The sequence below is a fragment of the Corynebacterium sp. LaCa117 genome, from assembly GCF_046717765.1.
GTDB classification, from domain to species: Bacteria; Actinomycetota; Actinomycetes; order Mycobacteriales; family Mycobacteriaceae; genus Corynebacterium; species Corynebacterium kefirresidentii.
Map to the genome: position 1 here is coordinate 2,415,687 of NZ_CP177102.1, position 57,671 is coordinate 2,473,357.

Annotated in this window: 43 protein-coding genes and 1 tRNA gene (2 of these 44 cut by a window edge); 17 read left to right on the forward strand and 27 right to left on the reverse strand. The window is 57.8% G+C overall.

Annotated features, from left to right (window positions below; translation table 11 throughout):
- The 3 genes from ACLI1L_RS11650 to ACLI1L_RS11660 all read left to right on the forward strand — a co-directional run.
- Positions 1 to 278, forward strand: partial view of a DUF1707 domain-containing protein gene (locus ACLI1L_RS11650; RefSeq protein ID WP_411708375.1) — the 3' end only. 325 nt of this gene lie to the left of the window's left edge; 278 of the gene's 603 nt are visible here — the last part of the coding sequence; the start codon falls outside the window, past its left edge; it ends in the stop codon at positions 276 to 278.
- Positions 279 to 333: 55 nt separating this feature from the next.
- The gene (locus tag ACLI1L_RS11655; RefSeq protein WP_411707635.1) at positions 334 to 1,563 is read left to right on the forward strand and encodes a pyridoxal phosphate-dependent aminotransferase; all 1,230 of its coding nucleotides are present in this window, start codon (positions 334 to 336) and stop codon (positions 1,561 to 1,563) included.
- Between the two features lie 149 nt (positions 1,564 to 1,712).
- The gene (locus ACLI1L_RS11660; RefSeq protein ID WP_317027152.1) at positions 1,713 to 2,876 is read left to right on the forward strand and encodes a YibE/F family protein; all 1,164 of its coding nucleotides are present in this window, start codon (positions 1,713 to 1,715) and stop codon (positions 2,874 to 2,876) included.
- Between the two features lie 71 nt (positions 2,877 to 2,947).
- Here the strand turns inward: ACLI1L_RS11660 and ACLI1L_RS11665 are convergent, their stop codons facing one another.
- The gene (locus tag ACLI1L_RS11665) at positions 2,948 to 4,270 is read right to left on the reverse strand and encodes a UDP-glucose dehydrogenase family protein (RefSeq protein ID WP_005329402.1); all 1,323 of its coding nucleotides are present in this window, start codon (positions 4,268 to 4,270) and stop codon (positions 2,948 to 2,950) included.
- A gap of 42 nt (positions 4,271 to 4,312) precedes the next feature.
- The gene (dcd, locus tag ACLI1L_RS11670; RefSeq protein ID WP_411707636.1) at positions 4,313 to 4,876 is read right to left on the reverse strand and encodes a dCTP deaminase; all 564 of its coding nucleotides are present in this window, start codon (positions 4,874 to 4,876) and stop codon (positions 4,313 to 4,315) included.
- A 65-nt stretch (positions 4,877 to 4,941) separates the two neighbouring features.
- Between dcd and ACLI1L_RS11675 the strand changes: the two genes are divergently transcribed.
- Positions 4,942 to 5,015 (forward strand) — tRNA-Gly (locus ACLI1L_RS11675).
- A gap of 729 nt (positions 5,016 to 5,744) precedes the next feature.
- A complete protein-coding gene (locus ACLI1L_RS11680; protein ID WP_411707637.1) occupies positions 5,745 to 6,644 on the forward strand; it encodes a class C sortase in 900 nt (299 codons plus the stop codon).
- 49 nt (positions 6,645 to 6,693) lie between these two features.
- Here the strand turns inward: ACLI1L_RS11680 and ACLI1L_RS11685 are convergent, their stop codons facing one another.
- From ACLI1L_RS11685 to ACLI1L_RS11710, 6 genes are all read right to left on the reverse strand, one after another.
- Complete coding sequence (locus tag ACLI1L_RS11685; protein ID WP_411707638.1) at positions 6,694 to 10,200, reverse strand: DUF6923 family protein; 3,507 nt, start codon at positions 10,198 to 10,200, stop codon at positions 6,694 to 6,696.
- Positions 10,200 to 10,895, reverse strand: coding sequence for a hypothetical protein (locus ACLI1L_RS11690; protein ID WP_411707639.1), 696 nt, complete (start codon positions 10,893 to 10,895; stop codon positions 10,200 to 10,202). The genes ACLI1L_RS11685 and ACLI1L_RS11690 overlap by 1 nt, the downstream gene beginning before the upstream one ends.
- Positions 10,896 to 11,004: 109 nt before the next feature.
- A complete protein-coding gene (locus ACLI1L_RS11695) occupies positions 11,005 to 12,027 on the reverse strand; it encodes a class C sortase (RefSeq protein ID WP_411707640.1) in 1,023 nt (340 codons plus the stop codon).
- A 191-nt stretch (positions 12,028 to 12,218) separates the two neighbouring features.
- Positions 12,219 to 13,700 (reverse strand): SpaH/EbpB family LPXTG-anchored major pilin, encoded by a 1,482-nt coding sequence (locus ACLI1L_RS11700; RefSeq protein ID WP_086589082.1) that lies wholly within the window; start codon positions 13,698 to 13,700, stop codon positions 12,219 to 12,221.
- A gap of 400 nt (positions 13,701 to 14,100) precedes the next feature.
- Positions 14,101 to 15,789 carry a VanW family protein gene (locus tag ACLI1L_RS11705; RefSeq protein ID WP_411707641.1) on the reverse strand — a complete coding sequence of 563 codons (1,689 nt, stop codon included), beginning with the start codon at positions 15,787 to 15,789 and terminating at the stop codon, positions 14,101 to 14,103.
- Between the two features lie 34 nt (positions 15,790 to 15,823).
- Positions 15,824 to 16,984: a glycoside hydrolase family 3 N-terminal domain-containing protein gene (locus tag ACLI1L_RS11710; RefSeq protein WP_086589089.1), complete on the reverse strand. Its 1,161-nt coding sequence runs from the start codon at positions 16,982 to 16,984 to the stop codon at positions 15,824 to 15,826.
- A gap of 58 nt (positions 16,985 to 17,042) precedes the next feature.
- Here ACLI1L_RS11710 and ACLI1L_RS11715 point away from each other — a divergent pair, with 58 nt between their 5' ends.
- Genes ACLI1L_RS11715 through ACLI1L_RS11725 form a run of 3 tightly spaced genes read left to right on the forward strand, consistent with a single transcriptional unit; the run spans position 17,043 to position 20,840 of the window.
- Positions 17,043 to 17,549 (forward strand): universal stress protein, encoded by a 507-nt coding sequence (locus tag ACLI1L_RS11715; RefSeq protein WP_411707642.1) that lies wholly within the window; start codon positions 17,043 to 17,045, stop codon positions 17,547 to 17,549.
- 22 nt (positions 17,550 to 17,571) lie between these two features.
- Complete coding sequence (locus ACLI1L_RS11720) at positions 17,572 to 17,769, forward strand: DUF2613 domain-containing protein (protein WP_005325448.1); 198 nt, start codon at positions 17,572 to 17,574, stop codon at positions 17,767 to 17,769.
- Positions 17,770 to 17,771: 2 nt separating this feature from the next.
- On the forward strand, positions 17,772 to 20,840 hold the full coding sequence (locus tag ACLI1L_RS11725) for an alpha-(1->3)-arabinofuranosyltransferase family protein (protein WP_411707643.1): 3,069 nt from the start codon (positions 17,772 to 17,774) through the stop codon (positions 20,838 to 20,840).
- Here ACLI1L_RS11725 and ACLI1L_RS11730 read toward each other — a convergent pair.
- On the reverse strand, positions 20,761 to 21,921 hold the full coding sequence (locus ACLI1L_RS11730) for an acyltransferase family protein (RefSeq protein WP_411707644.1): 1,161 nt from the start codon (positions 21,919 to 21,921) through the stop codon (positions 20,761 to 20,763). The genes ACLI1L_RS11725 and ACLI1L_RS11730 overlap by 80 nt on opposite strands.
- A gap of 9 nt (positions 21,922 to 21,930) precedes the next feature.
- Between ACLI1L_RS11730 and ACLI1L_RS11735 the strand changes: the two genes are divergently transcribed.
- Both ACLI1L_RS11735 and ACLI1L_RS11740 read left to right on the forward strand, forming a co-directional pair.
- The gene (locus ACLI1L_RS11735; RefSeq protein WP_411707645.1) at positions 21,931 to 23,088 is read left to right on the forward strand and encodes a DUF3068 domain-containing protein; all 1,158 of its coding nucleotides are present in this window, start codon (positions 21,931 to 21,933) and stop codon (positions 23,086 to 23,088) included.
- Positions 23,078 to 24,496 carry a hypothetical protein gene (locus ACLI1L_RS11740; protein ID WP_411707646.1) on the forward strand — a complete coding sequence of 473 codons (1,419 nt, stop codon included), beginning with the start codon at positions 23,078 to 23,080 and terminating at the stop codon, positions 24,494 to 24,496. The genes ACLI1L_RS11735 and ACLI1L_RS11740 overlap by 11 nt, the downstream gene beginning before the upstream one ends.
- On the opposite strand, the gene ACLI1L_RS11745 is transcribed toward ACLI1L_RS11740, so the two are convergent.
- The gene (locus tag ACLI1L_RS11745) at positions 24,411 to 25,520 is read right to left on the reverse strand and encodes a glycosyltransferase family 4 protein (protein ID WP_411707647.1); all 1,110 of its coding nucleotides are present in this window, start codon (positions 25,518 to 25,520) and stop codon (positions 24,411 to 24,413) included. The genes ACLI1L_RS11740 and ACLI1L_RS11745 overlap by 86 nt on opposite strands.
- Positions 25,521 to 25,544: 24 nt before the next feature.
- Here ACLI1L_RS11745 and ACLI1L_RS11750 point away from each other — a divergent pair, with 24 nt between their 5' ends.
- Entirely contained in the window at positions 25,545 to 26,312 is a 768-nt protein-coding gene (locus ACLI1L_RS11750) for a class I SAM-dependent methyltransferase (RefSeq protein ID WP_411707648.1), read from the forward strand.
- On the opposite strand, the gene ACLI1L_RS11755 is transcribed toward ACLI1L_RS11750, so the two are convergent.
- The 4 genes from ACLI1L_RS11755 to ACLI1L_RS11770 form a co-directional block, all read right to left on the reverse strand.
- The gene (locus ACLI1L_RS11755) at positions 26,293 to 26,946 is read right to left on the reverse strand and encodes an ABC transporter ATP-binding protein (protein WP_411707649.1); all 654 of its coding nucleotides are present in this window, start codon (positions 26,944 to 26,946) and stop codon (positions 26,293 to 26,295) included. The genes ACLI1L_RS11750 and ACLI1L_RS11755 overlap by 20 nt on opposite strands.
- Positions 26,947 to 26,950: 4 nt before the next feature.
- A complete protein-coding gene (locus ACLI1L_RS11760; protein WP_411707650.1) occupies positions 26,951 to 28,915 on the reverse strand; it encodes a hypothetical protein in 1,965 nt (654 codons plus the stop codon).
- Between the two features lie 65 nt (positions 28,916 to 28,980).
- On the reverse strand, positions 28,981 to 29,295 hold the full coding sequence (locus ACLI1L_RS11765; RefSeq protein WP_411708376.1) for a lactococcin 972 family bacteriocin: 315 nt from the start codon (positions 29,293 to 29,295) through the stop codon (positions 28,981 to 28,983).
- A 179-nt stretch (positions 29,296 to 29,474) separates the two neighbouring features.
- Entirely contained in the window at positions 29,475 to 31,298 is a 1,824-nt protein-coding gene (locus ACLI1L_RS11770) for a phosphoenolpyruvate carboxykinase (GTP) (protein WP_411707651.1), read from the reverse strand.
- Between the two features lie 348 nt (positions 31,299 to 31,646).
- On the opposite strand from ACLI1L_RS11770, the gene trmB reads away from it, so the two are divergent.
- Genes trmB through ACLI1L_RS11795 form a run of 5 tightly spaced genes read left to right on the forward strand, consistent with a single transcriptional unit; the run spans position 31,647 to position 36,526 of the window.
- On the forward strand, positions 31,647 to 32,423 hold the full coding sequence (gene trmB, locus ACLI1L_RS11775) for a tRNA (guanosine(46)-N7)-methyltransferase TrmB (RefSeq protein WP_411707652.1): 777 nt from the start codon (positions 31,647 to 31,649) through the stop codon (positions 32,421 to 32,423).
- The gene (locus ACLI1L_RS11780) at positions 32,424 to 33,017 is read left to right on the forward strand and encodes an NYN domain-containing protein (RefSeq protein ID WP_023020053.1); all 594 of its coding nucleotides are present in this window, start codon (positions 32,424 to 32,426) and stop codon (positions 33,015 to 33,017) included. It begins immediately after the preceding gene.
- Between the two features lie 12 nt (positions 33,018 to 33,029).
- On the forward strand, positions 33,030 to 35,183 hold the full coding sequence (locus ACLI1L_RS11785) for an MMPL family transporter (RefSeq protein WP_411707653.1): 2,154 nt from the start codon (positions 33,030 to 33,032) through the stop codon (positions 35,181 to 35,183).
- Positions 35,184 to 36,200 carry a YbhN family protein gene (locus ACLI1L_RS11790; RefSeq protein ID WP_086588539.1) on the forward strand — a complete coding sequence of 339 codons (1,017 nt, stop codon included), beginning with the start codon at positions 35,184 to 35,186 and terminating at the stop codon, positions 36,198 to 36,200.
- Entirely contained in the window at positions 36,197 to 36,526 is a 330-nt protein-coding gene (locus ACLI1L_RS11795; RefSeq protein WP_086588540.1) for a DUF3054 domain-containing protein, read from the forward strand. Before ACLI1L_RS11790 ends, ACLI1L_RS11795 begins: the two co-directional genes overlap by 4 nt.
- Positions 36,527 to 36,722: 196 nt before the next feature.
- Here ACLI1L_RS11795 and ACLI1L_RS11800 read toward each other — a convergent pair whose 3' ends face one another.
- The 13 genes from ACLI1L_RS11800 to ACLI1L_RS11860 form a co-directional block, all read right to left on the reverse strand.
- A complete protein-coding gene (locus tag ACLI1L_RS11800) occupies positions 36,723 to 38,279 on the reverse strand; it encodes an acyl-CoA carboxylase subunit beta (RefSeq protein ID WP_411707654.1) in 1,557 nt (518 codons plus the stop codon).
- Positions 38,254 to 42,960, reverse strand: coding sequence for an alpha/beta fold hydrolase (locus ACLI1L_RS11805; RefSeq protein WP_411707655.1), 4,707 nt, complete (start codon positions 42,958 to 42,960; stop codon positions 38,254 to 38,256). Before ACLI1L_RS11805 ends, ACLI1L_RS11800 begins: the two co-directional genes overlap by 26 nt.
- 78 nt (positions 42,961 to 43,038) lie before the next feature.
- Positions 43,039 to 44,751, reverse strand: a complete 1,713-nt coding sequence (locus ACLI1L_RS11810) for an AMP-binding protein (RefSeq protein WP_411707656.1) — start codon at positions 44,749 to 44,751, stop codon at positions 43,039 to 43,041.
- Between the two features lie 59 nt (positions 44,752 to 44,810).
- Positions 44,811 to 45,725 (reverse strand): cutinase family protein, encoded by a 915-nt coding sequence (locus ACLI1L_RS11815; protein ID WP_411707657.1) that lies wholly within the window; start codon positions 45,723 to 45,725, stop codon positions 44,811 to 44,813.
- Positions 45,726 to 45,747: 22 nt separating this feature from the next.
- On the reverse strand, positions 45,748 to 46,179 hold the full coding sequence (locus ACLI1L_RS11820) for a hypothetical protein (RefSeq protein ID WP_411707658.1): 432 nt from the start codon (positions 46,177 to 46,179) through the stop codon (positions 45,748 to 45,750).
- A gap of 2 nt (positions 46,180 to 46,181) precedes the next feature.
- Positions 46,182 to 48,128 carry an alpha/beta hydrolase-fold protein gene (locus tag ACLI1L_RS11825; protein WP_411707659.1) on the reverse strand — a complete coding sequence of 649 codons (1,947 nt, stop codon included), beginning with the start codon at positions 48,126 to 48,128 and terminating at the stop codon, positions 46,182 to 46,184.
- A gap of 137 nt (positions 48,129 to 48,265) precedes the next feature.
- Positions 48,266 to 49,666, reverse strand: a complete 1,401-nt coding sequence (locus ACLI1L_RS11830; protein WP_086588547.1) for an NAD-dependent succinate-semialdehyde dehydrogenase — start codon at positions 49,664 to 49,666, stop codon at positions 48,266 to 48,268.
- Positions 49,667 to 49,687: 21 nt separating this feature from the next.
- Positions 49,688 to 50,833: an HNH endonuclease signature motif containing protein gene (locus ACLI1L_RS11835; protein WP_411707660.1), complete on the reverse strand. Its 1,146-nt coding sequence runs from the start codon at positions 50,831 to 50,833 to the stop codon at positions 49,688 to 49,690.
- Between the two features lie 158 nt (positions 50,834 to 50,991).
- Positions 50,992 to 52,005, reverse strand: coding sequence for an alpha/beta hydrolase (locus tag ACLI1L_RS11840; RefSeq protein ID WP_394287086.1), 1,014 nt, complete (start codon positions 52,003 to 52,005; stop codon positions 50,992 to 50,994).
- 137 nt (positions 52,006 to 52,142) lie between these two features.
- Positions 52,143 to 53,837 (reverse strand): hypothetical protein, encoded by a 1,695-nt coding sequence (locus tag ACLI1L_RS11845; RefSeq protein ID WP_411707661.1) that lies wholly within the window; start codon positions 53,835 to 53,837, stop codon positions 52,143 to 52,145.
- Between the two features lie 53 nt (positions 53,838 to 53,890).
- On the reverse strand, positions 53,891 to 54,871 hold the full coding sequence (locus ACLI1L_RS11850; RefSeq protein ID WP_086588550.1) for a decaprenyl-phosphate phosphoribosyltransferase: 981 nt from the start codon (positions 54,869 to 54,871) through the stop codon (positions 53,891 to 53,893).
- Entirely contained in the window at positions 54,864 to 55,379 is a 516-nt protein-coding gene (locus ACLI1L_RS11855; protein WP_411707662.1) for a phosphatase PAP2 family protein, read from the reverse strand. The genes ACLI1L_RS11850 and ACLI1L_RS11855 overlap by 8 nt, the downstream gene beginning before the upstream one ends.
- The gene (locus ACLI1L_RS11860) at positions 55,369 to 57,321 is read right to left on the reverse strand and encodes a glycosyltransferase (RefSeq protein WP_411707663.1); all 1,953 of its coding nucleotides are present in this window, start codon (positions 57,319 to 57,321) and stop codon (positions 55,369 to 55,371) included. The genes ACLI1L_RS11855 and ACLI1L_RS11860 overlap by 11 nt, the downstream gene beginning before the upstream one ends.
- 106 nt (positions 57,322 to 57,427) lie before the next feature.
- Here ACLI1L_RS11860 and ACLI1L_RS11865 point away from each other — a divergent pair, with 106 nt between their 5' ends.
- Positions 57,428 to 57,671, forward strand: partial view of a hypothetical protein gene (locus ACLI1L_RS11865; RefSeq protein WP_411707664.1) — the start only. It continues 1,019 nt past the right edge of the window; only the first 244 of its 1,263 coding nucleotides appear in the window; its start codon is at positions 57,428 to 57,430; its stop codon lies beyond the right edge, outside the window.

Below are 57,671 nucleotides of genomic sequence, written 5' to 3' on the forward strand. Positions count from 1 at the left end.
TTTTGCTGGGAGGCGCGGTAGCAGCCGCGCTCATCCCTATCCTGTGGATTCTGCTCTACGTTGCCAAGGTGGGCCCTTCCTCGTGGCACGCCCCATCCGTGCGCCAAATTGAAAAGGAGCAATTACGCGAGATTCGCGCGCTCACGGCACATGAGCGCGCACAGCAAAAAATGATCGAAGAAAAGATGTGGGCCGATCGCCGCATGCAAGCCGGCGAAATTACCGGACAGGCTATGGATCTGGCCAAGCGCAAATTCAGCGAGTGGAATAAAAAATAGTCATCTCCGCTGTTAAAGCGTTTTGTGTGGCTGTGAATCGTGGCACAATATTCCCATGACTTCTCCGAAACACCGCATCTTTGACCAGTCCGACAAACTCAAGGGCGTCGCGTATGACATTCGCGGCGAGGTCTCTGCGGAAGCGGAACGCATGGAGCTCGATGGGCACACCATCTTGAAACTCAACACCGGTAACCCAGCCGTCTTTGGCTTCGAGGCTCCCGATGTCATCATGCGCGATATGATCGCTGCCCTGCCTACTTCCCAGGGCTATTCCACCTCCAAAGGAATCATTCCTGCTCGTCGGTCCATTGTTACCCGCTACGAGCTAGAAGATTTCCCACCCTTTGATATCAACGATGTCTTCTTGGGCAATGGCGTCTCCGAACTCATCAGCATGACCACCCAGGCGCTGCTTAATAATGGCGATGAGGTTCTCATCCCAGCGCCGGATTATCCGCTGTGGACCGCAGCTACTTCCTTGGCAGGCGGCACCCCAGTGCACTACCTGTGCGATGAGGAGGATGACTGGAATCCATCCATTGCGGACATCGAGTCCAAGATTACGGATAAAACCAAGGCCATTGTGGTCATCAACCCGAATAACCCAACGGGTGCGGTCTACTCCCGCGAAGTTTTGCAGAAGATTGTCAACATCGCCCGCGAGCATAACCTGCTCATCTTGGCTGATGAGATCTATGACCGCATTCTTTACGACGGCGCGCAGCACATCTCCATCGCTTCGCTCGCCCCGGACCTGCTCACCATCACATTTAATGGCTTGTCCAAGGCCTACCGCGTGTGTGGCTACCGCGCTGGTTGGATGGTGCTCACCGGCCCTAAGCACCACGCCCGTGGCTTCATCGAGGGACTGGAGCTTCTGGCCGGAACGCGCCTGTGCCCGAACGTACCGGCGCAGCACGCTATCCAAGTGGCGCTAGGCGGCCGACAGTCCATCTACGAGCTCACCGGTACCGGCGGGCGTCTTTTGCGCCAGCGCAATATCGCCTATGAAAAGCTCAACGAGATTCCCGGCGTTTCCGCGGTAAAGCCTATGGGCTCGCTCTACCTCTTCCCGCGCTTGGATCCGAATGTGTATGAAATCCATGATGATGCCAAACTCATGCTGGATATTTTGAAGGCGGAAAAGATCCTCATGGTGCAGGGAACTGGCTTCAACTGGCCGAACCCAGATCACTTCCGCGTAGTCACGCTGCCGTGGGCATCCCAGATCGAAAACGCCATCGAGCGCCTTGGCAACTTCCTGGTGAGCTATAAGCAGTAGTTTTCTCCCCCACCAGTTGCTAATGATACTGACAATCCATAACAATATGGTGCATGGGAAGACATTCCGCGGGACCTAAATCTCAGCCGACCCCTAGTTCATGGGGTCGGCTCTCTACTTCGATAACTCACCATCCATGGCGATTAACCTTGCTCGGCGTGCTCGTCACAGCGCTAATAGCCACCATTGCGGGCATGGCAGTGCTGTGGCCTCAGAGTCCAGCCTCCGAGCACACCTCCACCGATTTTCGGCAAACCTATGCCCTCAACCACCCACAGGTCGAGGGCACGGTCGATACGACAGACCACTCGGCTTGCCAATCGGAACTTACTGGTCAGGCCTTCGATACACCGCCACTTATTCCTGGGACTGAGGAAGTGCAGTGCGACCGTGCCCTGGTCAATATCACCTCCGGCGAGGACGAAGGTCGCATGACCCAATTGGTCACCTACGGCAATGCCGGCGATCCGCAGCTTAAACCGGGCGACAAAATTGTTCTTTCCAAAGCAGATGACCCTTCCGGCGCTGCGTCCTATGCTTTTGCTGATTATCAGCGCACCAGAAGCCTAGCTCTGTGGGCAGTTATCGTGGCCGTCGTCATTATCGCTTTTGCGGCCTGGCATGGCGTGCGCGCCCTTATCGGCTTGACGCTCAGCCTAGGCGTGATCTTTGCGTTCCTCGTCCCCGCTCTTATCGACGCCCATAACCCCCTCTGGTCCGCCCTTGTTGCCTGTTCCGCCATCATTCTGTTCGCCGTTCCTCTCGTCCATGGACTGAATTGGAAATCGGCATCGGCGGTGGGCGGCTCCCTTATCGCTCTCATTCTTGCAGCAGCGTTAGCGTGGGCCGCTATCGATAGTTCGCAGCTACAAGGCTATAGTTCCGAGGACAACCTGAAGCTACTTCTTTATATGCCCAACGTGTCCATCGTGGGCGTGCTCTTATGCGGTTTTGTGGTCGGTGCCTTGGGCAGCCTTGCCGACGCCGCCGTGGCCCAAGCATCCACCATTACCGAACTCCACGGAGCGGACCCTGATGCTCGCCCTTCACAGCTTTTCCTCTCCGCAATGAAGGTGGGCCGCGACCATATTGCCTCAATGGTTTATACGCTAATTCTGACCTATACCGGTGCGACCTTGCCACTGCTCATGTTGATCACCGCAGCGGAGCGCCCCGCAGGCCAGATTTTAAGCAGCGATCTCGTCGCAACGGAGCTGCTGCGTTCCGGAGTAGGTGCGATGGCATTGACCCTCGCGGTTCCCATCACTACAGCCATTGCAGCTTTCACAGTGCCACAGCGCGCACAATCTTAGGGCCCTTATGCAGAAGGCTGAGCAGCGCAATAATCACGCTGCTCAGCCTTTGTATCTCAGAAGTAGAGGACCTAGAGGGTGCGCCCCAAGGCCTCGACCTTCCAGCCCGCCTGCTGCCAGTCTGCGACAGGCAGCACATTGCGGCCATCGATAATGTGCTTATTGTCCACAAGCTGGCCCGCCTGCTGCGGATCCAATTCTTTGAACTGCTTCCACTCGGTAGCCAAAATCACCAGTTCAGCCTCGCGCAGGGCATCGTCAGTGTCCGCGGCGTAATCCAAGGTTGGGAATACCTTCTTGGCGTTGTCCATGCCTTCTGGGTCATAGACGGTTACCGCCGCGCCAGCCAGCGACAGGGAACCGGCAACGGCAAGGGCAGGCGAATCGCGCACGTCATCGGAATTCGGCTTAAACGCACAGCCCAATACGGTCACGCGGTGGCCAAGCAGGGAGCCATTGAAGGCTTCCTTGGCAAGGTCCACCACGCGGTCACGGCGGCGCATATTGATAGCATCCACCTCACGCAGGAAGGTCAGCGCCTGGTCGGCGCCAAGCTCGCCAGCACGGGCCATGAAGGCGCGGATGTCCTTGGGCAGGCAACCGCCACCAAAGCCGAGGCCAGCGCCCAGGAACTTGCGGCCGATGCGTTCGTCGAGCCCAATGGCGTCGGCAAGAGCGGTAACGTCCGCGCCTGCAATCTCGCAGATCTCAGAAACGGCGTTGATAAAGGAAATCTTGGTGGCCAGGAACGCATTAGCGGAGACCTTGACCAGCTCGGCGGTCTGCCAATCCGTCACGATGAATGGGGTGTCCTGCGATAGCGGCTGAGCATAAACCTCGCGCGCTACCTCTTCGGCACGGCTTTCGCCCTCGCGCACACCGAGAACGATGCGGTCTGGGGTGATGGTGTCCTTGACGGCATACCCCTCACGCAGGAACTCCGGGTTCCATGCGATTTCCACGGTGGTGCCTTCTGGGGCAAGCTCATTGGCTAGCTCTTGGAGCTCTGCAGCCGTTCCCACCGGAACGGTGGACTTACCAAAGATGATGTGATCGCCCTTGAGCTTGGGCACCAGATCCGTGATGACGGCCTTCACGTAGGTCATATCCGCTGCGTAGGAACCGCGGCGCTGCGGGGTACCTACGCCCAAAAAGTGCAGGTTGCCGAACGCGGCTGCTTCTTCATAGTCCGTGCTGAAGTCAAGACGGCCGGCCTCGATATTGCGCTCGAGAACCTCCGGTAGGCCCGGTTCATAGAACGGAACCTTGCCCGATTTAAGAGCGGAAATTTTATTGTCATCTACGTCCACGCCTAGTACTTCATGGCCAAGCTCGGCCATGCAGGCAGCATGGGTTGCACCCAAGTATCCGGTGCCGATTACAGTCATACGCATAAAGCCCCATATTAGAGGCTCTATGTGAATGCCGGTTTAAGCCTATCGAAAATTCAGGTAAGACTTCGATGGCGTCGGTCCGCGCTGACCCTGGTACTTCGAGCCCAGCGAGCCGGTGCCATATGGGCTTTCCGCTGGTGAAGTCATCTTGAAGATAGCCAGCTGCCCCACCTTCATGCCCGGCCACAGGGCGATGGGCAGGTTGGCGGTATTAGAAAGCTCGAGCGTGATGTGACCGGAAAAGCCTGGGTCAATAAAGCCCGCGGTGGAGTGGGTCAACAATCCTAAGCGGCCGAGGGAAGACTTGCCCTCCAAGCGGCCAGCCAAGTTCGCAGGCAGGGTGAACTTTTCCAACGTAGCACCGAGCACGAACTCGCCTGGGTGCAGGATGAAGGACTGATCTTCTTCTACCTCCACCAAGGTGGTGAGATCCGGCATTTCCTCTTTGGGGTCAATATGCGTATACCGCGAGTTATTGAATACGCGGAAATATTTATCCAAGCGCACGTCTACCGAGGAGGGCTGGATAAGCTCGCTGTCGAAGGGCTCGATGCCCAACTCTTCGGCGTCGATGGCGGAACGGATATCACGATCTGAAAGAAGCACGGCCCCAATTCTACTCATGCCGAAGGCCAAGGTGTATAGTAGGCCGGAGCGCACAAGTGCGCAGTGCCGACGTAGTTTAATGGTAGAACTGCAGCTTCCCAAGCTGCTAGCGCGGGTTCGATTCCCGTCGTCGGCTCCAATGTCATGAGTCGCGACATGTTTGACAGATGTGTCGCGACATCGTTGACAAACCGGCATCTCAGTTTCTTTTTGTTCTGGGGTGCCGGTTTCTTCGATCGGGCGATCAGTGCAAGGGTTCACCGGCCCGAGCAGCAGTACCAAGACGTCATAAAGAACACTTACGCCTGACGGTCGACACCCTTCCGCTATCCGACTTTAGAAGGTGCCTTAGGTCCTAAGTGGCCGCACTTTTTATCGGCGCCACTGGGCCGCTGCTTTGATGGCGTACAGCTTTGACGATGGCCATATTGCGGTTGGGACTGTTCATAGTGTCAAACATGTCCCGACTCACCAGTCAAGTATCACCTAACATGGTAAGGTAACCCTAAGCGTCAAATATGTCGCGACTCACCTGTCAAGCATCACGACGATTCCCTCAAAAACAAACTGTGAACTATATCATAACCTCAGACGATGCGCGTATCGGGCACTTAACGCTTGACGTAGCATAGCCGGTACATGACAACGCTCTGAGAGGCTTCTTGAGGGCTTGATTTGTGTAATGTACAAGTCCAGAGACTTTGCACCAATTGCTTAACAGCAGCTAATTTCGACTTCATACGATGACTGCAAGATCCTAGAAGACACCCGCGCTATAAGACGCTAGATTTTAGGGTTGAGCATTCATGAACGAATGTCCCATCACCTGGGCGGGAAGCAACCTGTACCAATATAGAGAGTTGAAGTAATGGCGAAACACTCCACCTCAAAAACACCTAATACCAATGCCGTCATTGCACTCGCGCTCATCGTTCTTGGATTAGGTGTGCTGCTGTACCCCGTGGTAGCTACGCAATGGAATAACTACTCACAGTCTCGTGCCGCTGACGAGTATTCCAGACTAGAGAAAAATGTTCCTCCAGAAACTTTACACACGGCTTTGGAACAAGCTCGTAGATATAATGCACAGCTGGGGGAAATCGACGTGCATGACGCGTGGAATACTTCAGATAATGAACACTCACCTGAATACCAGCGCTATCGCCAGTACCTCTCTGTCCTTTCAGAAACCGAAGCGATGGGACGAATTATCATTCCGTCCATTGACTCTGACCTCCCAATCTATCATGGTACCTCGGAGCGTGCCCTCTCCCGCGGCGTCGGACATCTTTACGGCACTGATCTCCCAGTGGGGGGCGTTGGTAGAGGTGAGGGACGGCACGTAGCCCTATCTGCCCACACTGGCCTGCAAGATGCCACGCTTTGGGACAACCTTCCTAAGGTGAAGAATGGAGACAATTTTTATATTGCTGCCGGCGGCGAGAAATTTAAATACGAAGTCCATGATGTTCGCGTAGTGGTGCCCTCAGACACAAGCTCGCTCAAACGGCAAACTAACAAAGATCTCGTCACTCTCATTACCTGCACTCCTTACGGGATCAATACTCATCGACTCCTTATCACTGGGCATCGAGTACCAATGGATCCCGCTGACGAATCCACATTCGGCAAAACCGGAATTCACTGGCAGTGGTGGATGTGGGCGATTTTGGTCACCGCGGTCATCATAATCGTCCTTGCAATCATTTGGTGGTTCAAATTCGTGAAAGGAGGGCGGACCGCAGCGCGACAGTCGCCAAGCAAATGACCATAAGGGGCCTAGTAGTCCCAAACGCTAGGACCCCGCGGGCAACCAATTACGCTTGGCGTCGCCTCAAAGCAGTGCAGCCTGTAATTACGATCAAAGAACCTGTGAGAACCCACAGACCCACGCCCGCCCCGCCGGTTTTAGGAAGCTCCCCTTTCCTGATATCAGCAATCTGTATAATCCCGACTTCTCTGTCACAGCTCGTGTTGCTGGACTTCTCGCACTCGTTTCCGGAAGTAGCCAGTGCGCCACCTGAAAGTATCTTTATAGCCGCATTTCCGTTATCATCCCATGCCGTGGAAAATTTAACAGGCTCACGCAGCAAATTGTATCCCTGCGGCGCTTGGGACTCGATGAGATAGTAGATTCCGGGTGCATCGAGGCCATTTAACCGCACACGACCTTCTGCAGCAGTCGTCGACTGCTGCACCGCCGGATTAACATCCGTATTAACGCTGCCATCAGGGTTAAACTGCAACTTTCCGTTAGCATCGCCTCTATAAACAGTGAACTTAGCGCCACTCAACAATCCATCGTTTTGGATTTTTCCTGCGGCCTTGGAATCATAGCTAACCTTTTCGAGAAGAACGTCCATCTTCTGGTTTTTTAGAGGAATACAATCGGTATCTTTCCATCCGCCCATTTCGGCTTCGTTCATAAGCCCAAAATTCGGCTCATACAGCCCATCCTTGACATAGCAGCGAAAATTACCGGCTGGCTGGCTTGGCTGTCCAGATGGCACCACCGAGTTGTCCAATTTAGCCCGATCTAGTTTGAAGCGAACGGTGACTTCATAAACGTGTTGTCCAGTACTTCCGTCAACTCCTTTTGGCTTAATGATCTTTGGTTCCGCATTACCGTTAAGTTCAAAAGGGCCAGCACCCGGAGAGTACGTAGCTTGGCTAGGCTTGTTGAATTCATCTTTAAAGACAACCGAAGCGCCAGTAACCGAAGCTGCGCCCACAAATTTCGGCGTATCAGTCAACTTTCCGTAGATTACTTCGTTACTGTCAAACCCTGGCGCATCCGGGGCAGAAACGACAACGTTGTATTTCACGGTGTATTCGTTGTCAGAACCTTGAACTGGTCGTGGTTCACTGTCGACAGCAACTTTATCGAAGCAAGCTTCAACCGCTACGTTATCGTCATCAGCCGGACGAGCTTCAGAGTCCGTAGGCAGGAGCCCCACCTTGTTCGGGCTACATACTGTCTTAAGATTGCCGTACTTATCTTTGCGCACTGGAGCGGAGACTATAAAGTCCACCTTCGCACGGCCAGGAATAGTTCCCACGTATCCACGCAGATAGCGCGACTCACCACTAGTTGCAGACGGCACATCCATTCCTGCGTAGATACCAGACCCAGTTCCAATCTGATCAGATCCAGGCATACGACCATTCAACTTCGTTGAGTCTGGGCCAAAACCCTCAAATCGGGCGGTGGGACCATTCGCATTCACGCCGTAATGAGTATCTGTAGGTAGGTAGTCAAAAAATGAGCCTCCAGCGCTCGGGTTATTGGTAGTATTTTCGACCGTAATAGTCCAATAAGTTCGCACTTCCCCGTCCGTTACCTTGGTTTCCGAGCGCAATTTTCTCACTGCGAGGTTAGACTGCAGCTCCGGGGGCGGCGGAACTAAATTAGACGCGCCATCTGTATTGAATGAAGACGGCAGATTATTCATTATGTTGACCAACTGGAAACTTGGATCCGTAGATTCCGCGTTAGCAATTCTTAGTTCAAACCCCATTTGGTTTGCTTGGCTGCTTCCTGATCCGAATCCCAAATTCCCATTGGAATAGGTCCAGGCTTTACCCCATGAAGATGAAGGATTAGAAATTCCCCTCCCATCTATAGTTTTTATATTAGTCAGATCCCAGGTTGCTATCTGCCCAGTTGTCGTGTCAATTCGCTCAAGAATTAGCTTTTCGCCGGCTTTCGCCTTGCTCTGGAAGCCCCACATGTACTTCTGCGAGTTTGGAAGGACCGCCCAATCTTCCGCATATGACATTTGATTCCCAAACACACGTTCAGCAGTCACAGTATCAGTATTAATCTTATAAAAACGCCGAGTACCGGAGGTTGATGTATTAGCGACAAAGAATCCCTCGCTGGTATATACCCCCGCGTTAATCACATTCCGGTCCCCGTCGGTTTCAAACGCCGAGTCACTACTCCCAGCCTTATGAATCGGTCCTAGGTTGTGTATTTCTCCTGTAGCGGGATCAATCTGCAGAAGATTTCCTCCAGGAAAACAAGGGTCCCCTCCACGATCCTGACTAATAGCATAGAGCCAGTTATCCTTAGGGTTGAAAGCTAAAGCGTTATATACCCATGAAGTCTTCCCAACCACTTGGTAGTCACGACCCTGATCAAACTGACGGTTTAGGATCGAAGTATCACGATTTTGATTGGAAGGTGTGCTTGTCACAACATATACAGGACTGCCGTTCGCAAACTCCTCTGGTGTCAGTTTACGTGGCGCTTGCTTCGTCTGTACCTTCGACTCAGCCGTGCACACAGGCGTAGGAATGGTAAAAGTAGCAGAAAATACGGTAGAGGGGGCCCCACGATAAACGCCCATAAACTGGATTTGTGCGTTTCCACCAATTGTTATTTCAGGGAGTATAACCCTGTATTTCCTCCCACTTATCTTCTCATAAGTCGCAGCCGCTTCATACCAGCCGCCGTTCTTTCCCGTGTAAAAAATCTTTTGATTGAGCGAATCCGTCGATAAATAACTATCGACATTGGACTCGAGGATGACTTCAGTCCCCTTCCTCAGAGTGATTGTGCCGTTGGTAAGTTCGCCGGCGGGAATCTTAAAGTCAGGAATATAGAGATTCCCCTTAAGAATATAATTCTGCTGTTTATCGATTCTGAACGTACGATCCCCTGCAGCATAAGAAGTAATGCTGTACGGAGCAACGGAACGCAATTCCTCCCGAGGCACCGTCATTGATTCTTGGGAAGCGCCCTCCGTCTCTTGTGGCGAATTTTCCTCACTGAGTTCTCGCACATCATCAGTATCACGTTCCGCTTCATCGGAAGCGCTTCTAACGTTGATCGCAATTCCACTAAGGGTTGCGCTTTGCTTCGCAATTGGAGCTTCCAAGGAAACCTTCGTACCCGAAGACACTGTTGTAGCAAGATCCGTGACCCGTAATGTAGCGGGACTTCCTGCCGCATCTATGGTCAGATTTTCTCCCTCACTGACAGGAATTTCTCTGTCACCAATAGTTAGTTTGTAATCCCCCTCTGACAGAACAAGACTTGGTTCTACATCGAAACGAAACTCGAGTTCTTCAATCGTCCCGTCGTTATCAAAATGCCCTTCGAAGGTCGCAGACTCCCCATCACTGATATCTAATATATCAGCGGAATCTAGTTTAACCGTGACACCAGTGGCTTGTGCTGAAGCAGCAGCGCCCACAATCTCAGGGACGGCAGAAGGAACAATGAATGCAAAAATGAGAGTTACAACAGCAACGATCGCCGCTAAAGCGTAAGGGTGGCGCCTTGTCGGCAGAATTTCATTTGTCGTATTCCAGGACATTAGCGTCCCTCACTTTCCATGTTTTTCTTACGACCAACGACGACGAGAATGAAGCCAGCTCCGAGAAGAATGGCTGCAATAATGACCAACCTAACTACTTGGGCACCAGTGATTGCTAGCGATCCACTTTTCGTCGTAGAACCTGAAGTGTTTGGCGGAGTCGTTGAGATCTCAGCGATAGGAGTAGAGGCTGTCGAAGTGCTTGGAGAAATGGGCGGAGTATTCGGGGGACTTGTCGTCGAAATCGTCGGTGTTTCTGGCGGAGTAACTGGCGGTGTCAGCGGCGTTCCCGGAATATGAGTTTTAGCTACGATAACGCCTGGAACGGGTGTCGGGTTTTCCATTATCGAGTGAAAAGGAACAGCCACGATAAACTCGCTAATTTCCCGATAGGAGTCACTAGGTGCGCTGGAGCTCACGACGTAAAACCCAGTAGCCAGATTCTCAAACGTCGTTTCGCCCCGAGCATCAGTAACTTGAGTCCGCTGCCTGTCTCTTTGCCAGTTTTGCAATTCTGTTAAACTTAAACCCTCGATGCGACTTACATCGGCCGGTTTCGTTGGGTCAAGCCCAACCAGTCGGTCAAGATGAATGCTAACGCCCTCGATCTCACCAGCAGGCAGATCCCCATCCTTTTCTGGATTTCCTTGAGTGAGGCGAATTGTGAGTACATCAGTACCTACTGTCTGTTCCACCCCAGTAGGACTTTGAAGCCCTGCGACCTGTACCGCGTCGGCTGTGCCTATCCCCACGCAACCGAACATGCACGCTAGACCGGTAGCGGCGACCTTGGCCAAATTCACTCTAAAAGCCCTCATCGTTTTGCTCCCACGGGTTACTTACCTCTTCAGAATCCTTTGCAGCATCTCCGCGCCCTAGCTCTTGTCCGATCGTGCTATCTGCATTCCCATTTTTTCGAAAAGCCCCGTTTGTTCCTAGGGAATCGTGGTTCTTTTGCTGAGACCATATCCACCTCGCGAACCAACAGCCCAGAACTAAGACTGCGGCGAGAAGTGCATACATCCACCACTGCCAACCTGCACCATGGAAGTTATCGAATACTTCCTTATCATTTGCGTTCATCGGTATCTGATGACCACGCACCAACAACCGGTGACTGTTAATTCCATATGGTGTACAAGTTATAAGTGTTATATAGTCTCGATCTGCTGCCGCCTGTAGGCTATCGACCTCATGTGGTAGTACCACGGAGATATCATCGACTTCATATTTCAATTTATGACCGGCAACTTGAATGAAAAATTCATCGCCCACAGCTGCTGAGTCCAAATGATCAAACATCGTCGAATTTGACAAACCCGTGTGGCCAGTGATTATCGAGTGCGACCCTACTCCGCCCACAGGCAAGTCCGAACCATATAGATGCCCTAATCCGCGCTGCAATGTGTCAGTTGCCGTTCCGTGAAAAACCGGTAAATCCACGTCGATTGCAGGAAAAACCAAGCGGGCCATGGCGTCCGTTTCAGCTAGTTCTCCCAGGTACTCTTTGTATTCGGGATTATCTACCCCAATGTGATTGAGCCAAGGGTCCAAGATCGGTCCAGTGTTCCGCTCACGGTTGTATCTATGTGCACTCTCCCATAAAGAGTCTTGTATCTGTTGGGGAGCGGTGTCATCTAGACGCGCGTATTCTTCAGCTGCCCGCGAGGTATTCCAATTATTCCATGCTGTAGACACCACTGGATACAGCATTACCAATAGACCGATGACAACAACAACTACAGGAAGCGCCAACCCTCCATGTCCCAATTTCCTTCTTTTTCGGTCGGGGCTTGACGCCACCACCAGGGCGTTCGATTTTTCCACGGTATAGCTCCCCACTGACAACACACATCACAATGTTTAGCGCACTACGCACGTCACTGCGATTTGAAGTTCGAAAGGGCGAGGAATAGTCAGAACAAAGTTTGGGAAGCTGCGGAGGCCTGAAACACCGCTTCCCAGCTCGTGCCGTAGATAGCCGCCCAACCAATCTACGGCACCAGCTGAACTACCGCCTAGTCTCGGCTGCTCCGACGAGCGAACCACACACCAGCTGCGACAATTGCTGCGCCAATCGCAGCCAAGATTCCTACACCAGCACCACCCGTCATAGGTAGATTCGGCGTATCTTGCTTGATGTTGTTGATCTCAGAGACCAAAGTAATTTCATCATCACCGGCAAGTTCACCGGTCTTTTTAATATTGTCGCGAGTGAATTCTATCTCGGTCACTGGTTTATCTGGAAGTGCGTACCCAGCTGGAGCTTTCGTCTCTTTCAAGCAGAACTTTTTGCGGTCTGGGGCTGCAATCTCTTTGTTATCCGCAAAGTCAGTTACATGCAGGCCATCAATAGTCACAGAACCGTCATCACCCGTCGACCACTTATTGGTTCCATTGACGGTCAATGGACCGTTACCCAAATCACTAGCCGAAGTACACTGGTACAGCTCAAATTCTGCCCCTTGCAGAACCTTGTTGGCTTCCTTGCCGTCCTTCTTTACAACTTTCAACTTCCCGTGGTAAGTGACAACTTCGTTGGTGTCGTTGTTAACGTCGCTTCCCGTATTGGGATTCGTGAAGATGACCGTACCTTTGTTCTTGAGCTCAGTCGTATTTCCAACCTCTTTACGCTTAACATTAAAGGTTAGCGACATCTTCGCTCCGGAAGCCACTTTACCCAGTCCCGCAGAATTGAGAGTCACTGTCAAAGTGTTGTTATTACCTGCTGAAGGGGCATCAACAGTGTAATCAGTCGGATTCAACACGGTGTTTCCGGCCTTAACCTCGGTAACCTTATCGAAGGCCAGACGCGGATCCAGCTGATCCTTGAACACGAACTTTTGCAGCGACTTACCTTGGCCCCACGTGGGAGCATCTGCCGTAATGGTGTAGCTGTAGAGGTCTTGGATATTCTTGTCTGCGTCCTTAACCGTTTTCTCGGTCTTCGTTTCCGTATTCTTCGGATATGCAATCACGTCATAGTTCCATGCATCCGACGCATCATTAACCATAGGTACGGAAACAATGAACGGAGCACCTGCCACGATGCCGTTTGGTGCCTTGGTCTCCTCTACCAAGTAAATACCCAAATCTAGATCATCAAAGAAGGCTTTACCCTCAGCATCGGTAGTCGCTTCTTTGGTGGTGGTTGTTTCATGGCCCTTGGCATCAGCCGCAGTCTTAGGGAACTTTGCCCAATCACCTTTTTGCAAGTCGTAGTCCAGCTTTGTGAGCTTATAGGTCACGCCGGGGAGAGCCGTGCCAGGTACGCCATCCATTTGCTCACCCGTGGCGGAATTACCGGACTCTGCCCCCTTTTTCTTGTACAAAGTAATCGAGCCGGTCTTACCAAAATCAATATTGGCCTTATTTACACCGTCAGGTTGCGCAATCTCAGTAGGATCCGCGGCGAATGCACCTGGCGCGGACACCCCCAATGACAAGCCAATAATCGCTGCAAACGACACTGAACGAACTGCACGAGAAACCACAGTCATGGCAAAGTTCCTTTACATTACTCAGATTATGAGACTTACGCCCCACCTATGAACTGCGACCCACACCAAGAAAGCTATCAACCCATCAATACCTAAGCCTTTAATTCCACGATGGACATTTCGGTTAAGGGGAGGTCTTGGGATGTTCACTTCGCTAGGCCACGGGATTGTGCAAACCCGGCTGGATTGGTTGGAATTTCGGTTTCATACTTACGGTTTGCAGTGAATCGCCGAGTGTTAGCTTACGCCATGCTGGATATTAGCTGCAACCGTTTACAGCGAAAATACAGCTTTTGAGATTGTCCCAAGCTACTCAGTTCTGGCGGCGAAGGCTTAAAGTCAAAGGACGCCTTGTCTGAATTTTGCCGCGCATCAAAATCGTTAGCGCAAGAAGCTGCCGCTAACTGCAGCGAACGATGGGCTGCGGGTCATAGACCGTAGTGGTGGTCTCGCGGGAGAGCTCCTTGCCGCCGAGGTCCTTGATGATGCGGGTATCGGACGTCGTAAAGCCTGGCGCACCAGAGGAAGGCGAGCAGTCGCTGCCGGGCACGGACATCGGTTGTGGGTCGGTCTTAGCCCAGCGGCCGTTATTTACTGACTCGACGTCAACGGTCTTGGTGCCCTTCAAACGCACGGTAATCTTGCCGCCCCCAAAGTCGGTCTCAATGCGGACCGGGGTATTGAAGGTATTGGTGAACTGCAGGTCGATGGCGCCTTCGTAAACGGTGGCTTCGCGGCCGGCGGGGTAGCGCGAAATGTAGTACGAGTGCGGGGTGTGGGCGGTATCTTCCATGCCCGCAAAGTAGGCAGCGTTGTACAAGGTGGTGGCGAACTGGGAGATGCCGCCGCCGACGGCGGAGCCGGAGTGGCCATCAATAATGATGCCGGATTCCACGTAGCCCTGGGCAGTGCCGCGGGGGCCAGTGTGGCCGTTGAGGGAGAAGGTCTCGCCCGGGTTGACCACGGCACCGTTGACCTGCTGGGCCACCAATTCGATGTTCTTGCCCGAGGCAGCCGAGTAGCCCTCGGTGGTGAACTCACCGACGGTATCGTTGAAGGTCGCCTTCTTGGCATCTTCAGTGGTGAACTTGGCTGGGTCCGGCTTATAGGTAGCGTCCCACTCGCGGTCATCACCGGTCACGCGCTTGTCAAAATCCTTCATGGTCGGTTCCCAGTCGATGATTTCGCCATCTTCGGACGGGGTGACCTGCTTGTCGTTGCCATTGAAGGAAATCTTGGCATTCACGCCGGGCACATCAGCGCCCTCAGAGCGCTCCGCCAACAGCTCTTGCGCGCGGTTGGTATCCACGGCGAGCTTGAGCTTGCCGTCCTTCTTTTCAATGCTGGTGAATTGCGAAATTTCCGGCTTATTCAAGGTAGCGGTGACATTATTTTTAGCCTTCAAGGTAATGGGATTATCCAGCGCCTTAGCGGCGTCGCCAGTGCGCATGGCCTCGATGGCCGCATCATTAATGGCCGGTTCTACCTCTTCTGGATCCACGTCCACGCCCTCGGAATCGAGCCAGTTTTCCGTGACCGCGTTGTGCAAGGAGCCGGCATCCACGGTTTGGCCAAGCTTCGGGTCGGTGACCTTGAGCTCGCCGTTGTTAAGCTCCAACATGCCATCGACAGGGTCGGTGGAAAGGTTTTTCTTCACCCGCTCCAAGGCAGGCTGCAGCTGGGCTTCATCTACGTTGGTCTCTACCGGAATATCCCGGGTGGAACGGAAGAAGCTATACAGGCGGGTGAAAGGGTTGAGGGAAGGCTCCTCAATATTGTCTACGGCTCGCTGATTATCCAGGGCGAGGCCTGATTCGGAGGGGACGAGTTCCGTGTGGAGGTCACCGGAGGTAACGGTCACGGGCTCGGTTTCTACGCCCGCGAGCTCATCTTCGAGCTTCTCCACGGCGGCGGTGCGATCCATGGCAGAGATGTCCACGCCGTTGACGGAAACGGCGCGCGGAATCTTGTCCTGGTTTGCCGCGACATCCCAGGCATAAGCAATGCCCGCGATCAGGACAAGGCCGACAAATACACCGAGCGCGATGAGCCAGCCTTTAGCACCGTTTTTTCCTTCTGCCTTTTTCACGCCTTAAAGGTTAACGGTTTTAGTGGTATTTTTCCTAGTCCTGTGCGGCCTCGGGTGCAACGTCGGCCGGCGGAACGCTGACATGGCAGGCCGCGTCCTCGAGGCGCTCGCGCGGCAGACGACCCTCATCCACGGCACCGACAACGGCATCGATTACCGCATTGATATCGCCTTCAGTGGACCACAGGGGCATATCGGCACCGGCATTGAGGGAGGTCACGACGGCGTCGGCAAGCGGGAGCGAATCCGCAATCGCCTTCATGCCGCCGATGTCATCGGTATAGATAGGGCCGTCGTACTGCAGGGTCTCGCGAGCCAAGCCATAAGCCTCCGGCAGCATAGAGGCAGGAGTCTGGCCATCGCCCAAACCGGGCACGGCGAGGTGGCCCATCATGAGCGCGGCATGCGGCGCTTGGGGAAGGGCGGTTTTAAAAGGAATGAACTCGTGTCCCTCCAGCTCTTCCAGCGGCGGGGTAACGGCCTCGGCCAGGTGGGTATCGCCAGATGCTCGTCCGTGTCCCGGGAAATGCTTGAATACGGCCTTGACCCCGGCTGAATCCAACCCGCGCGCAAAGGCTGCGCCGTATTCACCTGCCTGGGCAGGATCGGTGGAAAAGGACCGATCGCCCACCACCTCTAGGCCATTGCCATCGACATCGAGCACCGGCGCGAAGTCCACGTTGATGCCATGAGCCTTGAGAGTGGTACCAATCTCGTGCGCGAGCTGTTCCACCTCTTGCGGGGAACGCTCGGCTGCCATCTGCTGCGGTGCAGGATACTCGCCCAAGATCTCTGAGAAACGCTGCACCCGCCCGCCTTCAAAATCGATGGAGACCTCAAAGTCGCGGCCTACCTCTTGGCGCAGGGCATTAATATCGCGGCCCTCTTCCTGCAGCAGGTTGGGATCCGCCCAGCTGGGGATAAAGATTCCGCCCACACCAGCATCTAGTTTGGCCTTGGCATCGTCGTAATTGGTGACCGGGGGCATCAACACGGAGGCGGCCATGGCGCGGATGTCCTGCTGCGGGGCTGCTTCCTGCGAAGTCTCTTCTTGCATTTCTTGCGTCGCGGCCGGTGAGCTCGATGCCGCTGGGGTGGTGGAGTCCTGACTCTCGGCGTCCTCCTGAGGGGAGGTGGAGCAGGCGCCCAAGGCCGTCACGAGGGCAAGGCTGGCGAGAATGCGCGGAGTTTTCATGCCTTCCAGTGTGCAATATTCCTCGCCTTCTGTCTGAAACGGTGGGTAGACTAGCCACATGAGTAACGGCGAGACAATGCTAATTGCCTACGATGGCACCGAACGAGCCGGCCGCGCCCTCGAGTACGCGGCCCAGCTGCTGCGGCCCACCACGGTGGAAATCCTCACCGCCTGGGAGCCGGTAGCCCGGCAGACCGCCCGCGCCGTCAGCCGCACTGGAATGCACCAGTCCACCGTCTCCCCCGATGGCGTCGAAGAGGATCCGGCCTACGAGGAAGCGTTGAAAATCTGCCGCCAGGGCATCGAACTAGCCGAAAGCTTGGGCTTGGCTGGCCGCGCCCACTTGGTGGAATCTGCCACCACTATTTCCTCCGCCATCATTGATGCAGCACACGAGCTGGACGTGGATGTCATCGTGACCGGCACCCGCGCCCTGACAGGTTTCCGCGCCTGGTGGACCAACTCCACCGCCGATCAGATTGTGCGCAATGCCGGCCTTCCCGTCTTTATCGTGCCGCAAGAAAACGAGGAAGACGCGGACGATGATGAGGCAGAATACTTCTAAATAGCTGCTAGTATTTTTAGCCATGGCTCTGGAAACCGATTCTTTGAACAAGCGCACCCTTGGCCCCGCCATCGGTAGCGCTGTTGTGGGCATCGCGCTCGGCGTCATCACCATCATCGGCATCGCGCAATTCTCCGGCACCGATACCGTGCCAGAAGGCAATGCGGTTTCTGCTTCCGATGCGGTTTTGGGCGGCCCTGAGTACGGATCCCGCAACTAGGTGTGCGTACCCTCCGCGGGCGGCTCGCCCGCCCCTACCCGCTGGGGATCTTTGCCCTAGCGCTCATCCTCCTCGTGCAGCCGTGGGGGTTGACGGCCGCCGATACCAAGCATGATCTGGCGGCCGATCCGCTGCACTTTCTCCGCGGGGCGCTGAGCGCCTATACGGATACCTTTACCCTGGGACAACTACAGAATCAGGCCTATGGCTATCTTTTCCCCCAGGGGCCCTTCTTCGTTTTGACCCAGCCACTGCCCGATTGGCTGGCCCAGCGCCTGTGGTGGCTGGTGGTCTTAAGCGTTGGCTTCATCGGCTTTCATAAGCTCGCCTGCAAGGTAGGCCTGCGCGGCGGGTGGGTCTGGGTGGCGGCGATGCTCTACGCGCTTTCCCCTCGCGCGCTTTCTACCCTGAGCGCCATTTCTTCCGAGACCTGGCCGGTCATGCTCGCCCCCTGGGTCATCCTGCCCTTCCTCAATGCCAAGCTCACGTGGCGCGATGCCGCCGCAGCCACCATCCCCGTGGCGCTTATGGGCGCGGTCAATGCTACAGCCACCATCGCGGCTTGTACCCCGGCGGCAATAATCCTGCTCTACCGCCGCGCATTCAAACCCGGCGCGGCCTGGCTCCTAGGGTGCCTGGCGGTATCGGCGTGGTGGATCGGCCCGCTTATCGTACTCGGCCGCTATGCCCCGCCGTTTACGGAATTCATCGAATCCGCTCGCGTGACCACGCGCTGGCTCAACCTGCCAGAAATTCTGCGCGGAACCACGAGCTGGACACCGTTTGTAGATACCGAGCGCGTGGCGGGCAATGCGCTGGCTACCGAATCCTTCTTCGCGCTGGTCACCATGGGCATCGCGGCCGTGGGCATCTACGGACTCACCAAACTGCCGCGTGTGTGGTCCGTCATGTTGGTAGTGGGCATCGCGGTGCTGGGCTGCCAGGTGGCGTGGTACCTCGATGCTCTCGATGGTCCGCTGGCCGCGTTGCGCAACCTGCATAAATTCGATCCGCTGGTGCGCATCCCCCTGCTTTTGGGCGTGGCGCGAGCCTGCGCGAACCTGCCGCTGCCAAGGAGCTTACGCCCGACCAAAAAGCAGACGCTAGGCGCACTGACGCTGCTGTTGTGCATCGCGGTCATCTCCCCGGCATGGTCGCAGCGCTTGCTGCCGCTGGGTGCCTATAAAGAGGTGCCTTCCTATTGGCACGAGGCCACGGACTTTATCAATACCCACGCCACCGATACTCGCACCCTCATCTACCCCGAGGCGTCCTTTGCCCGGCAGACCTGGGGGTGGACGCGGGATGAGCCGGCCCAGCCGTTGCTCGATGTCCCTTGGGCCGTGCGCGATGCCATTCCGCTCGTACCACCAGAGGCCATCCGTGGGCTCGACGGTGTGATGGCCGCGCTCAAGGAAGATCCGGCCACCGGCGTGCGTTCCCTGCAGCGCCTCGGCATCGGCGCGGTGATGGTGCGCCACGATCTCTTCACCGGTGAGGACGAGGCCCTAGCCAGTAAATTTGGCGGCGAAGTCCACCGCTTCGGCGAGGTCGATGTCATCTTGCTCAACCACGCCGGCATGTCCTTAGGGCCCACAGACCCAGTCCGCGTGGCCGGCGGCGGGGAAGCCTTGGCGCTTCTCGACGCCCACTCCACCCCCACCACCCGACAGCTCGTCGATCGCGACGCCGATATCGTCACCGATACCCCGACGCTCACGGACCGCAACTACGGCACCCTCGATGGCCCCGTCTCCGCACCCCTGGCCGCGAACGACCCCAGCCACGTGAATAACCGTCTGCGCGATTATCCTTCCGCGGGGCCTCTTAGCCAGGTCGAGACCCACGGCGGTTCCGTGGCGGTCTCCTCCTCGGCAGCCGATGCCACGGCCTTTGGCGGGGCCCAACCGCACAAGTCCGCTACGGCCGCGGTGGATGGGGAGAATTCCACCGCGTGGTGGCCCGCGCCGGGCGATGACTCCGGGTGGATTGAGCTGCGCGGTCAATTCACCCAACCGCGTCTAAAGCTCATGGCCACCAGCGCCACTACGGTTACGGTGCGCTCCGGCAGTGCCGCGGTGGACGTGGATCTCAAGCCTTTTCATGCACAGGAGGTCCGCGTTCCCGGCGGCGATACCGAGGCCATCCGCGTGGAATTGTCCCACCGCACCGGCATCGCGGAACTAGGGGTAGAAGGCCAGCCGGTCGAGCGCGTGGTGACCGTGCCGGATACCTCCCCCGATGTGCACCAATTCTTCTTCCAACAGATGCTGCAAGATACCGGCGTGCTCATCCGCGACTTCACCGCGCCGCGCCCCATGCGGGTAAAGGTAGATTCCACCAAGCCCGTGCTTATCGACGCCCACCGCTACGCCCCCGGCGATTCCCTCACCCTGAGCCCCGGCACGCACCGCGTGCGCACCACTGGGCCGTGGGTGAGCCTTCGCGAGGTGGGCTGGCACCCGCCGGAGCCCTCGGAACCCACTAGATACTCGATTAAAGCCAGTGAGGAAGACCGCCTCTTGGTCACCGGACGCGCCTTTAATAAGGGCCTGCGCGGGTATTTGGACAATGAAGAGCTCACCCCGCGCGAGATCGACGCCGCCACCCAGGCTTTTGTCATTCCAGCCGGCCTATCTGGCGACTTCCATATGTCCTTTACCGCCCAGCCGATCTATCGCGCCACCCTCCTCTTGGGCGGCTCCTTGGGATTGCTGACGCTCGGCCTGTGCCTCCTGGCGGCCGCGCGCCGCCCGTCCCGGCCCACCTGGCGCGCACCGCGTGGGGGCGCTGTCTCGGCCGCCGTGGCACTTGGTGCACTGGCCCTTACCGGCTGGCCGGCCGCAGTGGCGGCCGTGGCCGCGTGGTTGGTAGTGCGCTGGACCACCATCCCGCGCGCCTATCTCGCCCCCGGTGTAGTCGCTGCGGCCGGAGCCATCCTCGCCCGCGCGCCGTGGACGTCTGGTTCCTATGCGGGTGATTCGCTCTTGCTTAACTGCTTGTGTGCCGCGGGCGTGGCCTGTCTTTTTGCCGCCGACCGAGGAGAAGATCCCGGCCGGGACGCTCGATGAGCGTATAACTAGCGGCCGAAACCACCACGGTGCCCACCACAGTCACGGCCAGAATGACCCAAAAGTCCAGGGGTTTCCCGCTAAAAAGCGGCACCCCGGTAAGGGGAAAGGCCAGACCCAAGATGGCCACATGCCACAAGAAAATGGAATAGGACCATGTACCCAGTGCCTGCATGAGTGGGCTGGTCAGCCAAGATTTCTCCCGCGGGGCGAGTGCCACCGGTACCACTACGACCGCAGCAAAGGCCGCGCCCGCCATGATGCGGCGAGAAAATTCCGCGGGTTCGGGATGGATAAGCCCCTGCGGCCCAAACCACTCGCGACTGGCACCCCACAGCACCACCGCCGCCGCGAGCCACCACGCCCAGCGCGGCCGCAGCACCCGCTGCACTCGCCGACTGATGCCGGCCTCTTCGCATTCGGCGGCCACCATTCCCACGGCAAACCACGAGGCATACGCGGGCGGCCAGATCTGCGAGTTGACCTGGTCCTTGGCGTAATCGGCTACAAAGGGCACGAATCCCCACGCCCAGCTGAGCACTCCTGCCAAGACAATGGTGGCAATGCGCCAGCGCCGCGGCAGCGTTCCAAGCAGCCACACCAGCACAGGCAAGAAGAGATAAAAGAAGAACTCCACGCACAGCGACCACAGATGGGTAAGACCTGGGGCCAACCCGTCGACCACATAAATTTGCGTGGAAGTCAGGTTGCTCAGCAATTGGGTGAGGGTGAGTGAGTGGGCGTCGGGAAGCAGGAGCATCACCGCCACCACGCAGGCATAATAGGCCGGCAACAGACGTGCCACGCGCGAGCGCGCATAGCCGGCTAAGCTGTGCGAGCCGCGTCGGCGCCACAAGAGGAACGCGCTGAGTGCAAAGAAAACGGCGACGAAAAAATCGAAGCGCCCGGCAAACCCCCACCCAGTTCCGGTCTGAAAAGACACGTGGGTGACAATGATTCCAAGGGAGGCGACCGCGCGTAGACCGTCTAGCTCCGGCAGATGCTGGGGTACGCTTTTCACAGATGCCTGCGGCTGCACGCTTGCTCCTAACCCCGGATCGACCTGAAACTGATTGGACATATTATTGCAATGAAACGCTACCTTTGGCCACGCTCGCCACTAGCGTGGGTTGTCATTGCCGCCGTCATTTTCTTGGTGCTGGGTACCGTGGTGCCGCCGTTGTATAACAATCAGACTCGGCCCCTCGCCTTCGACCAAAACATCAACACTGTCACTGCACCGTCCACCGGCGTGTGGATGGATGCGCCCGCTTTTATCGCCGGCGCCAAGGCCACAGGCGATAGCAAGAATCCGCAGTGCCAGGAAAAGAAGGCACCCATCTGGTGCTACCTGCACCATGACCTGCTCACCATCGAGCGCAACACCACGACCGCTGAGGTGGCAGAAAACGATGCGCTCGCTCACTCTGATTCTTTATCGCGCCTGCTAGCCGGCGAGACTCCGCTCGCCCAAATCACCGAGCACTCCGTGTTGAACCGAGAATCCACCTACCCAGTGGCGGCCCCTAAGGATAAATGGGAATTCCTCCTGCCGGCAGTGGATACGGGCATGGCCCGCACAGATTTCGAACGAGATGGCATCAACTACTTTTTCCCTTCGGGAACCGAGCAGCGCTCCTATCCCTTTTTCGATCTGGCCTCGCAATCCTCCACGGCGGTGGACTTCACCACTACGGAGAAGTTAGACGGTATCCCCACCTATTCCTTCCACCACGATATTCAGCCCATTTCCCTGGCCGATATGCGCAGAAACATCACCACCGAGGCGGTCGATTCCGGTAGCGGCGAAAAGCAGCTGGCCGCTAAGGACTTCCGCATCTCTGGTCCGGCGAAGCGATTCTATGACGAAGACTCGCGCAAGCTCCTCGGCCTAGATCCCACTGACCGGGTCACGGTGGAACCTTTTTATACCGTCGGCCGCGATATCTCCGTGGAACCCACCACCGGCACCATGGTGGATCTGCGGGAGAATATCAAGATTTTCTTCGCTGCCGACGAAAAACAAGCCGGCACCATGGTGGCCAATGACGATACGGAGGATCGCTCCATCTTCGCTGCCGATATGCGCTGGTCCGATGACACTCGCGCGGAGCGCCTCGACGAGGTGCGTCCGGTCATTCGCACCATTCGTGCCTTGATGGTCGTCGGCTGGGCGGGCAAAGCCATCGGCGTCGGCCTATTACTCTGTGCTGCCTATATGTACATGCGCCGCCACCGTGAAGGCTAAGCGTCTAGTACTCCTCGCCTGGGGATTCATCCTCGTGGCCGCGGTGTGCTGGCCCTTCGCCCTGCCCGGTGAGTTCCTGTGGCGCGATATGGCGCTGCTTGACCATCCGGCGCTTTCCCCTTCGGCTTTCGGCGGCGGCAGTTTGCCTGCCCGCAATGCCCCGCAAGACGGCTTCTTGGCTGTAGTAGGCGGCGCGTGGGCGGCGCGGGTGCTCATTTTTGCCGCCGCGGCGTCCTCCGCGCTCACCGCGGCGCGCTGGGCTCGCTCCACAGCCTCCGCGGTGAGCGCGATGGGGATGGCGGTGGCCAATCCTTTCGTCATCGAGCGCCTCCTCCAAGGCCAGTGGTCACTTGCGGTGGCCGCGTGGCTGCTACCGGTCATCGCGTGGGCAGGAAAGCAGCGCAGCTGGGTGGCGTGGCTGGCTATGTGGGGTGCTTCATTTACCCCTACGGGTGGGCTCTTTGCCGTGGTGACCGCGGCGGTGACCTGCCGCAAGCGGGTAGCACTTGGCGGCGTGGTCCTGTGCTTGCCGTGGGCCGTTCCGGGCATGTTCTATCCCGCTGCGCCCGGCGATACTGCTGCAGCGGTGGCCGCGTTTGCCCCGCGAGCGGAAGAGCACGTCGGCACCGGGGGCGCGCTGCTGCGCTTGGGCGGCATCTGGAATGCACAGGCAGCCATCGGGTTCGCGATATGCGGTGTCATCGTGGCGATCATCGCCTTGCTCGGGGCGTGGCGAGTTCCCGTTCGGCTGAGCATACTGGCAGCTATTGGTCTTGGCGGGGCGATGTTTTTCTGGCTGGTTCCCGGCGCGTTGGTGTGGTCCATCGATCACGTACCAGGGGCCGCGCTACTGCGCGATAGCGGGAAGCTAACCATGCTGGCATTGCCGCTGTACGTGGCCTCGCTGGGTGCGCTGCCGAACCTGCCAGCAGCACTAGCCACCGTGGCCGCGGCCGTGCAGCTGATTCCGGTTCCGGGGCGGCTAGCGGTGCTCGCGCCGCGGGATACGGGAGTAGATCAGCAGCTGGTGTGCGAGATTGACGGCCGCGTGGCCTTCTTTCCAGAGCGCGCCAACCTTGTAGAGGTGCCTGGCGGTGTGGCGGTAGATCCCTATTCCAAGGCGGTCGCCATGGTGGAATCGGGGGAATTGAGCGTAGACGGGACCGTGGTGGATCAGGCTTCGCCGCAGTACCGGGCGGCGCTGCGTGCGTGGGAAGACCACGATATGAACCGCTTGGAACAGATCGGTGTCGGTGTGGTCGTGGTCGACGGTGTCATAGTCGCGGAAACGGATGCGCCGCGGCCCGAGGTTCCATGGGCGCTTAGCGCGTTGTGGATGGCTTGTCCGCTACTAGCCCTTGCAGCAATTCCGCGAATTGCTCGCCGGTCTTCTCCCACGAGAAACTAGCGGCAAAATCGCGCGCATTGGAGCCGAGGGTGCGGCGTAAGGGGGCGTCGGCAAGCAGCTGCTTGGTGGCCGCCACGAAGTCTTCCTCGCGCTCTACTAAAATGCCAGTCTCGCCGTTAATAACGCTGTCACGCAGGCCAAACGTATAGCCAACGGTGGGAACACCATGTTGGGCGGCCTCCATAACTGCCAATCCCCATCCCTCCTTGCGGGAGGGCATGAGCAGGGCATCGGCACGGGCGAGCAAGGCATGCTTATAGTCCTCGGTTACCTGGCCGCGGAAGCGCACGCGACTGCTGACGCCGTGTTCCTCGGCATAGGCACGCAGGTTAGCCTCCCACCAGCCAGAGCCAATGACATCCAGGACCGCGCCCGGGGTCTGCGCCACCGTATCCATGGCATGCTCAATCTGCTTATGCGGCACCAGGCGCGAGAGCGTTACCAAGTGCACGTCGGCCTCTCGTTCCAGGGAAGGCACATGGTCCGGAACCGGGTCCAGGCCATTGGCAATGATGTGTGCACCCTTAATTCCCAGTGCCTCTAGATCCTCGCGGGAAGCCTCAGAAACGGTGACATAAGGAGCGCCGCGATACACACGCGGAGCCACCCGGGACTCAAGGAACCAGCCGAGACGGCCCAGAAGGGGGCCTGCCACCGGCCACTGCTCGCGATGGCAATGGTGGGTAAGCAGCACCGTCGGTGCTCCAGATACCAAGCGGGCGAAGAAAGGAATGCCGTTTTGGGTATCGATGACCGCATCCACGCCGCGCAGGTCACCCAGCCCTAAACGGCCGGCCAGCATCGCCGCCCACGCGCGTGGATATACGCCAAACTTGGCGCCGCCGCGGCTGTAGCGCACGCCGTCGCGCACCTCCCGGCGCGCGGCATTCATGTGCTTGGAGGTGCGAAAAACCACCTCGTGGCCCTGCGCCGCGAGGTATTCGCCCACGCGCTCCAAGTAGCGCTCCGAGCCCCCGCCTTGCGGGTGGGTGGAATCGCGCCAGCATAGTAAAAGAATCTTCATTGTGAGGTATTAGCCTAGTGGGTTATGAGACATACCCGTGAGATGGCCACGCTGCGCCGCTCCTTGCAGCTGTTGCGTTCCTTTCGCTTTGAGCAGACGCACCCCGAGATTTTCTACGGTGGGCTAGCGGAAGATACGGCCGCACTGGTAGATAACCTCGGCCGCGACTTGGGCGTCCAGCTTCCCGGGGCGAGGGTGCTCGATGTGGGCGGCGGACCGGGCTATTTTGCGGATGCTTTTGCCCGGCGCGGCGCCCACTATGTGGGACTAGAGCCGGATGCTGGCGAAATGTCTGCGGCTGGCATCCACTTGCGCAACTCGGTGCGCGGGGACGGCACCAACCTTCCCTTTGCCGATGACTCTTTTGACGTGGTCTATTCCTCCAATGTGGCAGAGCACATCCCCAATCCTTGGGATATGGGCGAGGAGATGCTGCGCGTGACCCGCCCGGGTGGCCTGACCATTCTGAGCTATACGGTATGGCTCGGCCCCTTTGGCGGCCACGAGACCGGCCTATGGGAGCACTACATTGGCGGTGACTTTGCCCGCGATCGCTATACCCGCCGCCACGGTCACCCGCCCAAGAATGTCTTTGGCACCTCGCTTTTCGACGTCCCCTGCTCCGCCGGCCTCCACTGGGCACAGCGCACCGGCGCGCTCAAACTCGCCTTCCCCCGCTACCACCCCAGCTGGGCTTGGTGGCTAACCCGCGTGCCAGGTGTGCGGGAATTCGCGGTTTCTAACCTGACATTGGTATTGCAGCCTAAGAGTTTTAATGGCAATACGCGCTGAGATCGAATACCTCGCTACATTGATCTCGGACTCGGTCATCGTGGGTCACCACGATGACCGCAGCACCAGCGGCGGCTTGTTCCTGTAGCAGGGACAGCACGCGGTCGCTGTTCTTACTGTCGAGAGCCGCAGTTGGTTCATCCGCCAAGATGAGGCTCGGGGTGCGTACCAAGATACGGGCAAAAGAAACTCGCTGCTGTTCGCCGCCGCTTAAGGAAAATGCTTTCTCTTTCTCTCGCCCAGCTAAGCCCACCTGTTCCAGCGCACCGGCAATAATTTCTGCTTTCTTAGCCTGCGGAGTTTTAGGAGGCAATGCGACGGCCAAATTATCGGCAACCGAATCGGTATCAACCAGTGCAAAATCCTGAAATAGATAGCCAATATCGTGGCGGCGTACTTTTCGCGCCTGCCTTTCTTTCATACGCGTAGCATCGTGACCGAGCACTTCCATGCTTCCGCCGCTGAGCGAGTCCAGAAGGCCTAAACAATTTAATAGCGTGGTTTTTCCGCACCCCGAAGGCCCGGTCAATGCCACCACTTGCCCTGGAGCGATATCTAAATCCACGCCGGACCACAAGGTGCGCTTAGCAATGGAGTAGCGACCTTCCCGAATCTTTATTACGGCCTCATTCATTTTTCTATCTCTTTCCTACCCGATATGAGATGTGCACCATTGTCACTACCGAAACGACGGCCACAAGAATCGAAAGCCCAACCCCGTAGGCCATTGCTTCTGGCGTTACTTTCAGCTGAGCGACAACGGCGGGCATACTATTCATCCGTTCCAACTCTCGTGCTTGGCCGCCTTTAAACCATAAATAAGCGATGGTGACACAACAGATTGCGGCGTCAGCAAGCCACAAATATCGATACGCCCTAGCCATAGGGATTCCCATGAAGCGGTAGACGCGAAGCCGCTGTGCAAACAACTTTCGATACAAAAAGCCCGCAATGACCGCCATGGTTAGCGCAATCAAAGCCGCAGCGATGACACCGAGAACCAACGCAACGGTATCGGCACGCAGCGACGCGTTTCCTTTGGCCCAAAGATGTGCAGCCGAGTTGGTTTTCAAAACGAAGTTGCTAAGGTCCGGGTCATCGCGAAGCTCAGGCGGAAACTCACCCAGAAAGCCCGTGCCATTCTGAGTCATGCCGGCAACAATGGTTCTATCTGACGGCAGCTGGTCGTCCGGATAGATGGTCATCACCGGTCCCGCAGTTTTTACCTGTTCTCCCCAACCAGTTTCATCTATCTGCCAAGTAGCTACGTCAAAGTCATCACTATCGAGGATCTCCACTGGGCATTCGTGCTCGCTGCAATAGAAGTCCTTCGGGACCGAATCTGCAATGCCTTCCAGTCCTCGCGGAATATACCTTGTGGGCTCGTGCGGCGGATTATTCTGCAATTTCTCGCGCAGTGGGCCTTCCACCGAACGCATCGCTGCCGTGTAATTGAAACTGAGCATATCCCGGCCGACTCCGCCGAACTCTGCCGGTGAGTCCTCAGAAAACTGTACATATTGAAACTGACCAACTGCAGATTTAGCCCGCGCAAGCTCGGCTAACTTATGTGTTGAATCTACGATGCCATCGCTATCACGCGCTCCTGAAAGTTCCAGGAGCTGAAGATCATCGGATTGCTTCCAGAAGTTACCAACGCCTTTTTGCACCTCTACTTCATGCAGGTGGTTTAGTGCTGGGGCTATGAGTCCTACAGCTGCAATACAGGGCACGAGTTTCAACAAGACGACAATTGCCACGGTGCTGCGCTGCGGCAGCTTCCCTTTGAGCCGATCCCTCAACGCTAGCTTTTTACACGCCCATGTAGTCAGGAGGAATGCCACCACCATGACCACGAGAAGAGGAAACAGAAAGACTGCCGAGTAGCGCAAAATCCCCAGCATTACCCGTGGCGAAACCAATACTGCGCACAGCACCAGCGCCAGCGCCCCGATAGCCAGTGCGCCAAGAAATGCACTTGCATAAGAACGCCGAAATTCACGTGCGAAAATGGCCCTAGGCGATAGTCCCATGAGCTGCCACACGGCATAATCCCTGGTTCGCGCGATCGCACCGGCCACGACGACAGCAAAGCACGTGGCCAGAATCAAAAAATAAATTCCGGCTAGCGCGGTATCCGTGAAAAGGAACGACCATTCTAGGCTTTCGAGTTCCTGATGCTGCGCGCTGTGGGCATCCAGAATTCCATACACTGTATTTTTGAAATCCTCGCCTCCGGACAGTTGTAGAAGCTGACGCGGATCCTCATCCGGTAATTCCGACAGATCGTGTACGCGAACTGGACTGCCCGGCGCAATCGTGTCGTACCAACTGCTACCAAAGTCCCCAGCGGCGTAGACGTCGGTATGGTCCGGTTGCTCGAGCTCCACTGCAATGCGCTCCCCCTTCGATTGCGCAGCCTCATCGAGTGCAGCAAGAATTTCAGAGCCCTGACCATCATTCGATCCGACGTTGATAAAAGAGCCGGTTTCAAATATTCCCTCCGACTGCGTCATCGCAAATGCCCAATACCCCAAGAACAATGCGGATAGTACGCAAAATGCGGCGAGAATTCGTTGAGAAAGGCTAACGCCTTCTTTCATGAAATACTTCCTTAACTAAAGCAAGGGTCGCCAATGACGGCGACCCTTGTGACGCTTACCTTCTATTAACACAAGCGGTAATAAGCGCCATCCGCCCCGAGCCAACGAGATGATGCCTGCGCACGGGCCCACGTATTAGCCGGTTGGCAGCCAGAGTCAACGTACTGGTGGCCATTCACAGAACTACCGTGATTAACACTGGGATGGTGGTAGTTCGACCACACTCGGCCTCCACCCTTACCGTGTTCCCACATACCCCCATCGACAAGTTCTCCTGCCAAAGCAGTTCCCCCAAGCGCACCAGCACCTAGTACAAAAGCAGCGGCTGCGGAAGCCAGACTTTTTTCCGCATCTATTTCTCTCCTTTTCCGAAATGAAATACCCGTTTTCCGGGCCTATAAAATAATTTCATAATTATTAATAGTTGTCATCATTAACGATAAAGAGTTTCATTTTTATTAACTAATATTAACTTATTGTTTACTTTTTATATCTAGGTAAAGCAATACGAAAACCCCCAGCGACAATGCCGTCGCTGGGGGCTAGCTGAGCCTAGTTTTTAAGAGGCGTTCTCTACGCGCTCCTTCAGGGCGTGGAACTGGTCCCATACCTCGGACGGCACGCGGGAGCCCAGGAAGTTGAGGTAGCTGGCGTTATCCTGCATATCGCCTTCCCAGTCCTTCGGATTGACGGCAAGAGCGGCACGAACGTCCTCGATATCGAAGTCGATGCCCTCGAGGTCGATATCCTCGGCGCGAGCGGTGTGGCCCACGACGGTTTCCTCGGCCTCAACATTGCCCTCAATGCGGTCAATGATCCACTTGAGCACGCGGGAGTTCTCGCCGAAGCCCGGCCACAGGAAGCGACCATCGTCGCCGCGGCGGAACCAGTTAACCAGGAAGATAGACGGCATGCGGTCGCCGCCCTTTTCACCCATATCGATCCAGTGCTGCAGGTAGTCACCGGCGTTGTAGCCCATGAACGGAAGCATAGCCATCGGATCGTGGCGCAGGGTGCCGACGTTGCCCTCTGCTGCAGCGGTCTGGCCGGAAGCCAGCAGGGCACCGATCATGGTGCCGTGGTTCCAGTCAAAGGCCTGGGTTACCAGCGGAACGGTGGTCTTGCGGCGGCCGCCGAAGAGGATGGCATCGATCTTCACGCCCTGCCAATCGTCATACTCCGGAGCGGCGCTCGGGCACTGGGAAATCGGGACGCAGTAACGAGAGTTCGGGTGCGCAGCCTTAGTGGAGGAGGACGGAGTCCAATCCTGACCGGTCCAGTCGATGAGGTGCTCCGGCGCCTCCTTGGACATCTCCTCCCACCAGACATCGCCGTCGTCGGTAAGCGCAACGTTGGTGAAGATGGTGTTGCCCGGCTCCATGGTCTGCATGGCAATCGGGTTGGAGTCGTAGTTGGTGCCAGGGGCCACGCCGAAGAAACCATTTTCTGGGTTTACGGCATAAAGGCCGTCCTCGCGCAGGTGCAGCCAGGCAATATCGTCACCGACGACCTCAGCCTTCCAACCCGGAATGGTCGGGGTAATCATGGCCAGGTTGGTCTTGCCGCATGCCGAAGGGAAGGCGGCCGCAACGTGGTACTTCTTACCCTCTGGGTTGGTGAGCTTCAGGATGAGCATGTGCTCAGCCATCCAGCCTTCTTCCTTGGCCATAACCGAAGCGATGCGCAGCGCGTAGCACTTCTTCGCCAGGATGGCGTTGCCGCCGTAGCCGGAACCGTAGGACCAGATTTCCTTGGTCTCTGGGAACTGGGTGATGTACTTGGTGTCATTGCATGGCCACGCCACATCTTCCTGGCCTGGCTCTAGCGGGGCGCCCACGGAGTGTAGGGCGTGGACGAAATCACCGTCGGTACCAATCTTGTCCAAGGCTTCCGCACCCATGCGGGTCATGATGCGCATGGAGAGCACCACATAGGCGGAGTCAGTCAGCTGCACGCCCAGCTTTGGTTCCGGATCGCTAATAGGGCCCATGCAGAAGGGAACCACGTACATGGTGCGGCCCTTCATGGAGCCACGGAATGCCTCCGTCATTTCTTCCTTCATCGCAGCTGGCGGGGCCCAGTTATTGGTCGGGCCGGCGCCATCTTCATTCTCGGTACAGATGAAGGTGCGGGATTCCACGCGGGCAACGTCAGAAGGATTGGAGCGAGCCAGGTAGGAATTAGGGCGCTTTTCCTCATTCAGCTTGATAAGCGTGCCCTTTTCCACCAGCTCTGCGGCCAAACGGTCAGCCTCGTCCTGGGAGCCGTCTACAAAGACCACCTGGTCCGGCTGGAAAAGCTCAACGTTCTCGCTGATCCAGCCGATAAGCTTTTCGTTTTTAGTCGGCAGCTCTCCGACGAGCCCTGGGATAGTGGCGGTCATTAGTAATTCTCCTGAGGGTGGGTGTGAAAAGTGGGGAAATGAATCCCCAACTGTGCCTTCCACCTCAAGATTAACGTGCTTGTCCGAATAATTTGCGCAGATTTTGTCACACTGGTTATATCCACCGCGTTTACCAGAACTTCACCAAGCGCAACCACAGATACTGTGTTAAAAATCGCCTTTTGCCACCCCCCTGTCTGGGGGTCTATTCCCCTCCCCGGCGGCGCCCAAAACGATCATCCCCACCCCCAACCGGCCCCACTGGTTATACCAGGATTGATCTCGCCACACGTGACCCACGGCACGGCGTATTGCTTGGCAAGGCTAAGCAGGGAAAAATAGTCCGCAATGAATAACACAGATAACTCTCAAAACACCCGCGCTGGAGAAATGCCTCCAGGGCGCCCACCACAGACCGACTTCAATGCCGTATTCGACAACGATCTTGATTACCCACGTCTAGGCAACGTGACTTTCCGCCGCGGCACGCTCACCGAAAACCAGCATGAGCTTTTTGAAAAGCGCTGGCCGGAGCTCGGACGCGTGCTGGAAGACGAGGTCATAGATCTCGCTTCCTGGTTCGGCCGCAGCGGCGCCAAGACCATCGTGGAAATCGGTTCCGGTACCGGCACCTCTACCGCCGCCATGGCGCCGAAGGAGGCCGATACCAATATCATCGCCGTCGAGCTCTACAAGCCGGGCCTGGCCAAGCTATTGGGCCAAATCGAGCGCGAGGGCATCGACAATATCCGCATGATTCGCGGCGATGGCATCGAAGTCATGGTGCGCATGTTTTCGCCGGAATCCCTTGATGGCATCCGCATCTTCTTCCCAGATCCCTGGCCAAAGGCCCGCCACCACAAGCGCCGCATCATCCAGTCGGGCACACTCAACCTTTTTGCTTCCCGGTTAAAGAAAGGCGGCGTGCTGCACGTCGCTACCGACCACGCCGGATATGCCGAGTGGATCGATGAACTAGTTGAAGTAGAGCCGAGCCTGGATTACAAGGGCTGGCCGTGGCCAGAGTGCCCACAGTTGGTGGACCGTCAGGTCATCACCAAGTTTGAGGGCAAGGGCCTAGATAAAGAACACGTCATCACGGAGTATCTCTGGGAGAAGAAATAAATGAGCACCTACCTACTTGTCTGGGATGCGCCCAATATGGACATGGGCCTAGGCTCCCTGCTCGGCGGCCGCCCCACCGCCGCACACCGCCCGCGCTTCGACGCCATCGGCCGCTGGCTTGTACACCTTGCTCAAGATGTTGATGCGGAACCGCGCGCCGATGTCTTTACTAATGTCACCCCGGGCGGCGCCGATGTCATCCGCCCATGGGTAGAAGCCATCCGCAACGTAGGCTTCGGTGTTTTTGCCAAGCCCAAGATCCACGAAGACGACGACGTGGATCCGGATATGCTCGACCACATCGACAATCTTCGTGCGGATCTGGCCGGTGTCATTGTCGCCTCCGCCGATGGCCAGAACTTCCAAGAGCCTTTGGAAGAGCTCATCGCCGCGGGGATTCCGGTTACGGTCCTGGGATTCCACGAGCACGCCGCGTGGGCCGTCGGCCACGCGGATATCAATTTTGTGGATCTAGAAGACATCGAGGGCGTATTCCGCGAACCGCTACCGCGCGTGAATCTGGATAACCTGCCCGAGGGTGGTGCATGGCTGCAGCCATTCCGTCCCTTGGCGGCCCTGCTTAATAACCGCTAGGAGGCTGCCCCAATGTTTGAAAAGTGGGGACGTTTTTCCTATGCGCACCGCCGGCTTATCCCCGCCATCGTTGTCGCTGCCATCCTTGCGCTCTTCGTAGGCTTTGGCCTGCAGCTTGAAGACCGCATGAGCCAAGAGGGCTGGGAGGATCCCAATGCGGCGTCGACAAGCGCGGCCCAGATCGAGGAGGAAACCTTTGGCCGCGATAACTCCGGCGATGTCATCTTGCTCTTCCACTCCCCCGATGAAAATTTCGACGCCGCCAAGCAGCACTTGGCGCAGCTGAAAGCAGAGTATCCCGAGCAGATTGATTCGGTGACCAGCTACTTCGATACGAAGAACCCCAACCTGGTCAATGACGATCACTCCCTAGCTTTCGCCGCCATCGGTCTTAAAGGCGATGATGAGCAAACACTCAAGGATTTCCGCACCATCCAAGGCGCGCTTACGGATACCTCCGCCCCAGTGGAAATCGCGGGCGCTACCGCAGTTGCTGATGCCCTAGATAATGGCATGTCCCACGATATCTCCCGCGCCGAAAAGGCCGCGCTTCCTTTGGTGGGCATCCTCCTGCTGGTGGTTTTTGGCTCCGTCGTTGCGGCCTGCATGCCGCTTGTGGTCGGTGGCCTCTCCATCCTGGGCTCGCTGGGCATCCTGTCCATCCTGGCGGAATTTTCCCAGGTCAATGTCTTCGCCCAAGCCGTTGTCACGCTGCTGGGCCTCGGCCTAGCCATCGATTACGGTCTCTTTATGGTCTCGCGCTTCCGCGAAGAGCTGGATAAGGGTCGCTCCACCGAGGAGGCCGTTGCTACCACCACCGCGACTGCCGGCCAAACGGTGGTTTTCTCGGCAGCCATGGTTGCCGTCGCACTTTCGGGGCTCTTCCTCTTCCCGCAAGCCTTCCTGAAGTCCGTGGCTTATGGCTCCATTTCCGCCGTGGGTCTAGCAGCGCTGCTTTCGGTCACCGTCCTGCCCTCAATTTTTGGCATGCTCGGCCCCAAGATCGATACCTGGTCTGTGCGCCGCACCTCTCGGACTGCGCGCACCATCGAAGACACCTGGTGGTACAAGCTGCCGCTGTGGGCAATGCGCCATGCCCGCGGGTTGACCATCGCCGTGTGCAGCCTGCTTATCGCACTTACCCTGCCCATCATGAGTATCACCTTCGGCGGCATCAACGAGTCTTACTTACCGCCCAACCAGGAAACCCGTGTGGCGCAGGATAAGTTCAATGAGGAATTCCCTACCTTCCGCACGGAGCCGGTAAAGCTCGTCGTGGAAAATGCGTCTAACCAGCAGCTTGTCGACGTCGTCATGCAAGTCCGTGGCCTCGAAGGCCTCACCGAGCCCATGGCGCCGACAACAGCCACCAAGGGCGGCACGACAGTTCTTTCCGCCGGTATTAAAGACCGCGATGATTACGCGAAGATTGTCCACGAACTGGAACAAGTAAAGGCACCCGAGGGCGTGAACCTGTACGTGGGAGGCACGCCTGCCATGGAAGTGGAATCCCTTGATGCGCTCTTCCATAAGCTGCCGTGGATGGCACTCTACGTGGTGCTAGCCACGTTCGTGCTCATGGCGTTGGTCTTCGGTTCCTTCGTGCTCCCGCTCAAGGCAATCGTGATGACGCTTTTGACCCTGGGAGCAACGCTGGGCATTTTGACCCTGATGTTCGTCGCTGGACTTGGCTCGGGCGCCCTCAACTTCACCCCTGGCCCGCTCATGAGCCCCATCTTGGTGCTTATCATCGCCATTGTTTACGGCCTGTCCACCGACTATGAGGTCTTCTTGGTCTCCCGCATGGTAGAGGCGCGACGGCGTGGTTCCACCACCGATGAGGCCATTGCGGCCGGCACCGCGCATACGGGTGGGATCATCACTGCGGCGGCGCTCATCATGATTGTGGTCTGTGGGGCTTTCGGCTTCTCCGATATCGTGATGATGAAATACATCGCTTATGGCATGATTTTTGCCCTGCTTATCGATGCCACCATTGTCCGCATGCTCCTTGTCCCCGCTGTCATGCACCTGCTGCGCGAAGATAACTGGTGGGCACCTAGCTGGCTGCGCCACGCCACTACTGCTTTGACTGGTGGCGCTAGACACCGCGGCAAGACTGTTCCCTTCTCTGAGCTCAAACAACGCCTCGAAGGAGATAAATAAGTGAAGAACTGGCTGCGGCTTATCGCCTCGCTCATCGTCCTGCTTATCCTGATTTATGTCTTCCGCGATGAGCTGGACTTCCTGCGCGAAGGCTTCTCGCGGCTGTCTCATTCTGATCCGGCTGCCGTAGCACTGGTAGTCATCGCCTCAATCGTGGCAGTCCTTGCCATGGGCGAGGTTATGCGCCTGCTCATTCGCGCTGGCGGCGTACACGTACCAGCCTCAGAGACGGCCGCCCTCACGCTGGCGGCTAATGCTTGGTCTACCACGCTTCCAGCGGGCCCGGCCTTTTCCGCCATCCTCACCTTCTACGTGCAGCGCACGTGGGGTGCTTCCGTCATGCTCTGTGGGTGGTTCTTCGTGCTGTCTTCGGCCATTTCCACCATGTGGCTCGTACTCATCGGCTTGGGCGGCGTGCTCTTCCTCAATGCCGACATGGCATTGTGGTCCCTCATCGGCACCCTAGTGCTCATGCTGGCGCTTTCCGGCGGCCTTTTCTGGCTGACCAATCACCCAGATACCATCATTCGCTGGCTCAACCGCCAGAAGCTCGTTAAGGGCTCCAAGCGCGAAGCCATCGTGGACCAGGTAAAGAATCTGGAAGAGGTTCACCTCACCCGCCGCCAATTCGCTTGGGTTTCCTTTTACTCCCTGGCCAACCGCCTCATCGATATGGTCTCGCTCTGGGGCTGTGTCTGGGCCGTAACCGGCCACCTCCCTGCCCTGCATGCGGGTGAAGACACCACGACTATGGCCGGTGTGGCGCTAGCGTATCTTACCGCCAAGCTGGCCGGCTCCGCCCAGGTCACGCCCGCCGGCTTGGGCACGGTAGAGGCCGCCATTATCGCTACCCTGGTTGCCACCGGTATGACCGCGGTAGATGCAACCGGCGCGGCAATCATTTATCGTCTGATTTCCTTTGCCCTTATCACCATCATTGGCTGGGTAATCTACTTCTGGCACTATGCTCGCAAGGGCATTACTTACGCCGCCTTGAATCGAAAGGAAAACGCATGAGAATCGCCCCCGTCATCGATATCATCGCCCTGATGCTCTTTGCTGTGGCTGCCCGCCTCGCCCACGGCGGGCTAAGTTTTTCCACCTGGGTTGATGCTTTCTGGCCTTGGGCCATCGGCGCTCTCATCGGCTGGGCTATCATCCTGGCCACCAAGGTGCAGGGCAAATGGAAGGAAGGCGGCGTCGTCTGGTTAAGCACCATCGTGGGCGGCATGGCCCTGTGGATGTTGGTGAACGGCCGACTCCCACACTGGAGCTTCCTCATCGTGGCATCCGTCATGTCCGCGCTATTCTTCTTCGGCTGGCGGCTTTTCGCCCGCAAATAAAAATAAGGAGGGTTAAACCCTCCTTATTTTTTGCTCGTTTTACTTGGAGCTTACCGGTACGCCTGCCTGATTGAGAATATCGGCAACGAAACCAATGATCTCGCTGATGATATCCACAGCACTAGATAGAATCATAAATAACTCCTTGACTAGGATTGGGACTTTATATTCCTATCGCTAATCAAAGCACACTACGTTACATCGGGGCAATGGTGTGCTTCTTCGGCAGATCGCTTTCCTGCTTCGTTGCCAGCTGCCGCAGCGCTTGGCGAAGAGCCAACCGGGATTGACTCGGCTGAATCATCGCGTCCAAATAGCCGCGCTCGGCCGCGACATAGGGCGCAGTCATAGTCTCATCGTAGAAGTCCATGAACATCTTCTTGGTCATCTCGCGCTGCTCAGGGGTCTCAGCGGCGTCTAGCTGCTTACCGGCGATCATCACCACGGCGGCTGCGGCACCCATAACGGCGATCTGCGCGGTTGGCCACGCCAAGTTGATATCACCGGTCAGGTTCTTCGAACCCATCACGGCATAAGCACCGCCATAGGCCTTGCGCACGATGAGCGAAACCTTGGGCACGGTGGCTTCTACCACGGCGAAAGCAAACTTGGCGCCGCGGTGGATAAGGCCCACCTTTTCCTGCTCTACGCCTGGTAGGTAGCCCGGGGTATCCACCACGAAAACCAGCGGAATATTGTAGGCATCGCAGATGCGGATAAAACGTGCGCCCTTATCGGCGGCGTCTGCATCAATGCAGCCTGCAAGGTGCATGGGATTATTGGCTACAAATCCCACCGTCTTGCCATCAATGCGCCCAAAGGCGGTGATCATATTGGGTGCAAAGTTCTCTTGAAGTTCAATGATGTCCTCGTCATCGCCCAATTGGGTCAACAAGTCCATCATGTCGTAGCCGGCATTGGTGTCATCCGGCATGAAGGAGTTGAGGTCTTCGTCTTCGGCCACGTCGGCGTCGGAAGGCGCGGCGAATTCCGGGGCCTCATCAAAGCACGTTAGCGGCAGGTGGTCCAGGAGATCGCGCACCATGTCGAAGGCGTCTTCCTCAGAGGGAACGACGGCCGAAACATTGCCGTTGAGCTCCTGCTGGCGAGCGCCACCCAGCTCGGCGGAGGTAACGTCCTCACCGGTGACCTCACGAATCACGTTGGGGCCAGTGACATACATTTCCGCTTCCTGGTCCACGGCAATCACAAAGTCCGTGGTCACGGGAGCATAGACGGCACCGCCAGCGGACTTACCCATCATGATGGAAATCTGTGGGCTGCGGCCGGACAGCGGCAGCTGGCGCCGGGCGATCTCGGAGTACATAGCCAGCGAGGTCACCGCATCCTGGATACGGGCGCCGCCGGAATCCTGAATGCCGATGACCGGGCAGCCGATCTTGATGGCCATATCCATGACCTCGGTAACCTTCTTGCCAAAGGTCACGCCGACAGAGCCACCGTAGACGGTCTTATCGTGAGCGTAGATGCACACTGGGCGGCCGGAGATGCGGCCATAGCCGGTGACCACGCCATCGGAATAGATGGCGTCAGGGTCACCTGGGGTCTTACCCAAGGAGCCGGTTTCGACGAAGGAACCCTCATCTAGCAATTCATTGATGCGTTGACGAGGCGTGGTACGCCCAGCCTCGTCGCGGCGCTTGCGGGAGCGCTCACTGCCTGGGTCCTGCGCCTTGTCTAGGCGCTCGCGCAGGTCAGCGAGTTTCTCAGCGGTTGTCTGCTTGGCCGCCACGTATCTTCTCCTCGATCCATTCGTCCATATGCTTGCCCACGATGCCGATGGCCGGCTCGTCTGGCACTGCAAGGTGATCGCCTTGCAGCTGCACAATTTCCAGATCCTTAACGATAACTCCCCAACCGCCGTCGGGGTCAATCTCAGCGTAGCGCGGCTCCAGCTCAATCGCACCGTCGTGCATCCGCTCGGAACGGAACAGCAGAACCGGCACGGTGACATCGGCCCAGCGGTGGAAGTCGATCTTGGCCAGAATCTGGTTATCCACGAAGGAGGCGCGCTGGTGCTCTAGAACGCCGGCGGCAAGGCCGTGCTCGGAGGCGTCGGTAGTAGCGAGGAACTCCGCCAGCATGGTCATAAGCGCATCCTCGCCCATGGTCTCCAGCATCTCGTACGGCGGCTCAAAGACCAGTCGGTAGGTTTTCTTGGCAAAGGCCGCGTAGCGCTCCCACCGGGCACGGGTTTCTTCCGGCGTATCCGGAGCCGGGTTCGACGGCTGAGTGGTATCCAGCAGCGCGATGAACGCCACGTCCGCCGAATCCTGGCCGCGCTGGGTGCGCTGATGCAGCTGGTAGGCCACCTCATAGGCCAGCGCGCCACCGAAGGACCACCCGCCGAGCACGACCTTTCGGCCGCGAGCGTAGTGCAGGATGTCCTCGATATAAGCCTCGGCGCGCTCCTCCAGCGAGCCCTCGACGCGCTCTACGCCGTAGACTGCCACGTCCTCGGGCAGGCGGCGGGTTAGTGGCTGGTAGACCACAGTGGTGCCGCCGGCTGGGTGGAACATGAATACGGCCGGACCATCAGCCTCGCGCAGGACGCGGATATTGCCTTCTACCTCGGTCTCCAGTCCTTCGCGGACGAGGTCGGCCAAAGTCTCTAGCGCCTCGGCCTCGTGGACCTGCTGGGCGGTGACCTCGATGCCAGCACGCTCGGTGAGGCGCTCGGCGATTTGGGTCGCTACCTCATCGCTTACCTCTGGCAGCGCCGAGGTAACGCCCGCAGCTGCCTTACCGGTAAAGGTAGCCCAGGTGCCAAAGACCATGCGCTCCGAAGCATCACGCGGGGCAACGCCGACGCCCTGGCCGGGTTCGTCCTCTTCTGGTGCAGGGGTGTCCGCAGAAGCAATCTCGCTGGTATCCACGTTGCCGCCAGCCACGGCCTCTTCCACCATGGCAATGACGTCGGCCAAAGAGGCGTCGCGCAACGCCTGCACCTGCAGCGGCGGAATCTGGAAGTCATTTTCCACGCGATTTTTAATGCGCATGCCCATGAGGGAATCCAAGCCCAAGTCAATGAGCGGCAGCTCCCGCGGTAGGTCGGATACGTCATAGCCCATGGATTCCGACACGATGAGCGCGAGGCGGTCCTCCACGGTTTCCTCTGTGGGATCCCAGCGCACGGCATCGACTTCTTCCGTCGCTGCAGGCGCGCTTTCAGGAACCTCAGCCACGCCTGGGATAGGCGCCGCACCCAAATCCAAAGCGGAGGCAAAGCCTTCCGCCACCAGCTCTGTCTGTGCACCACGAACAGCGTAGACAGCCACGGACATACCGCCAATGGACTGATTTACCACCGTGGTGACCTCGCCGTGCGGTGGCAAATCGGCGTGTTCCTCGGTGGCGATGATGCGTGCTCCTGGCTTGACGGCCTCGGCCGCAGCCTCGACGATGGCCAGGGCGGATGGCGCTTGGTCCGCATTGGTGGAGAAAGCAACCTTGCCCTCGGGCAGGTTAACGCGTGCGCCCGGCAGGCCAGAAACGCCGGCCGATGGACGGGCATTGGTCCAGAAGCGCTGGCGGTTGAACTGGGTATAAGGCGCCTCTACGCGTGCGCCAGAGCCAAAGACCGCACCGAAGTCCACCGGCATGCCGGCGACATAGAGCTTGCTGAGCAAGTCGAGGAGAGACTCGGTGGGATCTACCTTGCGCTTTAGGGCATACAACAGTTGCGCATCGGCCTTGCCCACCGCAAAGGCGGTGGACATGAGTCCCATGAGCGCAACCGGGTTCGGCGAGATTTCTACCAGCTGGTTGTGTCCGGCGGCGAAGGCTGCCTCGGTGGCATCCTGCAGGTAAACCGAGTGGCGGGTCATGCGCAGCCAGTAATCCTCATCATGCACGGTGGTTCCAGGACGATAGACCGTGCCCTTATCCACGGAGGAAAACAGCGGGGTGTGCAGCGGCTTGGCTTCCATACCTGCGATGGCGGCATGCAGCTCTCCCAGGATGGGGTCTACGGCCGAAGTGTGCCCGGCCGCCTTCACATTGAGAGCGCGGGCGAATTTGCCCTCGCCATCGAGCTTTTCCACCAAGTCCAGCACCTCTTGGCGCGGGCCGCCCACGGTGGTCATACCTGGACCGGTGTACACGGCAGGCTCGATGTTTCCATCAAGCGCGGCAATATCCTCGGCAGAGAGCTCAACTACGGCCATGGCTCCTTGTTCGGCATCGCTTAGCGACGCCTCACCCTCACCCATCAACCGCGCGCGGTGGCAGGCGATCACCATAGCGTCCTCGGCGGAAATACCGCCCGCGGCATAGGCCGCTGCGATCTCGCCCATGGACATGCCCATCACACCGGCAGGGCGCACACCAAAGGAAGCGAGCAAGTCCGTCACTGCAATCTGGATGGCGGTAATGGCTACCTGGGCGGTCTCGGTGTCATATGTTTGCGCATCATCGTTGACAATGTCCAAGATGGACCATCCGGACTCAAAGTCCACGATTTTATCTAGCTCTTCCAAACGGGCCGTGAACTGTGGCGAAAGCGCAATCATGTCCTTAGCCATCTTGCGATGCTGAGAGCCAAATCCGGAGTACACAAATACCGGACCCGGCACCTGCGGGGAATCCGCAGCGGCGATACCGACGGATACCTTGCCCTCGGCCACTTGGCGCAAGCGCTTGACTGCTTCCTCGGTGGAGCTAGCCATCACGACGGCGCGAGAGCGGGAGTGATTGCGGCGGGCGACGGTACGGGCGACGTCGACAAGCGCGGGCTTTTCCGCCTCAATGAAGTCCGCCAACAGGGCCGCAGCGCGTGCCCGGCGCGATGGCAAGAGGCCAGAAACCGGCAACGCGACCGTTTCCGTGGAAAGCTGCGGCTCGCGCTCGGCCGGGGTGCCGCGGTAATCGGTGAGCACGACGTGCGCATTGGTGCCACCAAAGCCAAAACCGGATACGCCAGCAATCTTGCGGCCGGAGTATTCGGGCCACTCGCGCGGATCCTCGACTACCTCGAGGCGCTCGGCTTCGAAATCGATATAACGGTTCGGCGCCGAGTAATTGATATTCGCCGGAATCACATCATTGCGCATGGCCTGGATGACCTTGATAAGGCCCACCACGCCCGCAGCGGATTCGGAGTGGCCAATATTGGTTTTGGCAGATCCCAGCAAAATCGGCGCATCCGCGCCACGACCGGCACCGAGCACCCGCCCCAAAGCAGAAGCCTCGATCGGATCACCCAAGATGGTGCCGGTGCCGTGCGCCTCGATATAGTCCACATCTTGCGGATTCACACCCGCATCCGCATAAGCTCGGCGGAGCACATCTTCCTGTGCCTCCGGATTCGGGGCGGTCAAGCCATTGGAGTGCCCATCGGAGTTGACGGCCGAGCCTTTAATGACAGCCAAGATATCGTCGCCGTCCGCTTCCGCGTCCTCCAGGCGCTTGAGCACGAGGACACCAGCAGCATCGGCACGCACGATGCCATCGGCGTCGTCAGAAAAAGCGTGAATGGCACTCGTCGGAGAGGTAACGCCCAATTCAGAAAACGCCGTCGACGCGTGGGGAGCGGCTAGGATATTTACGCCACCGGCCAGGGCCACGTCCGCGCTTCCCGTGCGCAAGTCCTTCACCGCCTGATTGACGGCTACGAGGGAGGAGGAGCAGGCCGTATCCACATTGATGGAGGGGCCACGGAAATCCAGGGCATAGGAAATGCGATTGGCCACCACAGCAGAAGAAATGCCGGTCAGCGCATAAGGATGCATCTCGGCAGAATCGGCGGCGATGAGCATGCCATAGTCGTTATTGGTCGAGCCCATGTACACACCAGTCTGCGTGCCGCGTAGCTCGTTGGCAGGAAGTCCAGCGTTTTCTAGCGCTTCCCACACCAGCTCCAACAGGATGCGCTGCTGGGGGTCCATATTGGCGGCTTCGAGTGGAGAAAGACCAAAGAATTCCGCATCAAAGGAAGCAATATCCTCGATATAGCCACCATCGGTATTTTGCTGGGCGATCTTTTCGCTCATTACAGGGTCCGCCGAGTACTCGGACCAACGTCCTACCGGCAGTGGACCTGTTCCGGCGCGGGATTCCGCCAACATAGACCAGAACTCTTGGGCATTCTTGGCGCCCGGGAAGCGTCCGGAAAGACCAATGACCGCAACGTCGGATCCCTGCGCGATCCGCGGGGTGCGCTCTTCCGGCTGGGGCGCCGCCGGTGCGTTCAGCAGGCGGTCCGCCAGCAGCTCGATGGTGGGATACTCATATGCCACGGTGGCATCGAGGCGGGTGCCCAGAAGGTTTTCCAGCTCGCCGGATAGCACTACAGCATCCCGCGAGGAGAGGCCATAATTTTCCAAAGGCTTGGAATCTAGGATCTCTTCTGGGGAAACACCGGTGGCCTGGGCGACCCAGTCACGCAGCCATGCTCGCAGTTGCTCGATGGTCATAAAAGGTCTTTCATTACGAGAAGTTATTAAATGGCAAGAGGGTATATCGCTATATTTTGTCACTTTGTTAGCGATAAATCAGATCCCTACATAGTTCTTCTTAGCTACACGGCGCGCAATCTTGCCGGAAGAAGTACGGTTGATTTCCCCTGGGGCCTTCCACACGATGTCATCTGGCGTAATTCCATGATGCGAGGTGACGGCGGTGCGGATGGCCGCGGACGCCTCTGCATCGTCGGCCGGCTGCGCATCATCGGCGCGCTCCACCAACAATACGAGAGATTCCGAATCCTTGCCTTCCACGGAGAAGGCGGCAACGGAGTCCGGCCGCACCTGGGTCGACGCCGCTTGAACGGTGCTTTCAATATCCTGCGGATAGTGATTGCGCCCAGCGATGACGATGAGATCCTTCAGGCGGCCAGTGATATATAGCTCACCATCGACGATGGCGGCTAGGTCACCGGTTGCCATCCAGTAATCGTCTTCTGGCAGGCCGTCCTGCTGGCGCTCACCCAAGGTATTGCGGAAGGTCGCGGTGGTTTCCTCAGGCCGATTGAGGTAGCTGGTAGCCATATTGGGACCATGCACCCAGATTTCGCCGATTACGCCGTCCTCGACCTCAGCGCGCGTTTCCGGGTCCACGATGGCGAGGTGCTGATGCGGCACGCACTGCCCATTGGACGCATAGGCCACAGTCGCATCGGATTTATCCTCGATGATGGCGCGTCCCGCGGCCAGTTCGGCACGGTTGAAGTGGGAGATGACTGGGTGCTTGTCGGTTTGCGGGGTAGATACAATAAGCGCCGCCTCTGCCAGACCATAGGACGGGCGCAGCACGGAACGATCCACGCTGAAGGCATTCAAGAAGGAATCCACGGCCGCCTCCGTTACCGGCTCGGAACCGATAATGATGCCCGCTACGTGCGAGAAATCAGCATCTTTGGCATGGCGCGCGGCGAGTTCCAGCGCAAAGTTGGGGATAGCCGTGTACGTAGCTTGCTCGCCGGCGGTCAAACGCCGGATCCAGCGGTCTGGGTGTTGGATGAAATCACGTGGGGTCATCATCTCGAAGTCCAAGCCCAAAATGGTAACGAATACGGCCAAAATGATGCCCATATCGTGGTGCATTGGCAGCCAAGAGACGATGCGAGCCGGCATCTGAAATTGCAGCGCTTGGAAGATCTGCGCAACATTGGTGATGATCGCTCGGTTGGTGAGCTCCACGCCGGCCGGAGTCCGGGTGGACCCGGACGTGTACTGCAGGAAAGCGGTGTCCTCTGCGCTTCCTTCCAGGGGTGTCCAAGAGTCAGCCAGGGAATCAGGAAGGGCGTCGATGGAAATGACGCGCGGGCGCTCACGCTGGGCGGAGAAGTACTTACGCACAGCGGCGGCAGAAACACGATTCGTCACCACGATAGGCGGTTCGCAATCGCCGAATACGGCCTTGAGGTGGTCGGTGTGGCCCGGCTCATTGGGATCATAAAGCGGAATCGGCACCATGCCCGCGTACAGCGCGCCCAAGAAACCAAAGACGTATTCCGGTGAATTACCAGCCAAGATGGCAACGCGGGTGCCCGGATCTGCTACCTGCTGCAGTCGCGCCGCCACCACCTTGATGCGTTTATTGACCTGCGCGCGGCTAAGCTCCCGGCAGGTTTCTTCCTCACCGTAGATCCACTGGCGCATAACCACACGGTCTGGGTCAGTCTCCGCCTGGTAGAGCCTTTCTGCCAGCTGGGCCAAACTGAACTCGGGCGCTAGGAATTGCCCCATCTGCGCTTTCAGATCCATGGAATCTCCTTAAGTGAATGGTTTCTTTAATAAAACTATCGGAGGGTGGGGAATTGCTGTTACGCGGCGTCGATAAGCTGTCGGGCCCAGCCCACTACCCACTGGTTAGCCGTCGTGCCATCAATGACTCCGTTATTGGAGGCGTACTGCGCATGGACGCCATTCGCGGCAATCAAACCCTGCGCGCGCTCCAGCGCATTAGACACGTTTGGTGGGGCATCACAGACTGAATCATTGGGCGCACAGATCTGGAAGGTCCGATCCGCCAGGCTACCGAACCCATTCGGGCGCGCACCGCGCATGGACGCACCCGGAACGATGGGCTGAACCAAACCGGATACTGGCTGGAGAGCAATTTCCGCACCCACGCCGCCGACCTTGCGGCCTGGGTTTTGACCAACGCCGTTTTGGCGGCGACCATCCGCAATGAGAGCTACACCTGCAATGCTTTCCGCCGGCACTGCACCCTGGCCGCCACCGATCTCGTCGGCAACGTCACCAGCGATAACCGCGCCCTGAGAAAAGCCACTCACAATGAATTTGGTTGCCGGGCAGCTCTCATGCACACTGCGCAGCTCATCATTCATCTTGGTGGTTCCCTCATTGCGGGAATCGTCGTAGCTCATCTCATGCTGTGCATTGATGTTTTTAAACTGCGCGGTATAAGGAAGGGTCCATACCTTCACGTCCTCCCCGTAGGCCTCCTGCAACGGCTTCGTAATAGACAGCATGAATGAGCGCGGATTGGCAGAAGGATTAAGGGGATCGTCGTTAGCCGCAGATTCCCACGTACCCGGGGCGGAAATGAACTCCACACGCGGGCACCACTCGGGCTGCTGCGGCGGTGGCGCAGCCTGCTCCGTGGTATGCGGAGCTGGGGAGTCATCCGTTCCACTATTGAGGTAACGCGACGCGCCCACGCCGATAACAGCTAAAACGACGAGGACTGCGACAACGGTAATGGTTTTTCTCATGGATTAGTTGTACCAGGTGAACCTAGCAAATCCCTGTACGTGCGGAATCCGTAATCAGCTTAGAAAGCTCTTCAAAGCCCATCTTGGTGCGCTGTTGCTCAACAAGCTGGCCGGCGACCGCAGAGAGGGTGACATCATTCTCATCACAGGCTGCTTTGCCCGCGCCGAGGAGCTGATCTTCTACGCCCTCAACGTTGACGCCGGCGTCTTTTAGCCTGCCTAGGTACTTGGCTTCCGATTCCGGCAGCTCGGCGGTGGGAATTTCAGAGATCTCACGCGCACCGCGGTCTTCCTGCGACTTAGAGGATGTCTCTTCCGCAGAGGTAGGGGCCTCCGACTCCCGCTCGAGGGGCGCGACCTCGGTCTCTTGCGAAGGTTCGCTATCCACCGTGGCAGAACCGCACCCCGCAAGGGTCAAGCACAGCGCCGCGCCCACTACTACTAGCTTGCGCATGACTACTTCTTCTCGGTCCGAACCTGGCCCAGAACCTCGCTGATCTTGCCGTGCTGGAATTCCTGGCTCAAACCACCAGCGGCAATCTCGGAGTAGTCAGAGGTAGGCCAGCCGAACTCGCCCTGCTCCCAGCCAGCCTGGCCCCAGCGGTCCATAATCTTGCTCTTCAGAATGTAGTGCGCACCAGTCTTCGGGGACCAGTAGATGCTGCCCTTTTCAAAGGTCTGGAAGAAGCCGCCATTGACGGCGTTCTCTCCGGACGTCGGGAAGCCGAGCGCAGACTCCGCGCCGCCCATGTCCTTGTACTTGGCGCCGATAGCACCATGTACTACCTGGTTGGAGCCATCCGGGTTACGGGTAAGGACTCCGTCCTGGAATTCCTGCATGTAGCCCTCACCGACCTTCTTTACCGAGCCGGTCGGGTACTTCAGGTCGCCCTTTTCGTAGCCATTCTTGCCCCAAGCCTGGAACATATCGCCGGTAATCTCCCAAGCGCCAGTCTCCGGGGACCAGTAGATGGAGCCGTGCTCAAAGTGCACGAAGCGGCCCTTGCCGTCTGGCGTCTTGGACTCACCGGTCTTCGGGAAGCCAAGCCAGGAGGTTGGTCCGCCGATTTCGGCATAGCGAGCACCGATGCGGCCGAAGAGGGCATGCGCACCGGTGTCTGGGGACCAGTAGGCGGTGCCAGACTCGAAGTCCTGGGCCTTGCCCTTCTTGGCGACGTCGTACTCATTATTCAAGCAAGAGCCAATAACGCCGCTCTTGGTCTCCGCAGCGATGGCTCCAATTGCCTCACAGTCCGCACCGCGGTCGGCCTTGTCCATCTGCAATGCATCCGCGATGTATGGCCATGCCTGCTGCATCTCAAACTGCCAGTATTCCCAGCTGTGCACGCCAGATGGGCGGAACTTAACCACAGGATCAATCTTGGCGCGCTTCGCATAATCAACATAGGTCTGGGTGGACATACGGGAGATGACCTCCAAGCCCATGCCGGCGAGGTTTGCCTGGCCCTTAGCCACGGAGTTGGCGTTGCCAAAGTCATCCTTGCCCGAACCTGCGGAGACATATACCTTCATGTCCTTCAGGTTTTCAATGCCCAGCTTTGGATCATGGTCGATCCAGTTTTGGGAGCCCGGCTGGCCCCACATCTTGCGGGAATCATAACCGCCGGCATCGCGCTGCGAAGCCATGATGGCTTCCGGCATGCCACGCGTAGTGGTATCGAGGTAGCCGGAGAAAGAACCCACGAAGCTAAACAGGTGCGGGTTGCGCTCAGCTAGGTTCATCGCGGCAGTACCGCCCATGGACAGACCGGTTACCGCGCGCTTGTGGTTGGAGCGGTATTCATTGTCCAGGATCGGGATCAATTCCTTGGTCAGGAAGGTCTCCCACATATAGTGCTTACCGCGGTCTGCTTGCTCCCAGTCCGAGTAGAAGGAAGACTCGCCGCCCACCGGCATGATCAGGTTGACGTTGCGGTCGGCGTACTGGTTCAAAATATTGGTTTCAATGGTCCAGCCGGACTCATCATCACGAGCACGCAGGCCATCCAGTGCCCATACCTCTGGGAACTTCTTTTCTGGGTGGGAGTACCAGTCACGGGCGAGCTGGATTTGCACCTTCTGCTCTTTATCCGGCATCGCCGCGGACTTGATGTAGACCATCAAGTGGCGGTTGGTTAGGTACTCCACGCGGTTGATCTTCACGCCCTCCGGCAGACCCTTAACATCCGGGTACTCGGTGTTCAGCGGGGTGCGGGCAGGTGGATCCTTTGGTGCGAAGTGATCGGACAGGCTGGAATCGCCGCCGATTGCGGAAGAGAGATCGCCTACAGAAGATTGTGCGGTGGCGTTTGGCAGCAGGGCCAAACCCACGGCGATGGCGGTAGGTACTGCGGCCACAGCAAGGCCCTTGCGAGCCTTGCTCGGGGAAGTGCTTTTGCGCATAGGTAAACGTCCTTGAAGATTTGCCGCGGTACCTTTCCGAGGGTTCCCCTCCCCCGGACCGATGCCTACGGCGTGAGCTGTCTATCGTGTGCTCAAGTTTAAGTTGAACTTGAGACTTACGCTAGACAGACACGCCGCTACATTGCCGGGGAATTACCCGGATTATCCTGTCCGCTCACGCGGTACAGGTGCTCGTTGACGAACTCGCCTACGCCCCAGCGCGCCAACTCGCGGCCATAGCCGGAGCGATTCACGCCACCGAATGGCAGGCCTGCTGCGGTTACCGACGCCTCGTTAACAAACGTCATGCCATCGTTGAGCTGGTTGGCTACTTCAAACGCAGCATCCAAGTCAGTGCCCCACACGGAGCTAGACAGACCGTACTCGGAGTTATTGGCAATCTCGATGGCCTCTTCGACGTCCTTGGCCTTGTACACAATCGCCACTGGGCCGAAGATCTCGTTGCAGCCTACGTCGGCGGACGGGTCGACGTCGGTAAGCAGTGCAGGCTCCATATAGGCACCCTCGCGATCGATCTTCTTGCCGCCTACGCGAATCTTGGCGTCGCCGTTGGCCGCGGCCTTTTCGAGGCGCTCCACAATCTCATCGCGGGCGCCGATGGAGGACAGCGGACCAATGTCGGCATTCTCGTCGTCATAAGTGCCGACCTTCATGTCCCCGATCTTCTTTTCCAAGTACTCCACAGTGCGGTCATAGAAGTCCTCTAGAACGATAAGGCGCTTCGGTGCATTGCAGGCCTGGCCGGTGTTGTACATGCGAATCAGGTTGAACTGATCCAGTACCCACTCCAGATTCTCATCATCGATAACCAGGAATGGGTCATTGCCGCCTAGCTCCAGCACGGACTTCTTGTAATTTTCACCAGCGGTCTTGGCCACGGCAGCGCCCGCAGCCTCAGAGCCGGTCAGCGAAACACCCTTGATGCGCTTATCCGCTACAAAGGCATCCATCTGGGAACCGGAAGCATAAATGTTGATATACGCATCCTTCGGCAGACCAGCTTCTTCCAAGATGTCCTGACATGCCTGGGAAGACAGCGGACAGATGGAAGCGTGCTTGAGCACGATGGTGTTACCCAGCAGCAGGTTAGGAGCCGCGAAGCGGGCTACCTGGTAGTACGGGAAGTTCCACGGCATGATGCCCAACAATGGGCCAATCGGCTCCTTGCGCACGACGGTCTTATGCGCGTTCTGAGCCGGCAGGTACTCATCTGCGAGCAGCTCGTGCGCATGCTCGGCATAGTAGCGATAGATATCGGCAACAATCTGCACTTCGGCCTTTGCCCAACGGGTCAGCTTGCCCATTTCACGACCGATGTGGTCTGCCAACTCATCGATGCGCTCTTCATAAAGGTCCGCAGCGCGGGACAAAACCGCGGCACGCTCCTCGATGCGAGTACTACGCCATGCATCGTAGGCCGCGGTGGAGCGGTCTAGGATGTCATCGCGCTGCGAATCATCGATGCGTTCAAACTTGTCTTCACTCTTGCCTGTGCTTGGATTCTCAATAGCGAACATGTGCCCCTGTATAGTCCCGACTCACAGGCCTTGCAATGATCCCCTCCTGAGCTTGAGGAATCGCTCCCACGTCAGCTTCCAGTGAATATTCCGGGGAGCTAATGGACCTGCCGCTCGGTCTACTTCGTAAGTGCCATCCTCAAACATCCAAACTATGTCGCCGGTAAACGGATCCATGACGTATCGCACCCGCCCATCAGTCTTTACATTGTGGTGATGCTGACACAGGCTCACCAGATTTCCCACACTTGTAGGCCCGTTGTTGCCATACTCCACGCGGTGGTCCAATTGGCAATAGTGCGCCGGCATTGAACACCCGGGCCACCGGCACGTTGCATCCCGCCCTTGTACCCAGGTACGAATCTCCTCTGAGGGAACATAGCGCTGGACATCCTCGGCTTGGAGGGTTCGCACTACCGAGTCATGCATCAAATTCTCCCCTAGCTCACACCATCCTGCACTGGGAATGAAAACGCGGGAGGTGTCCTCACCCGTGCGATAGGTATTAATGACCACCTTGGTTCTAGTGCGATTAAAAATCAGTTTTTCTAGCGCCGCTGCCTTTGAAACCCCGTCTTGTGATGCGGCTTTATCAATATGCCTTGAGATTGCCGCCGCAGTGGCTTTATCTGTCTTCAAAACAACCGTGGCCTGTCCGCCTGAATAGGACACCGACACTGCACGCTCGATGTCCTTAGACAAATCCGGTTTCAGCAGCCCGTCAATAAATCCGCGCAGGAAGTTGCGGATTTCCGGTTCTGTCGGAACGTGCTGTCCCGGATCCTTAGGAGTCAGGAAGTCTGCCAGCGCCGCATCAACCAGCTGGATCTTTGCCTCATCATCCCCGAGGGGTCGCAATTCCACGTCAATAACTTGAAGCCGCGGGAGGTCCAAGATCCAGTGCTCTGTCTGCACTGCGGTAGTAAGCGGAAGCTCACTCATCCGAAAGTGAGCTTGGATTGCGCTCGAGACGCGCCACCGCGACAGCCCCAACCTCTTGGATAACACTGCCAGTGTGCAATCAACGTCATCCTCCAGCTGCGGTAATAACGCCTGAAAGAGTTGCCACGACTGGATTCTTTGCACCATGGCCATGACGCACACGGTGTCCTCTAGGTCATTGGTGGAAAAATATGCTTGCTTTGGCGGTGCGGTGGCAGTAGTCACGTAAGTTCCCCCTCATTAAATTCGCACACCCAATCGAACTAACATCCACAGAATAACCCGAACAACTGTCCCCCGCAACAGCTAAGGGTATATTTGTTCGATATTTAACCTAAAGAAAATCCCCCCTTCACAATGAAGAGGGGATCAGGCCGTGAGAATTACCAAGCGTTCATAACGTTAAGTACTTGCGGCTTGGAACGGTTGAGCTGGTAGCCGAACTGCTCCCAGTTGTGCAGGCCCTGGGCCGGGTAGTCCACGGTTGGATTGAGACCCTGCAGGCGAGCAGCGCCTTCCCACACGCGGGTGGTGATATTGGAGCCGACCTCGAGTGCAGCACCGGCCGCCTGGTGCTCCGGCAGGTAGTGGCTATCGCCGGCACCTGGGATACCGGAGGCTGCGGAGATATACAGGTTGGTGTTGCGCAACTGCGGAATGAGCAACAGCGGATCATTCTGGAAACGCTTCGGGTTAAACAAAGAACCGTACATAGCGTTGATGTTGAATCCACCCGCGTCCAGCATGGCAAAACGCATCATGGTCTGAGCACCTGGAACCGTGGTGGTCAGGAAGCCGGAATAAGACATTGCCTGGCGGAACTGGTTCGGGTGCTTGGCGGCGAGGGTCAGAGCAGCACCAGCGCCCATGGACAGGCCAGCAATAGAGTTATTATTGCGGGCAACACCAAAATTGCGCTCCAAGTAGCCAGGCAGCTCGCTAGTCAGGAAGGTCTCCCACTTGTAGTTGACCGGATTTTGCAGGTCATAGGTAGCAGGACCCTGCCAGTCGGCATAGAAGGAAGCGGCACCGCCCACCGGCATAGCCAGGGTAATATTATGTGGCTCGTAGGTCTTGGCAGCATTGACGTCGTTTACCCACGCGTTGGTGCGATTGGTAGCACGCAGGCCATCGAGCAGGTAGAGGGCAGCATTGCCGCCCCGCTTCGCGGGCTGAATCTGCACCGGAATAGTGCGGCCCATAGCCTGAGACCACACGTCACAGCGCTGGACCCACCAGCCAACCTTGTCCCACTCACACGAACCAGTGGCGTCACGGCGCAGCCAGTCGCGGTTGGCTGCCTCGGCCGGCTGGGAACCCGCCACGACGGCCAAGCCCAAAGCTACGGCAACTGCCATGATGACTGAAAGGACGCGACCCTTGATGGAAGCAGTCATCTTTCTCCTCCAAACTACTCGGTGATTGTCACTAAGCTCTATCGTCCGAACCCTGTATATCGTTAACGTCACGGATCGATAACAATGTCACAGGTTAGTGTAACTTAGGTTGGCCCTAAAGTCTGCATTTGAAGGAATTAGTGCAGGTAGTCCGAGGGATCCGAGGAGAAGGCTAGGGTCCGCCCGTCTGTCAGGGAGAATTTAATATTTTTCCAGAAACGGTCCCAAGTTAAAGGATCCCTGTAGGTAGCGAAGAGTTTCTGAAAATCGGCGTCGGCAAGAGCGGCGCGAGCCTTGGCAGCCTCGTACTTATCAATCCACGCCGGAACCTCGTCAATATCAACGGCAGAGTCTGCCACCTGCCATGACATGTCCAAACTCTTGTCGTGCCCAATGCGCCCACCCTCGATGCGTGGCTGGCGCGCCGCCAAAGGATTGCTGAGCCCAATATTGTCCAGCACGCGAATATCCAGCGGTGCATTCATGGAAGAAAGGCCCAAATTGAGCAGGTAAACGGTCGGTGGGTCGGTGCGCGAGGGATCTGCGGGGGCCGCCGTCCACGAGAACCTATCTTCCCCCTTGATATAGCGGAAAGTCATGGCGTCGCCAGCCTCCAGCTCGTCGATACCCTCTTGGTAGTCCTCCATAAACTTGGCGCCGAGGAATTCTTCGGCCCGCATGGGAGGATCCTCACGCTGGGTCGCGTGGGTCCAGAAATCGCGCTCATCCACGATGGAGATCTCGCCCTCGTAGATGCTGCGGTCCACCGGATGTCCGCGCAGAACGATAACTAGCGCCCATACCGCACAGAACACGGAGGCTATCCATGCTCGAACGCTCACCACAAAAATGGGAAGCAGTGCCGCAAAAAGTGGGAGCAAAAGCATGCGACCATGCATGAAATCTCCACCCACGCGCAGCACGTAGAGCGTGTGAATGAGCGCAGTGCCTTCAAAAAGATAAATAGCGGTGGCAGTAGAGCGCACCGCAGTGGGGCGCAGGTTTGCCTTCCATAGACCTGCCACGGCGAGCACGATAAGCGGCAGGAAGAGCCAGTATGGGCCGGCAAAATCCGCCAGGTAGGTAAACCCCTTGCCCCATTCGGCCCCAGCCGCAGACTTAGCCACGGCCGTGTGCGGGGTTAGTAGACCGTAGTAGCCCATGCGGAAAATCTCATAGGCCAATGGCAGCGGCACCGCGGCGGCAAGAATCTTCCACGAGCGGTGGGATACAAGAAGCACGATTCCCACCAGACCGCCGTATAAAGCGAGCTCTGGGCGCACCAGCCAGGACAATCCGGCCCAGAAGGCGAGCCAATAGGCATCGCTATTGCTCCCAGAGTGGCGGCGCGGGCGCGTCCAGCGCAGCAAAAGCCGCCACAGCATAGCGAGATAGAAGATGCACAAGCCCCATTCCAGGCCGGAGGTAAAAAAGTCCCGGGCCGGCGGCAGGGCCAGATATACTAGCGCACCGGCCGGAAGAACGATGCCAGTGCGCATGCTGGCCGCAGCGCCCGTACCGACTACCATTGCCGCGACCGCCAGGATGAGCCCCAAGTAAATGGCGATGCCTTCTAGGTTTGCGTGGGTCACCCAGCGCACCAGGAAAATGAGGTACTGCCACAGCGTGGAGGTATTGGCCTCTACGCGTTCGCCCATATTGAACACGGGCCCATTTCCGGCTTCGAGGTTGCGCACGGTGCGCAGGACAATGAGTCCGTCATCGGAAATCCAGCGGCGCGCAAAACCGCCCCACAAAGATAAAACACCGATCACAAGAACGGCCGCCGGGGCACTCCAGCGGGCGATACTCTTGTGGTCGGTGTTAAGCACGGGGAGAAAGTTTATCAGCCCCGCAGAAAATTTCTATATCGATTCAGCTGTGTCTAGAACAACGGCATGATATAAACCGCCATGGCGATGCAGGCGAGCCAAGCCAAGGCGAGAACCTGCAAAGTGCGGTCCTCCAGTGCAATCTCATCCGGTGCGCCACCCTGGCCGCGGTCCACGTCGGCCGCATAGCGCAAGATGGCGATGGTAAACGGCACCATGGAGACCTGGTACCACACGCCACCGGTCTGGGCGTCGTTAGCAAGCTCGAAGCCCCAGAGGGTGTAGCAGATAACCACCGCGGTGGCGGCTAGCGTCCACACAAAGCGCAGGTAGGTAGGCGTATAACCTTCCAGAGACTTGCGGATTTTCGCGCCGGTTTGTTCCACAAGAAGGATCTCCGAGTAGCGCTTGCCAGAGGCCATAAATAGCGAGCCAAAGGCCGCCACCAGCAGGAACCACTGCGAAAGCTCGATGCCTGCAGCCACGCCACCGGCCATGGTGCGCAGCATGAAGCCGGAGGAAACCAGGGCGATATCAATCACCGGCATGTGCTTCCAACCGAAGCAATAGCCCAATTGCAACGCGATATAAATCGCCATCACGATTGCCAGCTGCGGGCCAGCGGTAGCAAGGAAGGATAACCCGATGGACAAGCAGATGAGCACCACGGCCATGACATAGGCGAGCTTGATGGGCAGCACGCCGGAGGCAATCGGGCGGAAGCGCTTGGTCGGATGCTCCTGATCCTCGCGCCAGTCCTTCGCATCATTGATCAGGTAGATGGAGGAAGCGCCGAGGCAGAATACGATGAATGCCAAGAGGACATCGACAAGCACGCGGCCGTGAAATAGGGCATCGGCGCCGGCTGCGGCGGGGGCCGCCAGTACTAGGACGTTTTTGACCCACTGCTTGGGGCGCAGGGCCTTAATCATGCCATCGACAAGATTCTTCGGCGGCTTGCGCTTGCGGCCGGTATCTACGCCAGAGGTGTGCGGTTCCGAATGGAAAAAGTGCTGGTTTCCATCATCACTCATGCTTCATTCCTTTCATCACGACCTCTGCGGTAGCAGCGCCGATGGCCGCACCCACTGCCGTATCTGTTGGGTAGTGCACTCCGAGCACCATACGCGATGCCATCATCACCGGCACGCCGAGCAGCGGCGCCTTGCGGCCAGTAAGGCGGCTGACTGCCACCAAGAAAGCGGTGGTCGAGGTCGCATGCGAGCTGGGGAAAGATAGCTTGGAGGGAGTCTTTACCCCCACGCGCACGTACGGATAATCGGGGCGCTTGCGGCGCACGATGCGCTTGAGCACCACGCTGGCGGCGTGCGCGAGAAAAGCAGCAGCACCCACCCGGATCCAACCCTCGCGGCGGCGCTTGTCGACGCCCGCCCCTACCGCAGCGCTGCCCATCCAGCCCAGGGCATGCTCGCCCCAGTGGCTCAGCCCGCGGGCAGTAGGAAGCACGCCGGGCACGTCAAAGGCCGCCCCCTGGATGGATTCGAGGACGCGCGATTCTGCTACGGAAAGTTTATTGGGCATCAAAGACCTTCTTCCAGGACTCGCGCGAGGTCAGCTCCGATTGCGCCGCGCGGTATTCAGCGCGCAGGTCATCGAAATTCTCCTCGATTTCCTGCAGCAGTTCGCGGGTCTGGACTACGAGGTCTTTGGCCAGGTCGCGGTCGCGCTTACGGAAGGCCACGCCGGTACCACCTGCGGTAGAGACGGTGGCAGAGTCCACGCGGGAAAGGGTAAACCAACGGGCCTCGTCCGGAGTGAGGTTAAGCTGAGGTGCCTCGTGGTGCGCAGCGTCTTCCTTGCTCACGAGGTGCTTGAGGCCCTTGATGGCCCACGGGATCTTCTTAATCTTGGCTAGGCGGCCGCCGATATTGCGCGTAGGCACACCTGGCGCGCCGGTGGGAGAGGGCAGCTCATCTGCGGATTCCAAGATGACAGCATCGGAATAGTTCTTGCGGATTTCCGCGATGCGCGGCAGCGAGGACTCCAGGATGTCAAAGAGATGGTCCGGCCCCGCTAGGAAGTCGCGCATAGCTTCAATCTGGATGGCCATGGTGGAGTATTCCATGCACATGGTGTGCTTGAGGGTGGACTTGAAGATGGACTTGGTAATGCCCTTGGCCGGCCCCTCGTGGTACATCGCGGCAACGATGAGGCGGTTGCGCAGGTGGAAATAGGCCTGCCAGTCAATGGCATCATCCTTATCAGCCCAAGCCATGTGCCAGATGGCGGCACCTGGCCAGGTCACCGTGGGGAAGCCATTGCGCGCCGCGCGCAGGGAATACTCGGTATCGTCCCACTTGATAAAGAGCGGCAGCGGCTGGCCGTTGGTTTCTGCCACAATGCGCGGGAAGAGGCACATCCACCAGCCGTTGTACTCCACGTCAACGCGGCGGTGCAGCGCGCGGGAATCGTACTTCTTGGGATCTAGGTGGGTTTCGCGGGTACCGATGGCGCGCAGCGGGTACTTGGCAAAGTCGTGGTCGTAGACGGCGTGCGGTGCCGCACCCCACATGAAATCGGCACGGTTGACACGCTCGCCGGTAGTGCGCAGCTGGGAGCGCTCCTGCAGGTTAAGCATCTGGCCACCGACGATAATCGGCTTGGCGGCGTAACGGGCCGCTTGCACCGCGCGCAGCACGGAATCCGGCTCGATAGCGATGTCATCGTCCATATAAAGGATGAAGGGCGAATCGGTATTTTCCAGCGCCTCGTACATGATGCGGGAGTAGCCACCGGAGCCGCCCAGGTTGCCCTGGCGGAACTCGCGGAAACGCTCGCCAAAGTGAGCGACTGCCTCGTCATAGCCTGGCTCATCGGCAGGGTGCTGGTTGCCTTGGTCCGGCATGAGGACGAAGTCGATGATTTCATCGACTACTGGGTCCTCGGCCAATGCCTTAAGGGCTGCTACGGCATCGGTCGGGCGGTTGAAAGTGGGAATGCCTACCGCCACGCGCTTGTCTTGGGCTGGCTGCTCGGTGCCGTCCGGCAGCACCTGCGGGCCGGGGGCGTGGGGGGAGCACCAGGCGGCGTCGGCAAGCGTGGTGTCCTGCTCGGCGGTGATATCGAACCACAGCCAGCCGCCGTCCTCGAAGTTTTTGAGTGGCAGCTCGAACTCATGGTGGCCGGTGCTTACCAGGTGGTTGGCCACGGAAATGCGCTGGCCATCCTGCTTGGAGCGGTAGAGGGAAATATTTGCCTGGCCCTCAATGTCCAGGCTGAGGATAACGGAGCGCAGCTGGGACCAGCGGCGCCAATAGGAGGCCGGGAAGGCGTTGAAGTAGGTTTCAAAAGAGGCTTCCTCGCCGGCCGGGATGGTTACGGACGTCCGGTTAAACCAGCTGAGGCGTTCGCGGTTTTGCTCGGCCTCGATGAGGTAGAGCATCCGCACATCAAAGGGCTCGCCGCGCTTAGGCAGCAGAATGCGCTGCAGGGGCTCATGGGCCTGGGTGTTGTTGGCAGTCACGATAACTTCGATTCTCCAAACGGTATAAACAGTAGTCAGCGATTTAGCGTAGTTGCTTTTGCATAAGTACTACGGTTTACACGCGGAGCCCGTAAGATGGAACATCATGAGATGGGTTCCTTGCGCGGCAGCAGTGGGTCTTCTCGCTGTAGCCAGCGCGCCCGCCGCTATCGCAGAGGAAAAGCCCGCGGTGGAGTTTCTGGACCACGCCCAAATCCTTAGCACTTCGGACGAAGAGGCCATCAAATCGCAAGCCCAGTCCATGCATTTGCCGGATTCCGTGCACGAGGTCCTCTACGCTACGTACCCGAATTCGGGCGAGGAATTTTCCCGCACCCTGTTCCATGACT

What these genes read in the sequence shown, in the direction of transcription:
- ACLI1L_RS11655 (WP_411707635.1), top strand. Translation starts at nt 334, where the DNA reads ATGACTTCTCCGAAACACCGCATCTTTGACCAGTCCGACAAACTCAAG.
- ACLI1L_RS11665 (WP_005329402.1), bottom strand. Translation starts at nt 4,270, where the DNA reads ATGCGTATGACTGTAATCGGCACCGGATACTTGGGTGCAACCCATGCT.
- ACLI1L_RS11680 (WP_411707637.1), top strand. Translation starts at nt 5,745, where the DNA reads ATGGCGAAACACTCCACCTCAAAAACACCTAATACCAATGCCGTCATT.
- ACLI1L_RS11685 (WP_411707638.1), bottom strand. Translation starts at nt 10,200, where the DNA reads ATGTCCTGGAATACGACAAATGAAATTCTGCCGACAAGGCGCCACCCT.
- ACLI1L_RS11700 (WP_086589082.1), bottom strand. Translation starts at nt 13,700, where the DNA reads ATGACTGTGGTTTCTCGTGCAGTTCGTTCAGTGTCGTTTGCAGCGATT.
- ACLI1L_RS11710 (WP_086589089.1), bottom strand. Translation starts at nt 16,984, where the DNA reads ATGAAAACTCCGCGCATTCTCGCCAGCCTTGCCCTCGTGACGGCCTTG.
- ACLI1L_RS11715 (WP_411707642.1), top strand. Translation starts at nt 17,043, where the DNA reads ATGAGTAACGGCGAGACAATGCTAATTGCCTACGATGGCACCGAACGA.
- ACLI1L_RS11720 (WP_005325448.1), top strand. Translation starts at nt 17,572, where the DNA reads ATGGCTCTGGAAACCGATTCTTTGAACAAGCGCACCCTTGGCCCCGCC.
- ACLI1L_RS11730 (WP_411707644.1), bottom strand. Translation starts at nt 21,921, where the DNA reads ATGTCCAATCAGTTTCAGGTCGATCCGGGGTTAGGAGCAAGCGTGCAG.
- ACLI1L_RS11735 (WP_411707645.1), top strand. Translation starts at nt 21,931, where the DNA reads ATGAAACGCTACCTTTGGCCACGCTCGCCACTAGCGTGGGTTGTCATT.
- ACLI1L_RS11745 (WP_411707647.1), bottom strand. Translation starts at nt 25,520, where the DNA reads ATGAAGATTCTTTTACTATGCTGGCGCGATTCCACCCACCCGCAAGGC.
- ACLI1L_RS11750 (WP_411707648.1), top strand. Translation starts at nt 25,545, where the DNA reads ATGAGACATACCCGTGAGATGGCCACGCTGCGCCGCTCCTTGCAGCTG.
- ACLI1L_RS11755 (WP_411707649.1), bottom strand. Translation starts at nt 26,946, where the DNA reads ATGAATGAGGCCGTAATAAAGATTCGGGAAGGTCGCTACTCCATTGCT.
- ACLI1L_RS11760 (WP_411707650.1), bottom strand. Translation starts at nt 28,915, where the DNA reads ATGAAAGAAGGCGTTAGCCTTTCTCAACGAATTCTCGCCGCATTTTGC.
- ACLI1L_RS11770 (WP_411707651.1), bottom strand. Translation starts at nt 31,298, where the DNA reads ATGACCGCCACTATCCCAGGGCTCGTCGGAGAGCTGCCGACTAAAAAC.
- trmB (WP_411707652.1), top strand. Translation starts at nt 31,647, where the DNA reads ATGAATAACACAGATAACTCTCAAAACACCCGCGCTGGAGAAATGCCT.
- ACLI1L_RS11780 (WP_023020053.1), top strand. Translation starts at nt 32,424, where the DNA reads ATGAGCACCTACCTACTTGTCTGGGATGCGCCCAATATGGACATGGGC.
- ACLI1L_RS11785 (WP_411707653.1), top strand. Translation starts at nt 33,030, where the DNA reads ATGTTTGAAAAGTGGGGACGTTTTTCCTATGCGCACCGCCGGCTTATC.
- ACLI1L_RS11795 (WP_086588540.1), top strand. Translation starts at nt 36,197, where the DNA reads ATGAGAATCGCCCCCGTCATCGATATCATCGCCCTGATGCTCTTTGCT.
- ACLI1L_RS11805 (WP_411707655.1), bottom strand. Translation starts at nt 42,960, where the DNA reads ATGACCATCGAGCAACTGCGAGCATGGCTGCGTGACTGGGTCGCCCAG.
- ACLI1L_RS11810 (WP_411707656.1), bottom strand. Translation starts at nt 44,751, where the DNA reads ATGGATCTGAAAGCGCAGATGGGGCAATTCCTAGCGCCCGAGTTCAGT.
- ACLI1L_RS11815 (WP_411707657.1), bottom strand. Translation starts at nt 45,725, where the DNA reads ATGAGAAAAACCATTACCGTTGTCGCAGTCCTCGTCGTTTTAGCTGTT.
- ACLI1L_RS11820 (WP_411707658.1), bottom strand. Translation starts at nt 46,179, where the DNA reads ATGCGCAAGCTAGTAGTAGTGGGCGCGGCGCTGTGCTTGACCCTTGCG.
- ACLI1L_RS11825 (WP_411707659.1), bottom strand. Translation starts at nt 48,128, where the DNA reads ATGCGCAAAAGCACTTCCCCGAGCAAGGCTCGCAAGGGCCTTGCTGTG.
- ACLI1L_RS11830 (WP_086588547.1), bottom strand. Translation starts at nt 49,666, where the DNA reads ATGTTCGCTATTGAGAATCCAAGCACAGGCAAGAGTGAAGACAAGTTT.
- ACLI1L_RS11840 (WP_394287086.1), bottom strand. Translation starts at nt 52,005, where the DNA reads ATGACTGCTTCCATCAAGGGTCGCGTCCTTTCAGTCATCATGGCAGTT.
- ACLI1L_RS11850 (WP_086588550.1), bottom strand. Translation starts at nt 54,871, where the DNA reads ATGAGTGATGATGGAAACCAGCACTTTTTCCATTCGGAACCGCACACC.
- ACLI1L_RS11855 (WP_411707662.1), bottom strand. Translation starts at nt 55,379, where the DNA reads ATGCCCAATAAACTTTCCGTAGCAGAATCGCGCGTCCTCGAATCCATC.